Source organism: Pantoea sp. GABEPS69 (assembly GCF_045780835.1).
GTDB lineage: Bacteria > Pseudomonadota > Gammaproteobacteria > Enterobacterales > Enterobacteriaceae > Pantoea > Pantoea septica.
This window is the reverse complement of sequence record NZ_CP118618.1, coordinates 1,080,154-1,135,271: the sequence shown is the minus strand read 5'-3', so window position 1 is coordinate 1,135,271 and position 55,118 is coordinate 1,080,154. Positions and strand designations below refer to the sequence as shown.

General features: G+C 59.5%; 54 protein-coding genes, 6 tRNA genes and 1 other RNA gene (2 of these 61 only partly in view). 29 read left to right on the top strand and 32 right to left on the bottom strand.

Translation table 11 applies throughout. The features are described 5' to 3' along the window. Positions 1–713 carry the 5' portion of an SMP-30/gluconolactonase/LRE family protein gene (locus tag PVE98_RS05390; protein ID WP_096073564.1) on the bottom strand. The gene continues 163 nt to the left of window position 1, outside the view, so the window shows 713 of its 876 coding nt (coding positions 1–713); its start codon is at positions 711–713; the stop codon falls past the left edge of the window. 263 nt (positions 714–976) lie between these two features. On the opposite strand from PVE98_RS05390, the gene PVE98_RS05385 reads away from it, so the two are divergent. Then, positions 977–1,105 (top strand): hypothetical protein, encoded by a 129-nt coding sequence (locus PVE98_RS05385; RefSeq protein ID WP_255351578.1) that lies wholly within the window; start codon positions 977–979, stop codon positions 1,103–1,105. Between the two features lie 81 nt (positions 1,106–1,186). On the opposite strand, the gene PVE98_RS05380 is transcribed toward PVE98_RS05385, so the two are convergent. The 4 genes from PVE98_RS05380 to PVE98_RS05365 form a co-directional block, all read right to left on the bottom strand. Beyond that, a complete protein-coding gene (locus tag PVE98_RS05380) occupies positions 1,187–1,468 on the bottom strand; it encodes a membrane lipoprotein lipid attachment site-containing protein (RefSeq protein WP_033753614.1) in 282 nt (93 codons plus the stop codon). A gap of 254 nt (positions 1,469–1,722) precedes the next feature. After that, complete coding sequence (locus PVE98_RS05375; RefSeq protein WP_096073565.1) at positions 1,723–2,526, bottom strand: hypothetical protein; 804 nt, start codon at positions 2,524–2,526, stop codon at positions 1,723–1,725. A gap of 10 nt (positions 2,527–2,536) precedes the next feature. Then, a complete protein-coding gene (locus PVE98_RS05370; RefSeq protein ID WP_033753620.1) occupies positions 2,537–2,989 on the bottom strand; it encodes a universal stress protein in 453 nt (150 codons plus the stop codon). 6 nt (positions 2,990–2,995) lie between these two features. Next, on the bottom strand, positions 2,996–3,781 hold the full coding sequence (locus tag PVE98_RS05365) for an IclR family transcriptional regulator (RefSeq protein ID WP_033753624.1): 786 nt from the start codon (positions 3,779–3,781) through the stop codon (positions 2,996–2,998). A 146-nt stretch (positions 3,782–3,927) separates the two neighbouring features. Between PVE98_RS05365 and PVE98_RS05360 the strand changes: the two genes are divergently transcribed. The 3 genes from PVE98_RS05360 (at position 3,928) to ypdK (ending at position 6,839) form a co-directional block, all read left to right on the top strand. Then, positions 3,928–5,535 carry an MFS transporter gene (locus PVE98_RS05360; RefSeq protein WP_096073567.1) on the top strand — a complete coding sequence of 536 codons (1,608 nt, stop codon included), beginning with the start codon at positions 3,928–3,930 and terminating at the stop codon, positions 5,533–5,535. Between the two features lie 4 nt (positions 5,536–5,539). After that, positions 5,540–6,568 (top strand): HlyD family secretion protein, encoded by a 1,029-nt coding sequence (locus tag PVE98_RS05355; RefSeq protein WP_096073568.1) that lies wholly within the window; start codon positions 5,540–5,542, stop codon positions 6,566–6,568. Positions 6,569–6,767: 199 nt separating this feature from the next. Continuing rightward, entirely contained in the window at positions 6,768–6,839 is a 72-nt protein-coding gene (gene ypdK / locus PVE98_RS05350; RefSeq protein ID WP_102990980.1) for a membrane protein YpdK, read from the top strand. 40 nt (positions 6,840–6,879) lie between these two features. Here ypdK and alaC read toward each other — a convergent pair whose 3' ends face one another. Together alaC and PVE98_RS05340 are read right to left on the bottom strand one after the other, a co-directional pair. Then, positions 6,880–8,115 carry an alanine transaminase gene (gene alaC, locus PVE98_RS05345; protein WP_033753634.1) on the bottom strand — a complete coding sequence of 412 codons (1,236 nt, stop codon included), beginning with the start codon at positions 8,113–8,115 and terminating at the stop codon, positions 6,880–6,882. Between the two features lie 118 nt (positions 8,116–8,233). Beyond that, the gene (locus PVE98_RS05340) at positions 8,234–8,758 is read right to left on the bottom strand and encodes a GNAT family N-acetyltransferase (RefSeq protein WP_313620570.1); all 525 of its coding nucleotides are present in this window, start codon (positions 8,756–8,758) and stop codon (positions 8,234–8,236) included. A 260-nt stretch (positions 8,759–9,018) separates the two neighbouring features. On the opposite strand from PVE98_RS05340, the gene PVE98_RS05335 reads away from it, so the two are divergent. Further along, complete coding sequence (locus PVE98_RS05335) at positions 9,019–10,710, top strand: sensor histidine kinase (protein WP_096073570.1); 1,692 nt, start codon at positions 9,019–9,021, stop codon at positions 10,708–10,710. Next, positions 10,707–11,432 carry a LytTR family DNA-binding domain-containing protein gene (locus tag PVE98_RS05330; RefSeq protein ID WP_096073571.1) on the top strand — a complete coding sequence of 242 codons (726 nt, stop codon included), beginning with the start codon at positions 10,707–10,709 and terminating at the stop codon, positions 11,430–11,432. Before PVE98_RS05335 ends, PVE98_RS05330 begins: the two co-directional genes overlap by 4 nt. A 184-nt stretch (positions 11,433–11,616) precedes the next feature. On the opposite strand, the gene glk is transcribed toward PVE98_RS05330, so the two are convergent. Continuing rightward, positions 11,617–12,582, bottom strand: coding sequence for a glucokinase (glk, locus tag PVE98_RS05325; protein WP_096073572.1), 966 nt, complete (start codon positions 12,580–12,582; stop codon positions 11,617–11,619). A 157-nt stretch (positions 12,583–12,739) separates the two neighbouring features. Beyond that, positions 12,740–14,392, bottom strand: a complete 1,653-nt coding sequence (locus PVE98_RS05320) for a thiamine pyrophosphate-binding protein (RefSeq protein WP_096073573.1) — start codon at positions 14,390–14,392, stop codon at positions 12,740–12,742. A 215-nt stretch (positions 14,393–14,607) separates the two neighbouring features. Between PVE98_RS05320 and mgrA the strand changes: the two genes are divergently transcribed. Both mgrA and PVE98_RS05310 read left to right on the top strand, forming a co-directional pair. After that, positions 14,608–15,597, top strand: coding sequence for an L-glyceraldehyde 3-phosphate reductase (gene mgrA / locus PVE98_RS05315; RefSeq protein ID WP_096073574.1), 990 nt, complete (start codon positions 14,608–14,610; stop codon positions 15,595–15,597). Positions 15,598–15,768: 171 nt separating this feature from the next. Continuing rightward, entirely contained in the window at positions 15,769–16,125 is a 357-nt protein-coding gene (locus PVE98_RS05310; protein ID WP_033753650.1) for a DUF2502 domain-containing protein, read from the top strand. Positions 16,126–16,179: 54 nt separating this feature from the next. Here the strand turns inward: PVE98_RS05310 and PVE98_RS05305 are convergent, their stop codons facing one another. Together PVE98_RS05305 and PVE98_RS05300 are read right to left on the bottom strand one after the other, a co-directional pair. Continuing rightward, entirely contained in the window at positions 16,180–16,761 is a 582-nt protein-coding gene (locus tag PVE98_RS05305) for an NAD(P)H-dependent oxidoreductase (RefSeq protein WP_096073575.1), read from the bottom strand. A 136-nt stretch (positions 16,762–16,897) separates the two neighbouring features. Beyond that, entirely contained in the window at positions 16,898–18,136 is a 1,239-nt protein-coding gene (locus PVE98_RS05300; RefSeq protein ID WP_096073576.1) for an Nramp family divalent metal transporter, read from the bottom strand. 367 nt (positions 18,137–18,503) lie between these two features. On the opposite strand from PVE98_RS05300, the gene PVE98_RS05295 reads away from it, so the two are divergent. The 5 genes from PVE98_RS05295 (at position 18,504) to PVE98_RS05275 (ending at position 24,140) form a co-directional block, all read left to right on the top strand. After that, positions 18,504–19,694 (top strand): NupC/NupG family nucleoside CNT transporter, encoded by a 1,191-nt coding sequence (locus PVE98_RS05295; protein ID WP_033753659.1) that lies wholly within the window; start codon positions 18,504–18,506, stop codon positions 19,692–19,694. Positions 19,695–19,881: 187 nt separating this feature from the next. Beyond that, the gene (locus PVE98_RS05290) at positions 19,882–20,967 is read left to right on the top strand and encodes an LLM class flavin-dependent oxidoreductase (protein WP_096073577.1); all 1,086 of its coding nucleotides are present in this window, start codon (positions 19,882–19,884) and stop codon (positions 20,965–20,967) included. Then, entirely contained in the window at positions 20,967–21,947 is a 981-nt protein-coding gene (locus tag PVE98_RS05285) for an ABC transporter substrate-binding protein (RefSeq protein WP_096073578.1), read from the top strand. The genes PVE98_RS05290 and PVE98_RS05285 overlap by 1 nt, the downstream gene beginning before the upstream one ends. Beyond that, a complete protein-coding gene (locus PVE98_RS05280; RefSeq protein WP_096073579.1) occupies positions 21,944–22,534 on the top strand; it encodes a cysteine dioxygenase in 591 nt (196 codons plus the stop codon). The genes PVE98_RS05285 and PVE98_RS05280 overlap by 4 nt, the downstream gene beginning before the upstream one ends. Further along, positions 22,527–24,140: a rhodanese homology domain-containing protein gene (locus PVE98_RS05275; RefSeq protein ID WP_096073580.1), complete on the top strand. Its 1,614-nt coding sequence runs from the start codon at positions 22,527–22,529 to the stop codon at positions 24,138–24,140. Before PVE98_RS05280 ends, PVE98_RS05275 begins: the two co-directional genes overlap by 8 nt. Before the next feature lie 105 nt (positions 24,141–24,245). On the opposite strand, the gene PVE98_RS05270 is transcribed toward PVE98_RS05275, so the two are convergent. Together PVE98_RS05270 and PVE98_RS05265 are read right to left on the bottom strand one after the other, a co-directional pair. After that, positions 24,246–24,321: transfer RNA gene (locus tag PVE98_RS05270), tRNA-Ala, on the bottom strand. A 45-nt stretch (positions 24,322–24,366) separates the two neighbouring features. Further along, positions 24,367–24,442 (bottom strand) — tRNA-Ala (locus tag PVE98_RS05265). A gap of 354 nt (positions 24,443–24,796) precedes the next feature. Between PVE98_RS05265 and PVE98_RS05260 the strand changes: the two genes are divergently transcribed. Both PVE98_RS05260 and PVE98_RS05255 read left to right on the top strand, forming a co-directional pair. Beyond that, the gene (locus PVE98_RS05260) at positions 24,797–25,585 is read left to right on the top strand and encodes a formate/nitrite transporter family protein (protein ID WP_033753670.1); all 789 of its coding nucleotides are present in this window, start codon (positions 24,797–24,799) and stop codon (positions 25,583–25,585) included. Between the two features lie 109 nt (positions 25,586–25,694). Then, complete coding sequence (locus PVE98_RS05255; RefSeq protein WP_033753672.1) at positions 25,695–26,048, top strand: YfeC-like transcriptional regulator; 354 nt, start codon at positions 25,695–25,697, stop codon at positions 26,046–26,048. Between the two features lie 37 nt (positions 26,049–26,085). On the opposite strand, the gene gltX is transcribed toward PVE98_RS05255, so the two are convergent. Continuing rightward, on the bottom strand, positions 26,086–27,501 hold the full coding sequence (gene gltX, locus PVE98_RS05250) for a glutamate--tRNA ligase (RefSeq protein ID WP_096073581.1): 1,416 nt from the start codon (positions 27,499–27,501) through the stop codon (positions 26,086–26,088). A gap of 271 nt (positions 27,502–27,772) precedes the next feature. On the opposite strand from gltX, the gene PVE98_RS05245 reads away from it, so the two are divergent. From PVE98_RS05245 to PVE98_RS05220, 6 genes are all read left to right on the top strand, one after another. Next, positions 27,773–27,848 (top strand) — tRNA-Val (locus PVE98_RS05245). Between the two features lie 38 nt (positions 27,849–27,886). Further along, a tRNA-Val gene (locus tag PVE98_RS05240) sits at positions 27,887–27,962 on the top strand. Positions 27,963–28,003: 41 nt separating this feature from the next. Continuing rightward, a tRNA-Val gene (locus PVE98_RS05235) sits at positions 28,004–28,079 on the top strand. A 4-nt stretch (positions 28,080–28,083) separates the two neighbouring features. Beyond that, positions 28,084–28,159: transfer RNA gene (locus PVE98_RS05230), tRNA-Lys, on the top strand. Positions 28,160–28,202: 43 nt separating this feature from the next. Then, positions 28,203–28,337, top strand: a non-coding RNA gene (locus tag PVE98_RS05225) — RtT sRNA. Between the two features lie 310 nt (positions 28,338–28,647). Further along, the gene (locus tag PVE98_RS05220; RefSeq protein ID WP_096073582.1) at positions 28,648–28,992 is read left to right on the top strand and encodes a FlxA-like family protein; all 345 of its coding nucleotides are present in this window, start codon (positions 28,648–28,650) and stop codon (positions 28,990–28,992) included. Here the strand turns inward: PVE98_RS05220 and PVE98_RS05215 are convergent. Next, complete coding sequence (locus PVE98_RS05215) at positions 28,989–29,909, bottom strand: LysR family transcriptional regulator (protein WP_096073583.1); 921 nt, start codon at positions 29,907–29,909, stop codon at positions 28,989–28,991. The genes PVE98_RS05220 and PVE98_RS05215 overlap by 4 nt on opposite strands. A gap of 95 nt (positions 29,910–30,004) precedes the next feature. Between PVE98_RS05215 and PVE98_RS05210 the strand changes: the two genes are divergently transcribed. After that, a complete protein-coding gene (locus PVE98_RS05210; protein WP_096073584.1) occupies positions 30,005–31,015 on the top strand; it encodes a bile acid:sodium symporter family protein in 1,011 nt (336 codons plus the stop codon). A 27-nt stretch (positions 31,016–31,042) separates the two neighbouring features. Here the strand turns inward: PVE98_RS05210 and PVE98_RS05205 are convergent, their stop codons facing one another. The 3 genes from PVE98_RS05205 to zipA form a co-directional block, all read right to left on the bottom strand. After that, positions 31,043–31,261 carry a DUF3820 family protein gene (locus tag PVE98_RS05205; protein ID WP_033753686.1) on the bottom strand — a complete coding sequence of 73 codons (219 nt, stop codon included), beginning with the start codon at positions 31,259–31,261 and terminating at the stop codon, positions 31,043–31,045. 1 nt (position 31,262) lies between these two features. Continuing rightward, entirely contained in the window at positions 31,263–33,281 is a 2,019-nt protein-coding gene (gene ligA, locus PVE98_RS05200) for an NAD-dependent DNA ligase LigA (protein WP_096073585.1), read from the bottom strand. A gap of 66 nt (positions 33,282–33,347) precedes the next feature. Then, complete coding sequence (gene zipA, locus PVE98_RS05195) at positions 33,348–34,385, bottom strand: cell division protein ZipA (protein ID WP_096073586.1); 1,038 nt, start codon at positions 34,383–34,385, stop codon at positions 33,348–33,350. A gap of 218 nt (positions 34,386–34,603) precedes the next feature. Between zipA and cysZ the strand changes: the two genes are divergently transcribed. The 5 genes from cysZ to crr all read left to right on the top strand — a co-directional run bounded on the left by cysZ (position 34,604) and on the right by crr (position 39,563). Next, entirely contained in the window at positions 34,604–35,371 is a 768-nt protein-coding gene (cysZ, locus tag PVE98_RS05190; RefSeq protein WP_096073587.1) for a sulfate transporter CysZ, read from the top strand. Between the two features lie 142 nt (positions 35,372–35,513). Further along, positions 35,514–36,485 carry a cysteine synthase A gene (gene cysK, locus PVE98_RS05185; RefSeq protein ID WP_033753697.1) on the top strand — a complete coding sequence of 324 codons (972 nt, stop codon included), beginning with the start codon at positions 35,514–35,516 and terminating at the stop codon, positions 36,483–36,485. Positions 36,486–36,872: 387 nt separating this feature from the next. Continuing rightward, positions 36,873–37,130, top strand: coding sequence for a phosphocarrier protein Hpr (ptsH, locus tag PVE98_RS05180; RefSeq protein WP_007889063.1), 258 nt, complete (start codon positions 36,873–36,875; stop codon positions 37,128–37,130). Between the two features lie 159 nt (positions 37,131–37,289). Next, positions 37,290–39,017, top strand: coding sequence for a phosphoenolpyruvate-protein phosphotransferase PtsI (ptsI, locus tag PVE98_RS05175; protein WP_033753701.1), 1,728 nt, complete (start codon positions 37,290–37,292; stop codon positions 39,015–39,017). Positions 39,018–39,059: 42 nt separating this feature from the next. Next, positions 39,060–39,563, top strand: a complete 504-nt coding sequence (crr, locus tag PVE98_RS05170) for a PTS glucose transporter subunit IIA (RefSeq protein WP_033753703.1) — start codon at positions 39,060–39,062, stop codon at positions 39,561–39,563. An 84-nt stretch (positions 39,564–39,647) separates the two neighbouring features. Here crr and PVE98_RS05165 read toward each other — a convergent pair whose 3' ends face one another. The 10 genes from PVE98_RS05165 to PVE98_RS05120 form a co-directional block, all read right to left on the bottom strand. Continuing rightward, the gene (locus tag PVE98_RS05165) at positions 39,648–41,015 is read right to left on the bottom strand and encodes an ATP-binding protein (protein ID WP_096073588.1); all 1,368 of its coding nucleotides are present in this window, start codon (positions 41,013–41,015) and stop codon (positions 39,648–39,650) included. Continuing rightward, positions 41,012–41,692 carry a response regulator transcription factor gene (locus PVE98_RS05160; RefSeq protein WP_033753708.1) on the bottom strand — a complete coding sequence of 227 codons (681 nt, stop codon included), beginning with the start codon at positions 41,690–41,692 and terminating at the stop codon, positions 41,012–41,014. The genes PVE98_RS05165 and PVE98_RS05160 overlap by 4 nt, the downstream gene beginning before the upstream one ends. A 167-nt stretch (positions 41,693–41,859) precedes the next feature. After that, positions 41,860–42,741, bottom strand: coding sequence for a cysteine synthase CysM (gene cysM, locus PVE98_RS05155; RefSeq protein ID WP_096073589.1), 882 nt, complete (start codon positions 42,739–42,741; stop codon positions 41,860–41,862). 75 nt (positions 42,742–42,816) lie between these two features. After that, positions 42,817–43,905: a sulfate/thiosulfate ABC transporter ATP-binding protein CysA gene (gene cysA, locus PVE98_RS05150; RefSeq protein ID WP_033791746.1), complete on the bottom strand. Its 1,089-nt coding sequence runs from the start codon at positions 43,903–43,905 to the stop codon at positions 42,817–42,819. Next, positions 43,895–44,770, bottom strand: a complete 876-nt coding sequence (cysW, locus tag PVE98_RS05145; RefSeq protein WP_333620690.1) for a sulfate/thiosulfate ABC transporter permease CysW — start codon at positions 44,768–44,770, stop codon at positions 43,895–43,897. Before cysW ends, cysA begins: the two co-directional genes overlap by 11 nt. Beyond that, positions 44,770–45,606, bottom strand: coding sequence for a sulfate/thiosulfate ABC transporter permease CysT (cysT, locus tag PVE98_RS05140; RefSeq protein ID WP_048786134.1), 837 nt, complete (start codon positions 45,604–45,606; stop codon positions 44,770–44,772). The genes cysW and cysT overlap by 1 nt, the downstream gene beginning before the upstream one ends. Then, a complete protein-coding gene (locus PVE98_RS05135) occupies positions 45,606–46,622 on the bottom strand; it encodes a sulfate ABC transporter substrate-binding protein (RefSeq protein ID WP_333620691.1) in 1,017 nt (338 codons plus the stop codon). Before PVE98_RS05135 ends, cysT begins: the two co-directional genes overlap by 1 nt. A 178-nt stretch (positions 46,623–46,800) precedes the next feature. Then, positions 46,801–47,418: an RpoE-regulated lipoprotein gene (locus tag PVE98_RS05130; protein WP_096073592.1), complete on the bottom strand. Its 618-nt coding sequence runs from the start codon at positions 47,416–47,418 to the stop codon at positions 46,801–46,803. Between the two features lie 64 nt (positions 47,419–47,482). Further along, positions 47,483–47,941 (bottom strand): DUF2919 domain-containing protein, encoded by a 459-nt coding sequence (locus PVE98_RS05125; RefSeq protein WP_407568591.1) that lies wholly within the window; start codon positions 47,939–47,941, stop codon positions 47,483–47,485. Continuing rightward, entirely contained in the window at positions 47,937–48,362 is a 426-nt protein-coding gene (locus PVE98_RS05120; RefSeq protein WP_033753728.1) for a GNAT family acetyltransferase, read from the bottom strand. Before PVE98_RS05120 ends, PVE98_RS05125 begins: the two co-directional genes overlap by 5 nt. A gap of 210 nt (positions 48,363–48,572) precedes the next feature. Between PVE98_RS05120 and amiA the strand changes: the two genes are divergently transcribed. Both amiA and hemF read left to right on the top strand, forming a co-directional pair. Continuing rightward, on the top strand, positions 48,573–49,439 hold the full coding sequence (gene amiA / locus PVE98_RS05115) for an N-acetylmuramoyl-L-alanine amidase AmiA (RefSeq protein WP_033791755.1): 867 nt from the start codon (positions 48,573–48,575) through the stop codon (positions 49,437–49,439). 32 nt (positions 49,440–49,471) lie between these two features. Then, positions 49,472–50,374: an oxygen-dependent coproporphyrinogen oxidase gene (hemF, locus tag PVE98_RS05110; protein WP_096073594.1), complete on the top strand. Its 903-nt coding sequence runs from the start codon at positions 49,472–49,474 to the stop codon at positions 50,372–50,374. Here hemF and maeB read toward each other — a convergent pair. The 4 genes from maeB to PVE98_RS05090 all read right to left on the bottom strand — a co-directional run. Next, positions 50,369–52,648 (bottom strand): NADP-dependent oxaloacetate-decarboxylating malate dehydrogenase, encoded by a 2,280-nt coding sequence (maeB, locus tag PVE98_RS05105; RefSeq protein ID WP_033753737.1) that lies wholly within the window; start codon positions 52,646–52,648, stop codon positions 50,369–50,371. The two genes, hemF and maeB, sit on opposite strands and share 6 nt — an antisense overlap. A 116-nt stretch (positions 52,649–52,764) precedes the next feature. Further along, positions 52,765–53,730: a sugar-binding transcriptional regulator gene (locus tag PVE98_RS05100; RefSeq protein ID WP_033753739.1), complete on the bottom strand. Its 966-nt coding sequence runs from the start codon at positions 53,728–53,730 to the stop codon at positions 52,765–52,767. Between the two features lie 101 nt (positions 53,731–53,831). Continuing rightward, positions 53,832–54,689, bottom strand: coding sequence for a phosphogluconate dehydrogenase C-terminal domain-containing protein (locus tag PVE98_RS05095; protein WP_033753742.1), 858 nt, complete (start codon positions 54,687–54,689; stop codon positions 53,832–53,834). A gap of 4 nt (positions 54,690–54,693) precedes the next feature. Further along, a protein-coding gene (locus tag PVE98_RS05090; protein ID WP_096073595.1) for a sugar phosphate isomerase/epimerase crosses the window boundary here: on the bottom strand, positions 54,694–55,118 show its 3' portion. 385 nt of this gene lie beyond the right edge of the window; the window shows 425 of its 810 coding nt (coding positions 386–810); the start codon falls outside the window, past its right edge; the stop codon is at positions 54,694–54,696.

The window sequence follows — 55,118 nt, the reverse complement described above, 5'->3', positions numbered from 1 at the left end:
GGCCAGCGCACCGGCAGCGCAATCTCATCAACAATTTGCGCGCTGACGGGATCGATACGCACGATGCGTCCGCCGTCGAACTGCGCCGACCAGTAAAAGCCTTCGCTGTCGACCGCCGCGCCGTCCGGCAAGCCGCCTGCGGCGTCGAACTGGCGGAAGATCTCCCGCGCGCCCGGCTCGCCGTTCGCATCGAGCGGATAGCGATAGAGCACTTCGTTCGGCGTATCGCTGTGGTACATCCAGCGGCGATCGGGCGAAAAGGCGACGCCGTTGGATATCTTGATGTCGCGCGCTTTCACCTCCAGCTCCAGCGACGGCGTTACGCGGCACAGCAGCGCGCCGTTCTTATCCTGCGGCTCCCACAGGCTGCCGCACCAGAAATTGCCCCAGGGATCGACGCGCCCGTCGTTAAAGCGGCTTTTCGCCGCCTCGCCTGGGTTATCGGCAATTTTACGCTGCGGTCTGCCCTGCTCATCCAGCAGCCAGACGCCGCTGCGCAGCGCCGCAATCACTCCGCCCTGCTCGCGCAGGCCGATACAGCCGACCTCTTCCTGCTGCGGAAAGCTCTCCAGCACGCCGCTGCGCGGATCGAAGCGGTGAATGGCAGGCGCCAGGATATCCACGCACCACAGCACCTGTTCGCGCGCCGACCAGGTGGGGCACTCGGCCAGCTCCGCCTGCAACGCCAGTACATTTTTTACTTCAGGCTTCATCATCGCTCCTTTTTATTTCGCATCAGCATACTTTAGTCTGAATTCGCTCCAGCGGGTAAAAACGCCGCGCTTGCTTTTCAGAATTATCTTGCCGATAATCGTTTTTATTCAGCCGGTTCCGATAGGCTTATTTAATCCCTCTCTACTCAGACATGTCTCTGAAATATCCCGTAATATCTCTCTAAATAACTCTACATTCACTGCATCATCACTCCACTATTCCGGCGTAATGTCGTACCTATCGGAAAAGAGGAGAACTTTCTGTGAAAAAAATCGTTAAAGTTGCCACCGTTTTTGCCGTTATCTCTATGCTGAGCGGGTGCATTATCGACAGAGGTCATGGCGGCGGCTGGCATCACGGCGGCGGGCATGGCTGGCATCATCACCGCTAAGGGCAAAGATTTCACACAGCATAAAATAATAAAATAAAAAAAGGGCGGGATATTACCCGCCCATTTTACTATTTAACTCGATTAGCTTTTCAGCGCGTAGTTACACTGAAACCAGCTGGTTTTCAGCCCAGGAATATGACTCTCCTGCGGGGTTAGCGCTTCCACCTTATCAAATCCTTTCTTGCCGCAATAATCCGCCAGATCCAGCTCCATCGCATCTCGATTTAATTTCTGCGGATCGTAACGGTACTGCACCGTATTTGCGCTCGGATCTTCATCTACGCGTTCAAAGCCCCCAGGTTTGCTGACGCTACAGCCGGTCAGCAATAACAGCGCCGTCGCGCCGACGATAATTGATTTCATTTTTTCTTTCTTCCTCTCGTTGCTGCGGCAGTTTAAGCCGCAGCGCTGGCGCCGGCTATCGGAAAACTGCCCAACCTGACGCCACAAATGTAAGTTTTCACCGATTAAAGTGATATTACCAAACGGTTATCTCTATCGCTAAAAGGGTGAGAAGATGCCCTCAGACAAAACAGCGTCTGCACCACACCAGGTTATGCCCAAGAAGACATTCAGATTGGTTTTAAGCCCGCGCTAAGCGGGCTTTTTTTCGCCTGTCAGCCAGAGAGAGCCACCATTCTACGCAACAGGTTCGCAGCGTGTTTGTCCGGCAATGCGAGGATGGCGCTGTAGAGATCGACAGACATCGCGCACATAGAGGAGCGATCGACCGCGGTGTCGGCAGGCATATTGAGCTGCTGCAGCTTGTCGCCCCACTTCTTATAGAGCGTCGCCACGATGCGCTGCAGATCCTGCTGCGCCTGTGGCTGATCCACCGGCAAATCGGCGCCGCGACTCGACAGCAAGAGCTGTTCCATCGCCGCCGCGTCCTGCGCGTTAAGCGCCGGCGACAGCGTTTTCACCAGATTCACCCCGCCGCTCACCTGCGGATAAAGAAAGCGGAAGCAGAGCTGCGGATCGCGCTGGCCCAGCGCCTGCATCGCATTGACCGAGGCGCGGATATAGTTGACCACGGCCGCATCCGGCGCGCGCATCAGCCGCTGATTAATCAGGTCGGCCAGCCAGCCGCGCAGCTCGCCTGTCGCCTGCTGCGGCGTTTCGCCGAGACGCAGCTTGAGCTGAAGCTCCTGCACCAGCAGCTGCCACAGCGCCGGCTCCTGCGTTTGCAGCACGCGGTAGCCTGGCGTTTGCGCCAGATAGTCGATCGCCGCCTGCTGCTGCGCGGCGCGCTGCTGCTGCGGCTTCAGCCAGCTGAACCAGAGCAGGTTCGCCAGCAGCAGCGGCAGCAGGAAGAGTACGACGCCCTGCCAGGCGCGCAGCCGGGTGGTTTTAATCAGAACGACGATGATAAGCGCCAGCAGCGCGAAGGCGGCCAGCGTGACGATCCACAGCGAGGTCATGCGAAGTTGCTCAATCCTTACGAACGTCGATTAATACCGGGCAGTGGGCGCGCTCGATCACCGCCGCGCTCACCGAGCCCTTTAGCAGACGGTTAAAAGAGGAGAGATGACGCCGTCCCATAATGATCATCTGCGCGTTAAGCTGGTGTGACTGAGCGACGATGGTATCCGCCGCTTCGCCCGCGACGATCAGCCCGCGCGCGTCAACTCCGGCGCGCAGCAGCGGCGCCAGCGCGTGACGCACCACCAGCTCGGCGGTGTTCTGCTCATCCTGCGCCATGGCGAAATCTTCCGGATCTTCGCCGGCGGTAATATCAATCGGCTGGTTGCAGGAGGAGTACGCGGGATCGACACAGCAGAGCACCACAACCTGCGCCTTGTGCGCCAGCGCTTCCTCTATCGCCGTGGCGATCACCTTCTGGGCAACCGGCGAATTATCAACAGCCATCAGCAGTGTTTTCATCAGAGTTTATCCTTCAACAGCGGCAGTTTTGCCGATTTCGCGTATCAGCGCCTCTTTGCATCTGAGCATCTCTTCGCGATATGCCGCTTCGTTTTTCTGAAAACGCGACGTGGGCACCAGCAGAGAGACAGAGAAACGGCCGAACAGCGTGTCCAGCGCCACCGCCATGGTGGAGATACCTTCAAGGGTTTCGCCGCGATCGTAGGAGATGCCGGTTTTACGCACCTCATGAATCAGCGCCATCAGCTGCGGCAGCGTTTTGACGGTTTTATCCGTTAGCTCGCGGTAGGCTTCGCCCACCATCAGGCGCACGTCGTCATCGCACTCCAGCGCCAGCAGCGCGCGGCCGCCGGAGGTGCTGTAGAGCGGCAGGTTCAGCCCCATGCGCGGCACCACGCGCAGTTCGCGCGACGCCACCACGTGGTGAATGATAGTCAGCTGCGTGCCGCTGGCGCGCGACAGCGAAACCGTTTCATTGGTCGCCGCGCAGAGCGCTTCCAGCTTGGGTCGCACCAGATCGACGACGTCGGTATGCACGCTGGAGATCAGTTTCAGCAGCGCCGGACCAAGCCGCAACCCGCCTGCGCCGCTGCTGCGCACCAGCTGGGCGTTATCGAGCGCGGCGACGATGCGCTGCACCGTAGAGCGCGGCAGATCCACCGCCTGCGCGATTTCGCCCAGGCTCATGCCGCCGGGGTGCTCTCCCAGCGCGTTAAGAATTTTTGCCGCGCGGGCGATCACCTGGATACCGCCCGATTTTTCATCCTCGCGACTGGATGGAAGTTTTGCCATGAGTCGTCCTTTTCAGCTGCCCTACTCTACCGCGAAAAAGGCACGATTTACAGCATGTACCACATTGCAATACAGCATATCGAAATGTAAAATCGCAGCCTGTATCACATCGCAATACACTGCATCACAATAATGAGAAACCTGCTATGAACGCTCAGCCTGCTGCTGCTGCGCCGACGCCGCCCCCCTTTACGCTTCGCCTGGCGCTGGGCCTGGTCGGCGTGCTTATCGCCGCCTTGACCTCAGGCCTTAACGACCGCGTCACCGATATCGCGCTGGCGGATATTCGCGCCGCCATCGGCGTCAGCTACGACCAGGGCAGCTGGATCGTCTCGGCCTATCAGGCCGCCGAAGTGGCGGCGATGATGATTGCGCCCTGGTTTGCCGTTACCTTCTCGCTGCGCCGCTTTTCGCTAACGGTATCGACCGGCTTTATGCTGTGCGGCATTCTGCTGCCGCTGGCGCCTTCGCCCGGCTGCTTTATCGCCCTGCGCGTGCTGCAAGGGCTGTTCGGCGGCGCGCTGCCGCCGATGCTGATGACAGTGGCGCTGCGCTTTCTGCCGCCGCCGCTTAAGCTCTACGGGCTGGGCGGCTATGCGCTCACGGCCACCTTCGGCCCCAATATGGCCGCCTCGCTGGCGGCGTTCTGGACGGACGACGTCAGCTGGATGTTTGTCTTCTGGCAGGTGGTGCCGCTGATGCTGATCGCCATGCTGCTGTTCGGCTGGGGTCTGCCGCAGGATCCGCTGCGCCTCGAGCGCTTTAAGCAGATCGACCTGTTCGGCATGCTTACCGGATGCAGCGGCATGGCGCTGCTGGTGCTGGCCCTCACCCAGGGCGAACGGCTGGACTGGTTCGAGTCGCCGCTGATCGCCGCCATGCTGCTGGCCGCCGCGCCGCTGTTGCTGGTGTTTCTGATCAACGAATGGTTTCACCCGCTGCCGCTGTTTCGGCTGCAGATGCTGTCGCGCCGCAATCTGACGCACGGCCTGCTGGCGCTGGCGACCGTGCTGATCGTCTCGCTCTCCGGCTCGGCGCTGCCCTCCGCCTATTTCGCTCAGGTTGAGGGCTTTCGCACCCTGCAGTTCGCGCCGCTGGCGTTAACCGTCGGCCTGCCGCAGCTGCTGATCGCGCCGCTGGTCGCCGCGCTGCTGAATATCCGCTGGATCGACTGCCGCTGGGTGCTGGCAGCGGGCGTCGCGCTGCTGATTACCGCCTGCCTGCTCGGCGCGCAGATCACCAGCGACTGGGCGCGCCAGAACTTCTGGACGCTGCAAATGTTGCAGGCGTTCGGGCAGCCGATGGTGATCCTGCCGATTCTGATGAGCGCCACCAGCGTGGTGGCGCCGCCGGAAGGCCCCTTCGCCTCGGCGATGTTTAACACCGTGCGCGGCTTCTCCAGCGTCGCGGCCTCGGTGCTGGTGGAGGTTTTCCTTAGCCACCGCGAGAAGATCCACTCCAACATTTTGCTGGACCAGGCCGCCAGCCGTCCCTGGCTGATGAGCGCGCCGAGCAGCGCCGACGCCAGCGCCAGCCATCCGCTGCTAATGGACGGCAGCGTCAGCAGCAGCGAGAACCTGAGCGGCTTCGCCACGCTGGTGCGCCATCAGGCCACCGTGCTCGGTCTGAGCGACAGCTGGCTGCTGCTGATCGCCTTCGCCGTGCTGCTATTACTGCTGACGGCCTGGCTGCCTAAGCGCGTCTGGCCGCCGCAAACCCTGATTCAACCTGCCTCTTCGACATCGAGAAAATAAGATTATGCGTGCTTTAGTAATGAGAAAAACCGTGCTGCTGAGCCTGTTGTTGCTGGTTCTGCTGGCCATCGCGTTTTTTATCTGGTCTACCCTGACCGGCAACGATCACCGCACCAACGACGCTTACGTCAACGCCGACTACACGCTGGTGGCGCCGAAAGTGTCAGGCTATATCGCCGAGGTGAAGGTGCAGGATAACCAGCAGGTGAAAGCGGGCGACGTGCTGGCGACGCTGGACGATCGCGATTATCGCGTGGCGCTGGAGAGCGCCGAGGCGGATCTGCAGGTCAGCGAGGCGAAACTGCTCAGCAGCCAGGCGCAGCTGGAGCAGCAGCAGTCGGCCATCGAGCAGTCAAAAGCGACCCTGGCGGCCAGCCAGGCGACCGCGCAGTATGCCGGTCAGAACGCCGATCGCTATAACCGCCTGTATAAAAGCGGCATTATCGCCGCCGACGACCAGCAGAAGGCCAGCTCGACCCAGCGCTCCGCCGCGGCGACGGTGCGTCAGAGCCAGGCGGCGGTGGCTTCCGCGATGAAAGAGACAGGCGTACTGCAGGCGGCAGTGCGTCAGGCGCGCGCGGACGTGGCGGCGGCGCAGGCGAGCGTGGATCAGGCGCGTTTGAACCTCTCCTATACACGCATCGTCGCGCCGGTGGACGGCATGGTGGGCCAGCGCGCGGCGCGCGTCGGCGCCTACGTTTCCGCCGGGACGCGGCTGCTGGCGGTAGTGCCGCTGCAGCAGACCTATATCACGGCGAACTTCCTGGAGACGCAGCTCAGCGACGTGCGCCAGGGGCAGCGGGTGCAGATCGCCGTCGATGCGCTGCCGGGCAAGCGTTTCACCGGCCATGTCGACAGCATCGCGCCCGCGACTGGCGCGACCTTTTCGGCAATTTCGCCCGATAATGCGACAGGTAACTATACTAAGGTCGTCCAGCGCCTTCCGGTTAAAATCGTGCTGGATACGGACCAGCCTGACCTGTCGCAGCTGCGGGTTGGTATGTCGGCGATCCCGGAGATTGAAGTCGAGTAAAACGTGATGAACCTCTCACACTGGTGCTATTTATTTTAGGATCAATTACGCGTAAATTAGCGTTCGATCCTGTTCTGAGTTACTCGGAACGACCTGAGAAAATGCCTGAGTCGATGATGGCCTGATGCGTTTTTCTCATTCTGTTCGCGTTGCGCTGGCCTGGGATCGCTATCGTCGTAACCGCTCAGAGGAGTTGTCTGTGAAATACGCCTTGATGGGAATCTCTTTCTTTGCGCTGCTTTGGCTCGGCACATTTGTGCTGATGCTGTAGCGCCAGCCAGGGGGCGACAGAGCTGTCGCCCCGCTTTGCTTTACTCTGCTTCTTCTACCGCTTTTACGCTGCCCGGCAAAATACCGTCCGCGCGAAACATCGCTTTAATGCCCCGCACCGCCTGCCGAATGCGATCGCTGTTCTCTATCAGCGCGAAGCGCACATGGGTATCGCCATAGTCGCCGAAGCCGACGCCCGGCGACACGCACACCTTCGCCTCCTGCAGCAGCTTTTTGGCGAACTCCAGCGAGCCGAGCGCGGCGTAGCGATCGGGAATTTTCGCCCAGACGTACATCGAGGCTTTGGGGTTATCCACCATCCAGCCCGCCTCATGCAGCCCTTTTACCAGCACGTCGCGGCGACGCTTGTACTGCTCGGCGATGTCGCGCACGCACTGCTGATCGCCCTCCAGCGCGGCGATGGCCGCCACCTGCAGCGGCGTAAAGGTGCCATAGTCGTGATAGCTTTTGATGCGCGCCAGCGCGGCGACCAGCTCTTTGTTGCCCACCATAAAACCGATGCGCCAGCCCGCCATGTTGTAGCTTTTTGACAGCGTGAAAAACTCTACCGCCACGTCGCGCGCGCCGGGCACCTGCATAATCGAAGGCGCTTTCCAGCCGTCGTAAACGATATCGGCGTAGGCGAGATCGTGCACCACCAGCACGTTATACTGTTTCGCCAGCGCGATAACCCGTTCGAAAAAGTCCAGCTCGACGCACTGCGCGGTGGGGTTCGACGGAAAGCCGAGGATCATCATTTTCGGCTTCGGATAGCTTTCACGGATCGCCCGCTCCAGCTCGGCGAAGAAATCGACGCCCGCCACCAGCGGCACCGAACGCACCTGCGCGCCGGCGATCACCGCGCCGTAGATATGAATGGGATAGCTGGGATTCGGCACCAGCACCGTATCGCCGTGATCGAGCGTCGCCAGCATCAGGTGCGCCAGCCCCTCTTTCGATCCGATAGTGACAATAGCTTCGGATTCAGGATCGATCTCTACCTGATAGCGCTCGGCGTACCAGCGCGAAATGGCGCGGCGCAGGCGAGGAATGCCGCGCGAGGTTGAGTAGCCGTGCGTGTCTTCACGCTGCGCCACCTGGCAAAGTTTTTCCACGATATGCGGCGGCGTAGGGCCGTCAGGATTCCCCATCGAGAGGTCGATGATATCTTCGCCGCGCCGACGCGCAGCCATCTTCAACTCAGCGGTAATGTTAAATACATAGGGGGGAAGGCGATCGATACGCGAGAAACGACGGGGTGTGCTGTTGTCAGCCATAATGTCCTCTTGAATACGTAAGCGCCCGGACCGTCCGAGCGACGCAGGTCACAACCGTGACCGAAAAAAGACCTTAACGCGGCGATCGCGCGCTTGTCGAGAGGAGAATAAAATTTTTTCAATCTGCGGGATTCAGACGCCCAAACACCCAATCGTTCACCCATTCGCCATTTAGCAGATAATTACCCCGCAAGGTCCCCTCAAGCACATAGCCATTCTTCTCCAGAATACGCCGCGACGCCACATTTCCTTCTACCACCATCGCCTTGAGCTTATGGAAACCCGCTTTCAGCAGAAAGTCGCTCAGTCCGGCCAGCGCTTCGCTGCCGTACCCCTGGCCGCAGAACCGGTGCAGCAGCATATAGCCGACCTCCGCCTGACGGTAAGGCTGCCATTCCGGGCTGCAGCCGAACAGGCCGATCGGCTCGCCGCTGTCGCGCAGGCGCGCCACCACGCAGAGCATATGAAAACTGCTGACCTGCCAGGGCGCGAGGCGTTCGTTGAAGCGCTGGCGCAAATCCGCCTCGTCAGGAATTTCGCTGACCCAGGTCATGGTGGCCGCGTCTTCATGCACGGCACGGAACAGCAGCCAGTCTTCGGGCTTAAGGGTGGTGAGGGTAAGACGCGGCGTGATTAACTGCATGAAATGGCTCCCGGTGCAGATAGCCATAACGGCTGTCTGAATAAAAAAACACTATCGGCTCACTCGCCAGCGGCGCATGAAAAACCTTCCCTGTTTTACTACTCAGGTTTCCCCTTTTTACCATTTCAGCCATGAAAATTGATCCATAACATGAAGGAAGCGCTCACTCTTTTTGCAGACTGGCGCATCGCGATCACATTTTTTATCATAGGCCTCTCTCTGTTATGACCTGAAGGCTGGCTGTGCTCTCTCACTTCGATATGCTGTTAGCGGTGTTTGACCGCGCCGCCCTGATGCTGATCTGCCTCTTCTTCCTGACCCGCACCCGGCTTTTCCGCCAGCTGCTGCAAAAAGATGAACATGCGCCGCTGGAAAAAGCCGCCGTTATCGCCATTTTTTCGCTGTTCGCGCTTTTCAGCACCTGGTCGGGCATTCACGTCGACGGCTCGCTGCTGAACGTGCGGGTGATCGCGGTGATGGCCGGCGGCATCCTGTTTGGCCCCTGGGTCGGCATCGTCACCGGCGCGATCGCCGGGCTGCACCGTTTTCTGATCGACATTCACGGCGTCACCTCGGTACCTTGCCTGATCACCAGCATTATTGCGGGCTGCGTGGCCGGCGCCATTAACCGCCGCGTGCCCAAAGCGCAGCGCTGGCGCGTCGGCATCATCGGCGGCATGCTGTGCGAAAGCCTCACCATGCTGCTGATCGTGCTGTGGGCGAAGCCGATGTCGCTTGGCCTGGCGATTGTGTCGGAGATTGCGCTGCCGATGATCCTCGGCGCGTCGAGCATCGGCCTGATTGTGCTGCTGGTGCAGAGCGTCGAAGGCGAAAAAGAGGCGATTGCGGCGCGACAGGCCAAGCTGGCGCTAGAGATAGCCAATAAAACCCTGCCGCTGTTTCGTGACGTCAACAGCGACTCGCTGCGCCGCATCTGCACCATTATCTGTGACGATATCAACGCCGACGCCGTCGCCATTACCAACAAGACCCATATTCTCGCCTACGTCGGCTACGGCGAGCAGAACTACCAGAACGGCGACGACGGCATTAGCCCCACCACCGCGCAGGCGATGGCCAGCGGAAAAATCATCATTAAGAACAACGATGAGGCGCATCGCACCAGGGATATTCATTCGATGATCGTTATTCCGCTGCGCGAGCAAGGCAAAGTTACCGGCACCCTGAAGATTTACTATCGCCGCGCGCACCGCATTACCGGCTCGCTGAAAGAGATGGCGATCGGCCTGTCGCAGCTGATCTCGACCCAGCTGGAGGTGTCGCGCGCCGAGCAGCTGCGCGAAATGGCGAATAAAGCGGAACTGCGCGCCCTGCAGAGTAAAATCAATCCCCATTTTCTGTTTAACGCGCTGAACGCCATCAACTCCTCTATCCGCCTTAATCCCGATACGGCGCGCCAGCTGGTGATTAACCTTTCCCGCTATCTGCGCTACAACCTTGAGCTTAACGACGACGAGACGATCGATATCAAACGCGAGCTGTGGCAGGTAAAAGATTATATCGCCATCGAACAGGCGCGTTTTGGCGACAAGCTGACGATGATCTACGACGTTGACGACGATCTGCACTTCTCATTGCCTAGCCTGCTGATCCAGCCGCTGGTGGAGAACGCCATCGTGCACGGCATTCAGCCCTGCCGCGGCAAAGGCGTGGTGACGCTGAGCGTTAAGGCCTGCGGCGATCGGGTGCGTATCGCCGTGCGCGACACCGGGCCGGGCATCAGCGACGAAGTGATGCGTCGCGTGGCGAATAATGAGATGCCGGGCAATAAGATCGGCCTGCTGAATGTGCATCACCGCGTCAAACTGCTGACCGGTCAGGGGCTCGACATTACCCGGCTGCAGCCCGGCACCGAAATCGCCTTTACCCTGAGCAAAAACGGAGAGTTGCTAACCGAATCGCCGCTTGCCGTCGCGGAGAGCGTGCAATGAAAGCCATTATTGTCGAAGACGAATTTCTGGCGCAGCAGGAACTGAGCTGGATGATCCAGCAGCACAGCAAGATTGAGATCGAGGCCTGTTTCGACGACGGCCTGGAGGTGCTGAAATATTTGCAGCAGCATCGGGTCGACGTCATTTTTCTCGATATCAATATCCCGTCGCTGGACGGCATGCTGCTGGCGCAAAATATTCACCAGTTCGCGCAGCGGCCGCTGATTGTGTTTATCACCGCCTGGAAAGATCATGCGGTTGAGGCTTTCGAGCTGGAAGCCTTTGACTATATTCTCAAGCCCTATCACGAAGCGCGCATCGTCACCATGCTTAACAAGCTGGAAGCGGTAGGACAGCAGCAGAGCGTCGCTCAGACGCCGGTCGACCAGGGCCCGCAGACGGTGAATCTGGTGAAGGATGAGCGCATTATCGTGACCGACATTGACGATATCTATTACGTGGAGGCGCATGAGAAGCTGACGTTCGTCTATACGCGGCGCGAAGCCTATGTGATGTCGATGAGCATCAGCGAATTCTGCGCCCGTTTGCCGGAGCAGCGCTTTTTCCGCTGTCATCGCTCTTACTGCGTGAACCTGAGCAAAATCTCTGAGATCGAACCCTGGTTTAACAATACCTACCTGCTGAAACTGCGCGATCTGGCGTTTCAGGTGCCGGTCAGCCGCAGCAAAGTAAAACGCTTTCGTGAGCTGATGCGCCTGTAGAAAAACAGTTCGCGCCAGCACGCATTAATGCCAGCCAGCAGGTGATATGAAGCGGAGAGCAAAGCGTCCCGCGACAGGGACGTCGCGGGCCGAGCGAGCAAGGATGCCTTGAGCGACTTTGCGATCGCTTCATATCACCTGCGCCAGCATAAAAAAACGGCCCGAGGGCCGTTTTTGAAAGGAACTACAGAATACGCCCCAGCGTCTGCCGCAGATGCGCGCCAGCGCCCAACAGGCCAGGCTGATCGTGGGTGATCATATAGACCGGAATGCGGGAAACGTAGTCGCGGAAGCGCCCTTTATCCTCAAAGGCGGCGCGGAAGCCGGAAGCCTTAAAGAACTCCAGGAAGCGCGGCACGATGCCGCCGGCGATATAGACGCCGCCGAAGGTGCCGAGATTCAGCGCCAGATTGCCGCCAAAACGTCCCATAATCACGCAGAACAGCGACAGCGCGCGACGGCAGTCGGTGCAGCTATCGGCGAGCGCGCGTTCAGAGACATCCTTCGGCTTGAGGTTTTCCGGCACGCGGTTATCCGCCTTCACGATAGCGCGGTAGAGGTTCACCAGACCGGCGCCGGAAAGCACGCGCTCTGCGGAAACGTGGCCCAGCTCGGCGCGCAGCACTTCCAGAATCAAATCTTCTTCATCGCTGTTGGCGGCGAAGTCAACGTGGCCGCCCTCGCCTGGCAGGCTGACCCAGCGACGGTCGACGTGCACCAGATGGCTGACGCCCAGGCCGGTGCCCGCGCCGTAAATCGCGATAGGCTTATCCTTCACCGGCTCGCCGCCGCCGAACTGAATCACATGCTCAGCCTTCAGCATCGGGATCGCCATGGAAACGGCGGTGAAGTCGTTAATGATTTCAAAATGATCGAAGCCAAGGCTGGCTTTCATTTTGCTGGTGGAAAAAGCCCAGTCATGGTTGGTCATTTCGACCCAGTCTTCCGTGATAGGACAAGCAATGGCGATGCAGCCGTCTTTAACGTTTTGCAGCTGCTCGCCAAGATAGTGGCGGATGACGGCTTCGAGGCTGTCATAATCTGAAGTTGAGAATGTTTGGGCCTGGGAGATGCTGCCGGTTTCCACCTCACACAGGGCGAGTCGGGCGTTGGTGCCGCCGACGTCGCCGACCAGGGCATAAGTTGTCATTCTTTTGTTGCTCCGCTTGGGGTCCCTAAGATGCAGGACACTATAAAAGTCTGCCGGTAAAACAACAACGCTCGCCGCGACAAAAGACGAGCGTTGAAGGTGGTGAGCACAGCCTACCCGTCCGGCAAGCCGCTTGACAGCGGCAACACTCCGAATCTTACCCTCCGTTGCGTTGCGCGAGGCAAGCCGTCACTTTATGCAACAGCGGCGGCAGATCGTCTTTTGGCATCACGACCTCGACCAGCGTCAGGTAGTCGGGCGCCTGCAGACGCGCCATTACCTCATCCAGTTGCACACATTCGGTGACGCGCCAGCTCTGCGCCTGTCCATGCAGACAAAGCGCCTGCGGCAGCGCGGTCCAGTTCCACTGCGCGATATCATTATAACGCTGCGTTGCGCCGTGGATGGCGCGCTCCACCGTATAGCCCTCATTGTTCAACAGGAAAATAATCGGCGTTTGCCCGTCGCGCAGCATCGATCCCAGCTCCTGAATAGTCAGCTGCGCCGAGCCGTCGCCGGTAATCAGGATCACCCGCTGCGCGGGCGCGGCGGTCTGCGCGCCGAAGGCTGCCGGTAGAGTATAGCCAATGGAGCCCCAGAGCGGCTGCACCACCAGCTGCGCCCCGCTGGGCAAGCGCAGCGCCGCCGCGCCGAATGCGGCGGTGCCCTGATCGGCGAGAATAATGTCGCCTGGCTGGAGAAAGCGCTGCATCGCCTGCCAGAAAGCGCTCTGGCTGATATTGTCGCGCGCGTCTGCCGTCTCGACCGGCTGCACCTGCGGCGCCAGCGCCCAGCCCGCGCCGTAGCGCGCGAACAGCGCCTCCAGCTCGCTTAGCGCATCCGCCATGTTGAGCGGCCCGAAGCGCTCCCCGGCAACGCTGGCGGCGAAAGGCTGCAGATCGATCAGCTGCGAGGCGGTAAAATTTTGGGTAAAGCCCGCCGTCAGAGTATCGGTGAAGCGCACGCCGACGCAGATTGTTACATCGGTCTGCTCAATCAGCTCGCAGATGCCGGGCTCGCTGCCCGCAGCGGCGTAAGTGCCGACGTAGCCCGGCTGGCGCTCGTCCAGCACGCCTTTGCCCATCAGCAGCGTGGCGCAGGGAACGGCGCGCAGCCGACGCAGCCGGGCCAGCGCCGCCTGTTGCCGCCAGCGCGCGGCGAGAAAATCAGCCAGCAGCGCCACCCGCCGCGCCGGTTGCAGCAGCCGTTCGGCGGCGGCGCGAAACGCCTGGCGCGCCTGTTCGCTGGAGCCCGGCGCGGCGTCGAGCGGCGCGGCGGGCGGCGCCACCTCGGCCTCCGCGACATCGACCGCCAGCATCAGGTAGCCCGGACGCTGTTCGCGCATCGCCGTGGCCAGCACCCGATCGATTTCCGCCGTGGCGTTGCCCGGGCTGAGCTGCGCCGTCGCTGTGCTGACCTCGCCCGCCATGCGCAGAAAGTGACGGAAGTCGCCGTCGCCCAGTGTATGGTGCACGCAGTCGCCACGCTTTTGCGCCCCGCTTGCGGGCGCGCCCACAATATGGATCACCGGCAGATATTCGGCGAAACTGCCGGCCGTGCCGTTGATGGCGCTCAGTTCGCCGACGCCGAAGGTGGTCAGCAACGCCGCCGCGCCGCGACAGCGCGCATAGCCGTCCGCCGCATAGGCCGCGTTGAGTTCGTTGGCGCAGCCGACCCAGCCGATATCCCGATGGGCGATCACGCGATCGAGAAACTGCAGGTTATAGTCGCCCGGCACGCCAAACAGATGACCGACGCCGATCTCCTGAAGGCGCGCCAGCAGATAATCTCCTACGGTAAAGCGTTGCATATGCCACTCCTTTCACCAGTGTCTGGTTTGAGTATCCGCTATGCTGCCAAAGCGGCGAGTAAGCAGCGCAATCGACTGAACAAAAAGTGGCAACCCGGCGTTACGATGGGGGATTATTCTGTAAGTATGCGATCTGCGATCCATTGTGACTGTGTGTAAACGCATACACTGCTATCCTTGCGCTTGAAAATTCTTCCCTTTGACAGGAAAGCCGTATGACCTACCTTCCGCATCCCGGTCGTTATCAGCAGATGGAATATCGCCGCAGCGGCCGCAGCGGGCTAAAGCTGCCCGCAATTTCGCTTGGCCTGTGGCACAACTTTGGCGACAACACGCGCGTCGACAACAGCCGCGAGCTGCTGCGCCACGCGTTCGATCGCGGCATTACCCATTTTGACCTGGCCAACAACTACGGCCCGCCGCCGGGCTCGGCGGAAGAGAACTTCGGCCGCATCCTGCGCGAAGACTTTCGCGCCTTTCGCGACGAGCTGGTGATCTCCACCAAAGCGGGCTACACCATGTGGGACGGCCCGTACGGCGACTGGGGCTCGCGGAAATACCTTATCTCCAGCCTCGATCAGAGCCTGAAGCGCATGGGGCTGGAGTATGTGGACATCTTCTATCACCATCGTCCGGATCCGGAAACGCCGCTGGAAGAGACCATGCGCGCGCTGGATCAGGTGGTGCGCCAGGGTAAAGCGCTCTATGCCGCTATTTCTAACTATCCGGCGGATCGCGCGGCGGAAGCGATTGCCATCCTGCGCGATCTCGGCACGCCCTGCCTGATCCATCAGCCGCGCTATTCGATGTTTGAACGCGGCCCGGAAAACGGCCTGCTGGAAACGCTTGGCGACAACGGCGTCGGCTGCATCGCCTTCTCTCCGCTGGCGGGCGGCGTGCTGACCGACCGCTATCTGCAGGGTATTCCCGACGATTCGCGCGTGGCGAGCGGCAGCAAGTTCCTGCGTGAAGATCAGCTTACCGACGAGAAGATGGAGAAAGTGCGCAAGCTGAATGAGATTGCGCAGCAGCGCGGCCAGAAGCTGGCGCAGATGGCGCTGGCGTGGACGCTGCGCGACGCGCGCGTCACCTCTGTGCTGATCGGCGCCAGCAAAACCGCGCAAATCGACGACGCGGTGGAGATGCTGGCCAATCGCCACTTTACCATCGCCGAGCTCTCCGCTATCGAAGGCGTGTTGCTCTAATCCTTGCCCGCCCGGCCGCCGCGCCGGGTATTTCGGCGAACAGAATTATCTCAATCCCCTTTTTCTTCCGATTTTCCTCACAATTGTCAGCGACACTCAACTTGCCACACAAGCAATGCGCGGGCTTCACGCCTGCATCGCAGCGGCGCTGTCGCTGATAAGGAGAATAAGATGAAATTTGCTATTTTTGCTGCTTTGCTGACCTGCCTGTCGCCTCTGGCGATCCACAGCGCTCAGGCTGACGGCGCCTCTATCAGTCTGGCGCCGGGCGTAACGCTGCATCTGGGAGACCAGGATCGCCGCGGCTATTACTGGGACGGCGGCCGCTGGCGCGAGCCGCGCTGGTGGAACGACCGCTATCAGTACAACAACCATCGCTGGTGGCGCCATGAAGAGTGGCGCCGTCATCAGCAGTGGGAGCGCGAGCGACGCTGGCATGAACGCGAACGTCGCCACCACTGGCGTGAAGCGCAGCGCCATCACGACCGCCACGATCGTCACGATCGTCACGACCACCACCATCACTGATGACGCGGCGGCACTGCTAAAGGCCGCTGCGCGATACCGCGCGCAAAGCGGCCTTTACTCCGCGAACAGCCGTTGTCCGATTTGCCGCGCCGTTTTCAGATGTGCCTCCGGCGAGTCGGCGTCAGGCAGCAAGATCAGCTCCGACGTTTTCACCGCTGCGCCGACATAGTCAAAAATGCCCTCGTCGATCTGCGTGCGCATCGCGGCATAATAGCCGCGCCGCGCATAGGTGCGCAGATTCGCCCCGCCGATTCCCAGCAGGTGCACCTTCAGACGGCCCATTTTTTTAGCGATTTTGCCGTCGGGCGTCTCTTCATATGCCCAGCCGTGGGTAAAGACGCGATCGATCCAGCCTTTCAGCACGCCGGGAAATGACCACCAGTAAACGGGATAAACCAGCACCAGCGCATCGGCGCCGTCGATGCGTTTTTGCTCGGCCAGCACATCGGCAGGCGGCGCGCCCTCGCTGCGAAACAGCGCCAGATCGGCGGCGGCGTAGCGCGGGTCGAAGCCCTCAGCTATCAGGTCGGCGATTTCAAACGTATGCGGCGCGCAAATCTCGCGGGTTAGCGTTCGCGCGACGGCGTGGGTAAAAGAATCTTGATCGGGATGGGCGACCACTACCAGTGCATGCATATCCTGACTCCTGTAAGAGAAGAGAAAACGGCTGCATATCGAGAGTAGATGAGTTAAGGCGGGCTGTTAGGGCGGCGGCACGGGAGGTTAAAAACGAAGCTGGCCCGGGATAGATCGGGCCAGTTTTCAGCAGCCTTTACAGGCCGAGGATTTCGCCAATCAGCAAATAGGCGTTGAGCGCCACCACCAGCACCACGATGGCGCGGCCGGCGTTCTGCATCAGGCGCGAATTGACCATCTCGCCCATAATCTCGCGATTGCCGGTAAAGGAGAGCAGCGGCACCAGCGCCAGCGCGATACCGAAGCTCAGCAGCACCTGGCTCATAACCAGAATGCGCGTCGGATCCCAGCCCGCCATAATCACAATAAACGAGGGCAGCATAGTGACCAGACGGCGTACCCAGAGCGGAATATGAAAGCGGATAAAGCCCTGCATCACGACCTGACCGGCCAGGGTGCCTACCACGGTAGAGGAGAGGCCCGCTGCGACCAGGCTCAGGCCGAATACCGTCGCCGCCGCATGGCCAAGCAGCGGCGTCAGCGTCAGATAGGCCTGATCCAGTTCGGCGATGCCGCTGTGGCCGCTGAAGTGGAACGCGGCGGCGGCGGTCGCCATCATCGCCAGATTAACAAAACCGGCGATGGTCATGGCGATGGCCACATCCAGCTTGGTGGAGGAGTAGCGCTGGCTTTTGTTGCCGCTTTCGCCGCCCTGCGTCAGCGCCGAGTGAAGATAGATGACGTGCGGCATAATGGTCGCGCCCAGTACGCCGGCCGCCAGGAAGACCGCCTCGGAAGTGGGCAATGACGGCAGCGCCATGCCGGTCACCAGCTCGCTGACCTTCGGCTGGGAAAAGAAGAGCTCGACGATATAGGCCGCCGCCACAAACAGCAGCAGGCTGCCGATCACCAGCTCCAGCGGCTTTTGGCCGCGGCTTTGCAGCATCAGGATCAGAAAGGTTGCCACGCCGGTCAGCACCGCGCCCTGCAGCAGCGAAATGCCGAGCAGCAGCTTAAAGCCGAGCGCCGCGCCGATAAATTCCGCCAGATCGGTCGCCATGGCGATGATTTCCGCCTGCACCCAGTAGAACCAGACCGCCGGACGCGGAAAGCGATCGCGAATATGCTCAGCCAGATTTTTACCGGTGGCGATACCGAGCTTGGCGGACATCAGCTGTATGACCATCGCCATGATATTGGCCCAGACCACCACCCACAGCAGCTTATAGCCATAGGCTGCGCCCGCCTGAATATTGGTGGCGAAGTTGCCTGGATCGATATAGCCGATGGCGGCGATAAAGGCCGGCCCCAGCAGCGCGAGCTTGATTTTTCGGGCTCCGCGAGCGGCGCGCTCGGCGGTACGGCTCTCAAACATATTTCTCTACCTGTCTGAACGCGTTTAACCATGGCAGCTTATGGCCTGATCGCGGCAAGTGAAATGAGGTTATCGTTATCGTTGTGATAGATGATGCTATAAAGTATAGCCATTGCTATACCTTACGGTAAAGCGAGACTTGCTAAAAAATGTGCAATGCATCTCACTCTACGCTTCGGACATATTATAGACAATAAATTTGTGGATATTAGGCGTGAACAATTTGTGAACAGGCTGTGACTGGTGAGAGTTTTCTGAGAAAAGGGGTGATAGCGAATCCTTATAATGTGGATTTGATCTCGTTTTTAAGTAACGCGTTACATAGAATACGCAGCAAATTACAACCCTCCTCAAATCTGGAGCAAGCATGTCCCATATTTTGCACTTCCTTTTAGCACTGGTGGTGGTAGGCGTGCTGGCGTTACTCGTCAGCCACGACCGTAAAAGTATTCGTATTCGCTACATTGTCCAGCTTCTGGTCATTGAAGTGCTGCTGGCGTGGTTCTTCCTCAATTCCGAGGCGGGTCTCGGATTCGTGAAGGGCTTCGCCGGCCTGTTCGATCATCTGCTCAAGTATGCGGGCGAAGGCACCAACTTCGTGTTCGGCAACATGAATGACAAAGGCCTCGCCTTCTTCTTCCTGAACGTGCTCTGCCCGATCGTCTTTATCTCCGCGCTGATCGGCATTCTGCAGCACTTCCGCATTCTGCCTTGGGTGATCCGCGGCATCGGCACCGTGCTGTCTAAAATCAACGGCATGGGCAAGCTGGAATCCTTTAACGCCGTCAGCTCTCTGATTCTGGGACAGTCAGAAAACTTTATCGCCTATAAGGATATCCTCGGCAAAATGTCGCAGCGCCGCATGTACACTATGGCCGCGACCGCGATGTCGACCGTTTCCATGTCGATCGTCGGCGCCTATATGACCATGCTGCAGCCGAAGTATGTGGTCGCCGCGCTGGTGCTTAACATGTTCAGCACCTTTATCGTGCTGTCGCTGATCAACCCTTACCGCGTCGACAGCGAAGAGGATCTGCAGCTGCAGGATATCCATAAAGGCCAGAGCTTCTTTGAGATGCTGGGCGAATATATCCTCGCCGGCTTCCGCGTGGCGATTATCGTCGCGGCGATGCTGATCGGCTTTATCGCGCTGATTTCCGGCCTGAACGCGCTGTTCGATGTTATCTTCGGCATCAGCTTCCAGGGCGTGCTGGGCTACGTCTTCTATCCGTTCGCCTGGGTGATGGGCGTGCCGGCTCATGAAGCGCTGCAGGTCGGCAGCATTATGGCCACCAAGCTGGTTTCCAACGAGTTCGTCGCGATGATGGATCTGCAGAAGCTGGCGGGCCAGATTTCGCCGCACTCTGAAGGCATCCTGTCGGTGTTCCTGGTCTCGTTCGCCAACTTCTCGTCTATCGGCATCGTCGCCGGCGCCATTAAGGGTCTGAACGAAGAGCAAGGCAACGTGGTGTCGCGCTTCGGCCTGAAGCTGCTCTACGGTTCCACGCTGGTCAGCGTGCTCTCCGCCGCTATCGCCGGACTGGTGCTGGCATTCTGATAAGAAGGGCGAGACGGGTTCTCGCCCTTATTCTTAATTATTCCTGCTTGATATAACGCCTGCCGCGCCGTCTCAGCCGCGCGGCGCCGCCCTTCCCCGATTCCCGCAAATCCTTTGCACAATATCGAATTTCATCTCCTGCCCGTCGCCCCGTAGTTTTTTCATTACTCAACATCGGGAGAAGCGCATGAGCATTCAATTTCTGGGCATGATCGGCCATCGTCTGGCCTCTGAAATCATTCCGGCCAGCGGGCCGTTATTCGATAAAAACTACATTGCCGATTTCGCTCGCGCCCACGAAGAGGCGGGATTCGATCGGATTCTGGTGGGCTACTGGTCCGATCAACCAGACGGTTTTTTAGTGACGGCGCACGCCGCTGCCAACACCTCGCGCATTAAATTTTTACTGGCGCACCGTCCCGGCTTCGTCTCGCCGACGCTGGCGGCGCGCAAGCTGGCGTCGCTCGATCACCTGACCGACGGACGACTGGCAGTGCATATCATTAGCGGCGGCAGCGACAGCGAACAGCGCCGCGACGGCGACTTCCTCAACAAGGCGGAACGCTACGCGCGCACCGACGAATTTCTTCACGTGCTGAACAAGAGCCTGACCTCGGCGGAAGCCTGGGATCACCAGGGCGAGTTTTACCAGGCTGAACAGGCTTTTTCCGCCATCAAGCCGCTGCAGAGCAAGCTGCCGGTCTACTTCGGCGGCTCTTCGCCAGAGGCGATCGAGGTCGCCGCGCGTCACGCCGACGTCTTCGCGCTGTGGGGCGAGCCGCTGCAGGGCGCGGCGGAAACCGTGCAAACCGTGCGCGCCGCCGCCGCGAAAAGAGGCCGCGACATCAAATTCAATATCTCTTTCCGTCCGATTATCGGCAAGACCGAGAAAGAGGCCTGGGAGCGCGCGGAACACATTTATCAAATGGCGCAGAAACAGCTGGCCGAATCGGGCTACACCTTCGGCCTGCCAAAACCGCAGAGCGTCGGCGCGCAGCGCCTACTGGCGGCGGCTAACGCAGGCGACCGCCACGATAAAGTGTTGTGGACCGGCGTCACGAAGCTGGTGAGCGGCGGCTACAACTCCACCGCGCTGGTGGGCACGGCGGATCAGGTCTCCGACGCACTGCTGGATTACTACAACCTGGGCATCGACAGCGTGCTGATCCGCGGCTTCGATCCGCTAAACGACGCAGTTGAGTACGGCCGCGAGCTGCTGCCGCTGACGCGCGAAAAAGTCGCCGCGCTGACGCGCGTTAAGAGGAGCGCCTGATGCGTCTCGCCGCCCTGTTCGCCGGCGTCGCGCTGGCGCTGAGCCTCAACTCCGCTTTCGCCGCTGAAAAAGTGACGCTGCGGCTCGGCGATGTCAAAGGGGATCGCTTCGCCTCGCTGAAAGCCTCCGGCGAGCTCGATAATCTGCCTTACGATCTGAAGCTCACCGCCTTCGACTCCGGCGCGCCGGTGCAGGAGGCGCTGAATGCGGGGGCGCTGGACGTCGGCTTTACCGGCGACCTGCCCTTTCTGTTCGTCTATGCCGCAGGGGCGCCGGTTAAAGCGGTCGGCGCCTGGCAGAACAACCCCGACAGCATCGCGCTGCTGACGCGTCCCGACGCCGGGATCCAGAGCCTGAAGGATCTGAAAGGCAAGCAGATCGCCGTCAACCGCGGCGGCTGGGGACACTATCTGATCCTGGGCCTGCTGGAACGCGCCGGCCTGAAACCCGATGAGGTGACGCTGCGCTTCCTCGGCCCGGTGGATGGTCGCGCGGCGCTGACCTCCGGCGCGGTTTCCGCCTGGGCGCCGTGGGAGCCCTATATCGCCACCTCGACCCAAATCGACGGCACGGTGCGCGTGCCGCAGGGCGGCGGCAACGGCATTATGTCGGGCTACTCCTATGCGCTGGCGCGCAAAGAGGCGCTGGCCAATCCGGAGAAGCGTAAAGCTATCGCCGATCTGCTGACGCGACTGGCGAAGGCGCAGGTCTGGGCGGCGCAGCATCCGCAGCCGTTCGCCCAGGCGCTGAGCAAGACGCTGAATATGCCGACCACCATCACCAGCAGCTGGATCGACGACGCGCGCATTCGCCCGCTGGTGTTCGATCCCTCGCTTATCGCGACGCTGCAGAAATCCGCCGACTTTTTCCATCGCTATCAGGTGCTGCCGAAGGCGGTCAACGTCAGCGACGCCTTCGATTTCAGCCTGGCGAGCGGCGCCAATCAGGTGGCGCGGCACTACCAGGAGAACAAATCGTGAGCGACCTTAACCACCAGCGGCTGCGTGACTTTGTGGCGCAGTTCGCCGCGCTGCTCGATCGGCAGCCGGACGAGGCGACTATTCTGGCGCGCGGCAGCGAGCTGCTGCGCCCGCTGCTGCTGCACGACGACTGGCTGGACGAGGCGTTCGCCCAGCCGCATCCGCAGCACTATCAGCAGTATCTGCTCCATGCCGACGCGCAGCAGCGCTTTTCGGTAGTGAGCTTTGTCTGGGGGCCAGGCCAGCAGACGCCGGTGCACGATCATCGCGTCTGGGGATTGATCGGCATGCTGCGCGGCGCGGAAGTGTCGCAGGGCTTCAAAGCGGAAAACGGCGCGCTGGCGGCGGACGGCACGCCGGTTCGTCTGGAACCTGGCGAAATTGACGCGGTCTCGCCGCGCGTCGGCGATATCCATCGCGTCAGCAACGCCTTCGACGATCGCGTCTCTGTCAGCATTCACGTCTACGGCGCCAATATCGGCGCGGTCAAACGGGCGGTTTATCGCGAAGACGGCAGCGAAAAACCTTTTATCTCCGGCTACAGCAATCGCTACTTGCCTAACATCTGGGATCTTTCACATGGCTAAAACTTTTCCTCTGCGCGACGCCGCAGAGATTCAGCAGGCGCTGCGCCAGCAGCAGGAAGTGGCGCTGGTAGACGTACGCGACGAGGCGCTCTATGCGCAAGGGCATCCGCTGTTCGCGGTAAACATTCCGCTCTCAAAGCTGGAGCTGGAGTGGCTGGATCGCCTTCCTCGCCGCGATACGGCGATTACGCTTTACGACAACGGCGAAGGGCTGGCGCAGACGGCGGCGGAGCGCGCGGCGGCCTGGGGCTACACCAATATCACGCTGCTGAAAGATGATCTGGCCGGCTGGAAGGCGGCGGGCGGCGAGCTGTTTATCGATGTGAATTCGCCGAGCAAGGCGTTTGGCGAGCTGGTGGAACACCACAATCATACGCCGTCGCTGGCGGCCGAAGAGGTCGATGCGCTGCTGCGCGACAAAGCCGACGTGGTGGTGCTCGACGCCCGCCGCTTTGATGAATACCACACCATGTCGATTCCCGGCAGCATCAGCGTACCGGGCGGCGAACTGGTGCTGCGCGTGCGCGATATCGCGCCCTCTCCCGCTACCACGGTGATCGTCAACTGCGCAGGCCGCACGCGCAGCATTATCGGCACCCAGTCGCTGGTGAACGCGGGCATCCGCAATCCGGTCTACGCGCTGCGCAACGGCACCATCGGCTGGACGCTGGCCGGTCTGGCGCTTGAGCAGCAGCAGAGCCGCCGCTACGGCGCCGTCAGCGAAACCGCGCAGCGTCATGCGGCGGCGCAGGCGCGTCAGGTGGCGGATCGCGCCGGGGTGGCGCGCATCGACGCGACGACGCTGGCGCGCTGGCGGCAGGAGGCGCGCACGACCTATCTGTTCGACGTGCGCGACGCCGACGAGTACGCCGCCGGGCATCTGCCGGGTAGTCGTCACGTGCCGGGCGGACAGCTGGTGCAGGAGACCGATCACTACGCCAGCGTGCGCGGCGCGCGTATCGTGCTGGCTGACAACGACGGGGTACGCGCCAGCATAACGGCCTCCTGGCTGGCGCAGATGGGCTGGGAAGTCGCCGTGCTGGAGGGGCTGCAACCACAGGACTTCAGCGCCACTGACGGCTGGACGGCGCAGGTGCCGGCAGCACCTGTAGCCGAGACAATCTCTCCAAAGGAGCTGAACAACTGGTTAAAGCAGGGCGATACTCAGGTGCTGGATTTCACCACGCGCGCCAACCACGTTAAAAGTCATATCCCCGGCGCCGCCTGGCTACTGCGCTCGACGCTGCAACAACAGGGCAAGGCTGCGCTGCCGCCAGCCGAACGCTATGTCCTGACCTGCGGCAGCAGCCTGCTGGCGGGTTATGCCGTGCAACAGGTGGCGACGCTGACCGGTAAGCCGGTCTTTGTGCTGGAAGGCGGCAATGCCGCCTGGCGCAGCGCCGGGCTACCGACCGACGCTAACGAAGAGACGCTGCTCTCCCCCGCCATCGATCGCTATCGCCGCCCCTATGAAGGCACCGATATCGAACCAGCGGCGATGCAGGCCTATCTTGACTGGGAGTATGGTCTGGTGGCGCAGCTGGACCGCGACGGCACGCATGGCTTTCGCGTGCTGCAGCCGGAGAAGCAAAGCGTAACGGCGTAAGTAAACAGGGCGGCAGCGATGTCGCTCTTTTTTTGCGCGCAGTCATGCTTGCGTAAGATTTGCGGATGATTTAAGAAGCTGCCTGAGAGATCAGGACTAAGAAAATGGTGGAGATAAGCGGGATCGAACCGCTGACCTCTTGCATGCCATGCAAGCGCTCTCCCAGCTGAGCTATACCCCCACATCTGGAATCGTTTTTTCAGTGCCAAATCGTTGGGATGCGATTTGGTGGAGCTAAGCGGGATCGAACCGCTGACCTCCTGCATGCCATGCAGGCGCTCTCCCAGCTGAGCTATAGCCCCGAACCGAAAAAACCGTCGGATGTTCTCGACGGACGGCATAATATGAAACCGCCCTCAGGGTGTCAACGGCAAAATCAAAAACTGCGTTTGATCGCTGAAAAAGGCGGCAAATCCCGCATCGCGCTGTTTTCAGCCGCTTTTATTGAGTGCGAAAGAAGAGGTTAAACAATAGGGCGTCTCGCCCCCTCTTTGCCCGTCGCGTCAGGTTAAATTACGGTTAAACAGCCTTTAGGATTTTTCTTGTTTTCCGTTAAAAGCCGTGTAAAACTTAGCCCGCTAATTAAGTGGTCATCGCTGCCCACGCCTTATTACAACACCATCCCTGTCACAACTATCAATAATATTAGAGATACTATGTCGCTGCATTCACCTAAAGAGATCGCTCAACTGGCGATTCAGGCTGGCGTCACTAAAAGCCGCGCCTCTATTCCAACGTTATTAATTCTTGGTTTTATGGCTGGCGCCTTTATCGCCACCGGCTTTCTGCTTGACCTGCATGTGATTAACTCGCTGCCGGCGGACTGGGGCTCGTTCGGCGGCCTGCTGGGCGCTGCCGTCTTCCCGGTGGGTTTGATCCTGACCGTACTGGCGGGCGGCGAACTGCTGACCGGCAATATGATGACTATGCCGGTCGCCTGGTTTGCGCGTCGCATCAGCGGTTTCGCCGTGCTGCGCAACTGGTTCTGGGTCACTATCGCCAACTTTATCGGCAGCCTGGCCATCGCCTGGTTCTTCGGCCATATGCTCGGTATGACTGAAGGCGACTACCTGAAGAAGACCGTCGCCATCGCCAGCGCGAAAGTGCACGCCGACTTCCTGCACGCCTTTATCTCCGGCATCGGCTGCAACTGGCTGGTTTGCCTGGCGGTGTGGCTGGCGTTCGCCAGTAAAGATGTGGTAGGGAAAATCTTCGGCATGTGGTTCCCGGTTATGGCCTTCGTTGCCATCGGCTTCCAGCACGTCGTCGCCAACATGTTTATCGTGCCTGCGGCTATTTTCGCCGGCCAGCTAAGCTGGGCGGAGTATCTGCCGAACTTCGTGGCCGTGTTCCTGGGCAACGGCGTCGGCGGCGCGGTATTTGTCGGCCTCGCCTACTTCCTCGCCTTCCGTCCTTCCGCTGAAGCGGTAGGCACTGCGCAGTAATTTTTTTGCCTTTTGTCACAAGGCAAAAGGCAATTTCCCTTCCTCTTACTTTCACGCGTTACGATTTGCTGTAATATGTAGAACTAATGTATTAAACAGGGACAGCATCGTGAAAAAGGAATGGTTAACCCCCGAAGAGCTTGCGAACGAAACAGGTTACAGTCGGCAAACGGTGAATAAATGGATCAAGCGCGAAAACTGGACCACCACGCCGAAGCCCGGCGTACAGGGCGGTAAGGCGCGATTAATTCATATCGACGAGCGCGTGAAAAGCTTTATCCAGTCCATGCGTAACCTGAACGAGCCGAACGCTTCCTACACTGCGCAACAAAATTCTTTACCTGCGTTACTATTAAGTTCTGTACAGCAAATGACACAGAATGAGCAGGATCTTCTTGCCGCGATGATTTTACGCGAAGGGATTAAAGGCGTGCTGCAGCGGCTGGGTATTAGCGAAGAATAAAAAAAACCGGAAGCATTGCGCTTCCGGTTTTTGTTTGTCAGGCCTGCGTTTCGCGTTCAGCGATAAAGGCCAGCGCTTTTTCGATCCGCGCCACGCTACGGCGCTGTCCGATGGCTTCGACGGTGACGTCCAGGCCTGGCGACTGACCGGCGCCGGTCACGGCGACGCGCAGCGGCATGCCGACCTTGCCCATCCCTACTTCCAGCTCATCCGCCGTGCTCTGAATCGCATGGTGAACGTTTTCCGCCGTCCAGTCGGTAATGGCGGCCAGTTTGTCGCGCACCACTTCCAGCGGCTGGCGCGCCACCGGACGCAGATGTTTTTTCGCTGCGTCGGCATCGAACGCGTCGAACTCTTCATAGAAGTAGTGGCAGGAAGCCGCCATTTCTTTCAGCGTCTTGCAGCGTTCGCCCAGCAGGGTCACCAGCTTCGCCAGTTCCGGGCCGGTGCGGGTGTCGATGTTCTGCTGTTCAATGTGCCACTGCAGATGGGTCGCCACATATTCTGGCGGCAGGCTGTTGATGTAGTGGTGGTTGAGCCACTGCAGCTTTTCGGTGTTGAACGCGCTGGCGGATTTGCTCACCGCGTCGAGCGTAAATAGCTCTTTCATCTCCGGGATAGAGAAGATCTCCTGATCGCCGTGGGACCAGCCCAGACGCACCAGGTAGTTGAGCAGCGCTTCCGGCAGATAACCGTCGTCGCGGTACTGCATCACGCCTACCGCACCGTGACGCTTGGAGAGTTTTTTGCCGTCGTCGCCCAGAATCATCGAGACGTGAGCGTAGACCGGCACCTGCGCGCCGATCGCTTGAAGGATGTTGATCTGGCGCGGCGTGTTGTTGATATGGTCTTCGCCGCGAATCACATGGGTGATGCCCATATCCCAGTCATCGACGACGACGCAGAAGTTATAGGTCGGCGAACCGTCGGTACGACGGATAATCAGGTCATCCAGCTCCTGGTTGCTGAACTCGATCGGGCCACGGATCTGGTCGTCAAAGATGACCGATCCTTCCTGCGGGTTGCGAAAGCGCACCACGCAAGGCTCATCCGCCGCGTGATGATCATGGCTGTCGCGGCAGCGGCCGTCGTAGCGCGGCTTTTCGCCGTTCGCCATCTGGGTTTCACGCAGCTGTTCCAGCCGCTCTTTTGAGCAGTAGCATTTATAGGCGGTGCCCGCCTCCAGCATCTCGTCGATAACGGCGTTGTAGCGGTCGAAGCGTTTGGTCTGATAGTACGGGCCTTCATCCCAGTCCAGGTTCAGCCAGTTCATTCCGTCCATAATGGCTTCGATGGCTTCCGGCGTTGAGCGCTCGAGATCGGTGTCTTCAATGCGCAGGACGAATTCGCCTTGGTGGTGGCGAGCGAAAAGCCAGGAGTAGAGCGCGGTACGTGCGCCGCCGACATGCAGGTAGCCGGTCGGGCTGGGCGCGAAGCGAGTTTTGATTTTCATTCAGCAGTGCCTTAGATGCGCAGGTTTTATGTCTGGATGACAAAAAACGGGTTAGACGCGAAAAACCGTGCGCACATTCTAGCACCTGGCGTTGAATCCTCAATGACCGCGCGCCTGCGCAAAGACGTTAAGCCGCGGGTTTCTGCTAATAAAACCAGCATATTGGCTAAAAGCAGCGCGTGATGTCTAATTTTGAAGCGAACGCGCATTTTAGTTTTAAAAAGCGTTGACTCACTTCGAAGGATCCCTATAATGCGACTCCACACAGCGGGGGTGATTAGCTCAGTTGGTAGAGCATCTCCCTTACAAGGAGGGGGTCGGCGGTTCGAGCCCGTCATCACCCACCACTCTAAAGGTGGCCCGCAGTGAACAAGAGATAAGATATGGGTGATTAGCTCAGTTGGTAGAGCATCTCCCTTACAAGGAGGGGGTCGGCGGTTCGAGCCCGTCATCACCCACCATATCTCAGTCAGATGACGCTCTTGTTAAGCAGTACCGAAGTGGGTGATTAGCTCAGTTGGTAGAGCATCTCCCTTACAAGGAGGGGGTCGGCGGTTCGAGCCCGTCATCACCCACCACTTCGGGTCGTTAGCTCAGTTGGTAGAGCAGTTGACTTTTAATCAATTGGTCGCAGGTTCGAATCCTGCACGACCCACCAATTCAGAGAAAAGCGCCTTATGGGCGCTTTTTTCGTTTCTGCGCGCCGCGGGTAAGCGTGCAGGATGAGAACCTGCGCAGGTTCGACTGAATCGCCGGGAGCGATTCAGGCTGATGCATCGCATCACCCGCAGGGCGAGGCCCCGGACGGGCCGAGGCGCATCCTGCACGACCCACCAATTCAGAGAAAAGCGCCTTATGGGCGCTTTTTTCGTTTCTGCGCGCCGCGAGTTAGTGCCTTTCAGGCGCACGGGATGGGCCGTTACGTAAAGTCGGCGTGAACACGTCCGTGTGGCCTCGGCCGCCGCTTCCCTGCGGCGGACGCTTTACTTCACGGCCCATCCCGCGCGCCTTGTGTAGCATCGTGCTGCGTTTCAGAAAAAATCAGGGTAGGCTTTCTCTATCTTTTCCAAACCTTAACGCTTTCTTGCCTCAAGCCTTTTTCTCCTCAACCGATAACGATTATGTCTATTTGCAAGGAGAAAACCGATGTCATCAATATCCGCTTTATCTGGCACTACAGGCAGCGGCGCCGGCAGCAACGTCAGCGTCTCGTCACAGATTTCCGCACTGAATAAGCAGATCCAGAACATCACGAAGCAGGTTAAAGAGCTGTCGGATAATCAGGAGCTGACCGACGAGCAGAAGTCGGAAATGGAGCAGATGTATCAGTCGCAGATCGCCATGCTCGAAGCGCAGATCGCCCAGCTAGAGCAGAAGCAAACAGAGCAGGCGCAGCAGAATAGCGAACCGGCGAATCAGGTTAGCGGCGCGAAGGCCGGCGACGGCGTGAATCGTCCAACGGAAGCCAACCAGCTTAATGTCTATATCTAAAACGCCGGATTGATCGTGCGTTGTTGCGTCAGCAGCGTCGCCTGCTGACGCGCTTCCTGCCAGATTGCCTGCGCCGCCGGCGTCAGCGAACGGTTTTTGCGCTTGACCAGCATCAGGCTGCGGTTAATTTCAGGATAGAGTCGACGCACCGTCAGCGCCCTGCCCGCCGGCAGCGGCAGCGCCAGTGCCGGCAAGATACTGATACCGATGCCTGCATCGACCATGGGGAACAGCGTCGCCGGATGACCGATATCCTGCACCACGTTAATTTCCACCTGCTGCTGACGCAGCGCCGCGTCAATCAACACCCGACTGCCAGAGGCGTAATCCTGCAACACCACGTCGCGTCCCGCCAGCATGCGCCACTGCGCCTTATCCACCGCAGCGAGCGGATCGTCGCTGCGGCACAGCAGTAAAAAGGGCTCTTCCAGAATCGGCTGACAGTCGAGGTCGCTGTCGTTAAGCGGGCCGATCACGATGCCGAAGTCCACTTCGGCATTGCGCACGCTCTGTAAAACCACCTGCTGCATCCGGTCGTGCAGAATAACGTTAATGTCGGGATAACTTTGCTGGCTGGCGGCGAGGCACTGCGGCATCAGATGCGCAGAGACGGTCTGGCTGGCGGCGATACGCACCGTTCCGCTTCGCTGTTCGCCGTAGCTGCGAATATCCAGCAGCGTCGTGTTCATCTCTTCCAGCAGGCTCGCCATACGCGACGCCAGCTGCTGCCCCGCTTCCGTCAGCATCACCTCGCGCGTGGTGCGATCGAGCAGCCGCACGCCGATAACCGCCTCCAGCTCTTTGATGCTGTGGCTGACGGCCGACTGGCTGAGGCCGATCGCCTGACCGGCCTGGCTAAAACCGCCGTGATGGGCGACGGCGACGAAGGTGCGCAGCTGACGCAAAGTATAATTCATCGAAACGGCTCATAGATTAATGCAATAAATCAATTTTATTTCTAAACCTGTATCCCGCACAATCACTACATGTAACTTTTAACCGGATTTTAACAATGAGATTCCTGCGACTCGATCCGATGATGATCAAACTGATCATTACGGTGCTGTTGGCTACTTTCCTGCCCGCTAAGGGCATCTTCGTCGATATCTTCGATTATCTGACCACAGCCGCCATCGCCCTGCTCTTTTTTATGCACGGCGCCAAGCTGTCGCGTGAAAAAATCATTGCGGGCAGCAGCCACTGGCGGCTGCATCTGTGGATTATGTTCAGCACCTTCGTGCTCTTCCCGATTATCGGCCTGCTGATTGTCTGGTGGCATCCGGTTAACGTCAGCGCAGAGATCTATACCGGCTTTATCTATCTCTGCATTCTGCCCGCCACGGTGCAGTCCGCTATTGCTTTTACCTCAATGGCGGGCGGCAACGTCGCGGCGGCGGTCTGCAGCGCTTCGGCCTCAAGCCTGCTGGGCGTCTTTATCTCGCCGCTGCTGGTGAATCTGGTGATGGACGTGCACAGTAACGCACCGTCTAACGGCCTTGAGCAGGTTGGCAAAATCATGCTGCAGCTGCTGGTGCCCTTCGTTCTCGGCCACCTGTCGCGCCGCTGGATTGCCGGCTGGGTAGAAAAACATCGCAGCCTGATCGGCAAAACCGACCAGACCTCCATTCTGCTGGTGGTTTACTCCGCCTTTAGCGAAGCAGTGGTCAACGGCATCTGGCATCGCGTCGGCATCGATACCCTGCTGTGGATCCTGGCGGGCTGCATCCTGCTGCTGGCGCTGGTACTGGCGATCAATCTCCTCGCCTCGCGTCTGTTCGGCTTTAATCGCGCCGATGAAATCGTAGTACTGTTTTGCGGCTCGAAAAAGAGCCTGGCGAACGGCGTGCCGATGGCGAATATTCTCTTCCCGGCCAGCGCGGTGGGCATTATCGTGCTGCCGCTGATGATCTTCCACCAGGTGCAGCTTATGGTCTGCTCCTGGATCGCCCAGCGTTATAAAGTCAGTCACGAGAAGAAGCTGGCGCAGCAGATAAAGCCGACCGTCGTCGAATCTCAGAAGTAATAAAAAAGCCCGCCGAAGCGGGCTTTTTTACGCATTGCGCTTAAGCGGTTTGACCAGACCTTCCAGGCCTTCGATCTTGATGGCGAGCGTCATTTGCATCAGCTCGCCGAGATGGCCCGACGGGAACTCCGCTTTGCGCGCAAACCAGAGCAGATAGGGCTCCGGCAGATCGATAAGCAGGCAGCCCTTATACTTGCCGAACGGCATCGCCGTATTGGCGATCTCTACCAGGTGCGCCTTGTCCATATCAGGCGTCCAGCAGCCGGATCATTTCAGCTTCGTCGATCACCTCAATACCCAGCTCCTGCGCTTTAACCAGCTTGGAACCCGCCGCTTCGCCCGCAATAACCAGATCGGTTTTCTTCGAGACGCTGCCGCTGACCTTCGCGCCGAGCGCGGTCAGGCGATCTTTCGCCTCGTCGCGCGTGAGCTGGGTTAATGAGCCGGTCAGCACCACGGTTTTGCCGGCAAACGGGCTGTCGATCTCTTCCGCCTTAACCACCTCTATTTTCGGCCAGTGCACGCCGATCTCATCCACCAGCTGGCGAATGATCTCGCGGTTGCTCTCTTCATCCATAAAGTTGCGCACGTGGGTAGCGACGACGGTGCCGACGTCCTGCACTGCAATCAGCGCTTCCAGATCGGCGTCCATCACCTTTTGCAGCTCGCCAAAGTGGTTCGCCAGGTTGGCGGCGGTCGCCTCGCCGACTTCGCGAATGCCAAGCGCGTAAAGGAAACGCGCCAGCGTGGTCGATTTCGCCTTCTCCAGCGCGTTGACCACGTTTTGCGCCGACTTCGGGCCCATGCGATCCAGACCGAGCAGCTTCTCCGGCGTCAGCCTGAAGAGATCCGCAGGCGTTTTGACATATTCGGTCTCTACCAGCTGGTCGATAATTTTATCGCCCAGCCCATCGACGTCCATGGCGCGACGCGAAACGAAATGCTTCAGCGCCTCTTTGCGCTGCGCGCCGCAGATTAGCCCGCCAGTACAGCGCGTGACCACTTCTCCTTCGACGCGTTCGACGTCGGAGCCGCACACCGGACAATGGGTAGGGAATACGATTTCGCGCGTATCTGCCGGTCGTTCGGAGAGCACCACGTTGACGACCTGCGGGATCACGTCGCCAGCGCGGCGGATCACCACTCTGTCGCCGATGCGCAGGCCGAGACGATCGATTTCATCCGCATTGTGCAGCGTGGCGTTACTGACCATCGCGCCCGCTACCAGCACCGGCTCAAGCCGCGCCACTGGCGTTACCGCGCCGGTGCGGCCCACCTGAAATTCAACGTCGCGCACGAACGTCATCTGCTCCTGCGCTGGAAACTTAAAGGCCACCGCCCAGCGCGGCGCGCGCGCCACAAACCCGAGGCGCTCCTGCAGTTCCTGCGAATCGACTTTGATCACCACGCCGTCGATATCGAATCCCAGCTCAGGACGCGTCTCCTCAACCTGACGGTAGAACGCCAGCGCCTCTTCCGCGCTGTGCACCAGCTGAACGCGATCGCTGACCGGCAGGCCCCAGGCTTTAAACTGCTGCAGCCGCGCATAGTGACTGCCCGGCAGCTCGCCGCCTTCCAGCAGCCCAAAGCCGTAACAGAAAAAGGTGAGCGGACGCTTCGCGGTGATGCGCGGATCGAGCTGGCGCAGCGATCCCGCGGCGGCGTTGCGCGGGTTAGCGAAGATTTTGCCGTCGGTGCGGCGCCCTTCGGCATTCAACTTTTCGAAGCCGCGCTGCGTCATAAAAACTTCGCCGCGCACTTCCAGCCGAGCGGGAAAATCGTCGCCCTTCAGGCGCAGCGGGATCGCGCCGATGGTGCGGACGTTAGCGGTGATGTTCTCGCCCGTGGTGCCGTCGCCGCGCGTGGCGGCGCGCGTCAGCAGGCCGTTCTCGTAAAGCAGGCTCACCGCCAGGCCATCCAGCTTCAGCTCGCAGCAGTAGGCGATATCGTCGCTGTTTTTCAGGCGATCCTGTACGCGCTTGTTGAAGGCGAGAAAGCCGGCTTCGTCGAAAGTATTGTCCAGCGACAGCATCGGCACCTCATGGCGCACCTGCTCAAATACCGTTAGCGGTGCGGCGCCAACGCGCTGGGTCGGCGAGTCGGGCGTGATGAGCTCGGGATGCTGCTCTTCCAGCGCGCGCAGTTCGCGCATCAGGCGGTCATATTCGGCGTCCGGTATCTCGGGCGCGTCCATGACATGGTAGAGGTACTCGTGATGGCGCAGCGTGGTGCGCAGTTCGGTGATTTGGTCCTGAACGGATTTCATATTGCCCCATCAGATAAAAAACCCCCGACAGGCGGGGGTTTGGTGAATCAGAACTAGCGGTGTGCCCTATTCTCTGGATTCAATGACTTCGCGTATGCGGTTCTTGTAGGTTTCCAGCTTCTGCGGCGTCATCATGCGACGCTCGTCGTCCAGCACCACACCGCCGACGTCATCGGCAATACGCTGCGCGGACTGCAGCATCAGCTTAAAGTTTTGGTTCGCGTCGCCGTAGGAAGGCACCATCATAAAGATCGAGATGCCGGGCGTGGAGAAGTCAGACATCTCATCTGGATTAAACGAGCCAGGCTTCACCATGTTCGCCAGGCTGAACAGCACCGGACCGCTTCCTGCCGGGCTGAGATGGCGATGGAAAATATTCATTTCGCCGAACTGGAAGCCCGCCTGCAGAATGCCCTGCAGCAGCGCTTCGCCATTCAGCGTGCCGCCGGTATGCGCGGCGACGTGCAGCACCAGCACCGTCTCTTTCGGCTTGCCGGGCGCTTTCGGCGCCTCCTGGCGAACCGGCTCAACCGGCTGCGGCTCATGCTGTTCCGGCTGGTAGCGAACAGGCTGCTGCGGCTCCGGCTCCGCCTCGTACAGCGGCTCGGGCTGCACGGCGTCCAGCGGATCTAAATCGAGCAGCGGATCGGCCTGTATCGGCTGCGCTGGCGCAAAGCGCGGCGCAGGTTCCTGTGGCGTCTGAACAGGCTGAGGCTGCGGACGCGACTGCTGTGGACGCGGCTGTTGCGGCGTCAGCAGCGGATCGGCTTCCTGCTGAGGCTGCGGGCGCGCGGCAGGCTGGCGTGGCTTCTCCGGCGCGGGGCTGAAGACCGGCGCGTCATCCTGCTGCTCGTCGCGGAAATTATCGATGCGCGGCTCCTGATGCGGCCGCTCATGGCGCACGCGAACTTCGCCGACGCTCTCTTCGTCATCGGTCAGGCTATCTTCATCGTCGCGCTGATCGCGCTGTTTGAGCCGTTTGTGCGGGCGATCGCGAAACACTGACGAGCGCTCTTTACGGCTGGTCCACAGCCCGTGAAGAAGGAGCGCTATAATGGCGATCGCGCCAACAACGATTAATATCAGACGCAAATCCTGCATCATTGTATTCTCTGTTGTTCCAATACCTTGCCACCGCGGCAAACTTTATCCTCTAACTGTATTTGCCCAGCTAAACAAGTGCAAGCTCGTGCAGTATTTTCTGACAAATAAGATAGTCACCCCACGGTTTTTTGCTGTTTTTTCACACAATCGCCTCATGGTCAGGAGAAAAAGCCAGGTTATCATGGTCTCGCCTGATTATTTCCTGGAGAGTTGCCTGTATGGCCTACGAGAACACTGTCTCAAGTTTCAACGGCGTGCACTATTTTAGCGAAGGCTGGAGACTGGTTCGTCTGCCAGGCATTCGGCGTTTCGTCATTATTCCCCTGCTGGTCAATATCCTGCTGCTGGGCGGCGCGTTCGTCTGGCTCTTCTACCAGTTGGGCAGCTGGATCCCGCAGCTGATGGCGCACATTCCCGACTGGCTGCAGTGGCTAAGCTATCTGCTCTGGCCGCTGTCGGTCATTTCGATCGTGCTGGTGTTCAGCTACTTCTTTTCTACTATTGCCAACTGGATCGCCGCGCCGTTTTGCGGCCTGCTGGCGGAGCAGTTGGAAGGCCGCCTGACGGGCAAACCGCTGCCGGATAGCGGCTGGATGGCGATGCTGAAGGATGTGCCGCGCATTATGAAGCGCGAACTGCAAAAGCTCGGCTACTATTTACCGCGCGCGCTCGGCCTGCTGCTGCTCTACTTTATTCCCGGCTTTGGCCAGACGGTGGCGCCGGTACTGTGGTTCCTGTTTAGCGCCTGGATGCTTTCGGTGCAGTATTGCGACTATCCATTCGATAACCATAAAGTGAGTTTTCAGCAGATGCGCAGCGCTCTGCGCCGCCATAAAAGCGCCAATATGCAGTTCGGCGCGCTGGTCAGCCTGTTCACCATGATTCCGATTCTTAACCTGGCGATTATGCCGGTCGCCGTATGCGGCGCGACGGCGATGTGGGTTGATCGCTACCGCGCGCAGCTTGGCCGCGCTGAGCTACGCTAGTACTTATCAGAGCGCCTTATGCATTTTTCAACAAGGCTTATTGCGTGGGGACATATAGATATGCGTTTTCTTTCCTTCCGCGCGTAGACAGAAAGGGTATGCTCAATGGGTTCCCAATAATTCATACAGTTAAGGACAGGCTATGAGTAAGATCTATGAAGATAACTCGTTGACAATTGGTCATACGCCACTGGTTCGACTGAACCGCATCGGTAACGGCCGCATTCTGGCGAAGGTAGAATCCCGTAACCCGAGCTTCAGCGTAAAATGCCGTATCGGTGCCAATATGATTTGGGACGCAGAGAAACGCGGTATTCTGAAACCTGGCGTCGAACTGGTCGAACCGACCAGCGGCAATACCGGCATTGCGCTGGCCTACGTCGCCGCCGCGCGCGGCTATAAGCTGACGCTGACCATGCCGGAAACCATGTCCGTCGAACGTCGCAAGCTGCTGAAAGCGCTGGGCGCCAACCTGGTGCTGACCGAAGGGCCGAAAGGCATGAAGGGTGCTATCGCCAAAGCGGAAGAGATTGTCGCCAGCGATCCGGACAAATATGTGCTGCTGCAGCAGTTCAGCAACCCGGCAAACCCGGAAATTCACGAGAAGACCACCGGTCCCGAGATCTGGGAAGATACCGACGGCGCAGTAGATGTGTTCATCGCGGGCGTCGGCACCGGCGGCACCCTGACCGGCGTCTCTCGCTATATCAAGAATACCAAAGGCAAGAAAGATCTGATCACCGTGGCGGTGGAGCCAACCGACTCGCCGGTTATCGCTCAGGCGATCGCTGGCGAAGAGATCAAGCCTGGCCCGCATAAGATTCAGGGCATCGGCGCCGGCTTTATTCCCGGCAACCTCGATCTCGATCTGGTGGACCGCGTTGTGGCGATCACCAACGAAGAAGCGATCAGCACGGCGCGTCAGCTGATGGAAGAGGAAGGCATTCTCGCCGGCATCTCCTCCGGCGCAGCGGTCGCGGCAGCACTGAAGCTGCAAGAGGACGAAGCGTTCGCCAACAAGAATATCGTGGTCATTCTCCCCTCTTCCGGCGAGCGCTATTTAAGTACCGCGCTGTTTGCCGATCTTTTCACCGAGAAAGAGCTGCAGCAGTAACGACAGATTCCGAAAACGCTGAAAAAAGCACCCAAATGGGTGCTTTTTTGTGGCGCAGATCGCACTTTCACCACCGCCCAGATTGATTTCAGTGACTCAGCTCTGGTATTTAAGCTGCCAATTATTTCGGTGCCTGAAATTAATCAGCCTTTGAAGTGGATCAAGCTGAATCGATTTACGCATTTGGCGAAACGGCGAATCACGGCATAATTAGCAGCTGAAGCGCTCGACAGGGATTTTGACCCTTCAACTGGAATGACGTACTCATTCAAGCGCATTTAATGGTCAGCGTAACGCTATACCCGCGCACCTACACAGGCTAAAGTTACGGCTCCAGGCTAGACTTTAAGTCCATAACACCAAACCTGATAACGTTGGGGAAACAGAATGTTCCAGCAAGAAGTTACTATCACCGCGCCTAATGGTCTTCACACCCGCCCTGCCGCGCAGTTTGTTAAAGAAGCGAAAGCGTTCCAGTCAGAAATCACCGTTACCTCTAACGGCAAATCCGCCAGCGCCAAGAGCCTGTTCAAACTGCAGACGCTGGGCCTGACCCAGGGCACGGTTGTGACGCTCTCCGCAGAAGGCGAAGATGAGCAGCAGGCCGTGGAGCATCTGGTTAAACTGATGGCTGAACTGGAGTAATCCAGTCAGCTTTTGCTTTATACCGACTCCTTTGCCCCATTGAGTGCAAACATCTTGATCGCGGACAACTTGTCCGCGTTATCACATCCGTAGAGTACAGCTCCCGCGACAATGGCAACGCATTGGGTCTAAGAGCCATCGTGATTAAAAGGTAGGGTTATGATTTCAGGCATTTTAGCATCACCAGGTATCGCTTTCGGCAAAGCTCTGCTGTTGATTGAGGATGAGATCGTCATCAACCGCAAGAAGATTTCTGATGACCAGGTTGACCAGGAAGTAAAACGCTTCCTCGACGGCCGCGCTCAGGCTGCGCAGCAGCTGGAAGCGATCAGAGTGAAAGCGGGTGAAACGTTTGGTGAAGAGAAAGCAGCCATCTTCGAAGGCCACATCATGTTGCTGGAAGACGAAGAGCTGGAGCAGGAAATCATCGACCTGATCAAAAAAGATCACGCTTCGGCCGACGCTGCCGCCTACTCCGTGATCGACGGTCAGGCGAAAGCGCTCGAAGAGCTGGACGACGAATACCTCAAAGAACGCGCCGCTGACGTTCGCGATATCGGCAAACGTCTGCTGCAAAATATTCTCGGTCTGCATATCGTCGACCTGAGCGCTATCCAGGACGAATCGATTCTGGTAGCCAAAGATTTAACGCCGTCGGAAACCGCGCAGCTGAACCTGAAAAAGGTGCTGGGCTTTATCACCGACCTCGGCGGCCGCACTTCGCACACCTCGATTATGGCGCGCTCGCTGGAGCTGCCGGCAATCGTCGGCACCGGCAACGTCACCGCCACGGTGAAAAACGGCGATTTCCTGATTCTCGACGGCGTGAACAACAAAGTTTACGTCAATCCGTCAGAGAGCGAGCTGGAAGAGTTGAAAGCGGTTCAGACCCAGTATCTGAGCGAAAAACATGAGCTGGCCAAGCTGAAAGATCTGCCGGCGATCACGCTGGACGGTCACCAGGTTGAAGTGTGCGCCAACATCGGCACCGTGCGCGACGTCGCCGGCGCAGAGCGCAACGGCGCGGAAGGCGTCGGCCTCTACCGCACCGAGTTCCTGTTTATGGATCGCGACTCGCTGCCGACCGAAGAAGAGCAGTTCCAGGCTTATAAAGCCGTGGCCGAAGCTGTCGGTTCACAGGCGGTGATTGTGCGCACCATGGATATCGGCGGCGACAAAGATCTGCCTTACATGAACCTGCCGAAAGAAGAGAACCCGTTCCTCGGCTGGCGCGCCATTCGTATCGCCATGGATCGCAAAGAGATCCTCCATGCCCAGCTGCGCGCTATTTTACGCGCCTCCGCCTTCGGCAAGCTGCGCATTATGTTCCCGATGATCATCTCTGTTGAAGAGGTGCGCATCCTGAAAGCCGAGCTGGAAACCCTGAAGGCGCAGCTGCGCGAAGAAGGCAAAGCGTTCGATGAAACCATCGAAGTCGGCATTATGGTGGAAACCCCGGCGTCGGCGGTGATTGCGCGTCATCTGGCGAAAGAAGTCGACTTCTTCAGTATTGGGACAAACGACCTGACGCAGTATACTCTGGCGGTCGATCGTGGTAATGATTTGATTTCTCACCTGTATAACCCGATGACGCCGTCGGTGCTGAATTTAATCAAGCAGGTGATCGACGCTTCTCATGCCGAAGGTAAGTGGACCGGCATGTGCGGTGAGCTGGCCGGTGATGAACGTGCTACACTACTGTTACTGGGTATGGGGCTGGACGAATTCAGCATGAGTGCCATTTCAATCCCAGGCATTAAGAAAATCATTCGCAATACTAATTTCGAAGATGCGAAGGCTCTGGCGGAGCAGGCTCTGGCTCAACCTACAGCAGAAGACCTGATGAACCTGGTCAACAAGTTCATCAAAGAGAAAACACTCTGCTGATCCACGAGACGCTGGCCCAACAATACTGTTTAGGAGAAGAATATGGGTTTTCTTGACAAGCTTTTTGGCAATAAATCAGAAAGCACATCTGGGACGATTGATATTGTTGCGCCTCTGTCAGGCGAAATCGTAAACATTGAAGACGTACCGGATGTGGTGTTTGCCGAGAAGATCGTTGGCGACGGTATCGCCATCAAACCAACCGGCAACAAAATGGTTGCGCCGGTCGATGGCACCATCGGTAAGATTTTCGAAACCAACCACGCGTTTTCAATCGAGTCTGACAACGGCATCGAGTTGTTTGTGCACTTTGGCATCGACACCGTCGAGCTGAAAGGCGAAGGCTTCAAGCGCATCGCGGAAGAAGGCCAGAAGGTCAAGAAAGGCGATGTGGTGATCGAGTTTGATCTGCCGCTGCTGGAAGAGAAAGCTAAATCTACGCTGACGCCTGTGGTGATCTCCAACATGGATGAGATCAAAGAGCTGGTTAAGCTCTCTGGTCAGGTTACCGTTGGCGAGACGCCGGTGATCCGCATCAAGAAGTAACGGATTTAGTTAAGAAAAACGGCACCCACTGGGTGCCGTTTTTGTTTCTGTTCTGTGGGGTGACGATGCGCCTGAAAACATGACTCAGACGCCCTTATCCTGCGCCTGCCAGCGCGGCAGACGAATCGTCAGTTCCAGCCCGCCTTCAGGCCGGTTAATCGCCTGCACCTCGCCGTGATGCGCCAGCACCACCTTACGCACGATAGCCAGCCCCAGCCCGTAGCCTTTGCCCAGCAACGGCGAATTAACCCGCACAAAAGGATCGAAGATGCTGGAGAGCTTCTCATCGTCCACGCCCGGTCCCTGATCGCGTACGCGAATCGCCAGCCACTCCTGCTCTGCCTTCAGCCTGACCTGAATATGCTGACCGGGCAGCGAGAAACGCAGCGCATTGCGCAGTACGTTCTCGATGCCGCGGCGAATCAGCTCGGCGTTGCCGCGCACGGTATAATCGGCGTTTTCATCCACCAGGAAATCAACCTGCACGCCGGGGATCTGCGCCTCGTAGCGCACATCGGTGACCACCGCGTGCACCAGGCCGGTCAGATCGAAATATTGCTCGTCGGGCATGCTCTCATGCTCGGCGCGCGACAGCGTCAACAGCTCGCCAATCATCTTATCCAGCCGCCGCGCCTCTTCGTCGATGCGATCCAGAGAGGCGTTAACGCTGGCCGGCGTCTGACGCGCTAAGCCTGTGGCGAGTTGCAGACGCGCCAGCGGCGAACGCAGCTCGTGCGAAATATCATGCAGCAGCTCCTCGCGCGCGTGCACCAGGGTATCGAGCCGTTCCACCATGGCATCAAACGCCTCCGCCACGTTAGAGAGCTCATCGTGGCGCTTGCGCATCATGGGATAGAGCCGCACGCTGAGATCGCCGTTCGACACGCGTGAAAAGCCCTCGCGCAGCTGACGCATCGGCCGCGTCAGGTTCCACGCCAGCAGCAGGCTAAATAACAGCCCGACCGAGCCGGCGAAAAAAAACATCGGCTCAGGGATATTGAGAATGCGGCGCGGCCCGTCCATGCCCATTGAGCTGTCTTCGCGCAGGCCTTTGACGTTATAGCGCAGCTCATACTCTTTGCCGTCCGCCCCTTTTACCCAGCGTACGATCACGTCAGGAAACTTGCCCTGAAACGGCGGATTGAAAGTTTCCGGCAGCGGCTCGGAATGAACGGGGCGGTCATGCTGGATTACGGAAAAAAACTGGCGATCGTTAGGCTCCCAGTACGCCATCATATCGTTCAGCGAGCCGAGCCCGCCGCGCTCCAGCACCGAAACCGCGGATGCCATCTGCAAGTTGACGATGCGGCGCGTGGCGATAATCTCTGGCGGCTCGTGGCGATTGCCGGCGATGCTGAAGCCGAGCCAGAGCAGCTGGCTGATAATAACGAATACGATCCAGAAGCCGATTAAAATCTTCCAGAACATGCGCCCGCGGTAGTTCTGCTTCATCGAATGCGGTAGCCGATGCTGCGCACCGTTTCGATGTTGACGCTGTCGGCGGTGAGCGCCGCCAGCTTCTGACGGATATTGCTGATATGCACGTCAACGCTGCGATCGTAGGCTTCGCGCGGACGACCCAACCCTTTTTCCGACAGCTCATCTTTCGACACCACGCGGTCCGGCGAGCGCATCAGCAGATCCAGCAGATTGAATTCCGAAGCGGTGAGATCGAAGGCTTTGCCCTGCCACTCGGTCATGCGCGTAGCGGGATTGAGCGTCAGTTCGCCCCAGCGCAGCAGCTCTTTTTTATCCGGCAGCGGCGCCTGCTCTTCAAAGCGGCGCAGCACGGCGCGCAGGCGCGCCACCAGTTCGCGCGGGTAGCAGGGCTTCGGCATATAGTCGTCCGCGCCCATCTCCAGCCCGATCACGCGATCGATATTGTCGCCTTTGGCGGTCAGCATGATCACCGGCAGACGGCTGTTCTGACGTACCTGACGCAGCACGTCGATGCCGCTCATATCGGGTAGCATAATATCGAGGATCATTGCGGTGTAATGGCCGGAAAGCGCGCCTTCGATACCGGCGCTGCCGGTTAATACCAGCTGGGTTTCAAAGCCTTCCGCAATAAGGTACTGGCTGAGCATGGTGCCCAGCTCCAGATCGTCGTCAACTAACAAAATTTTCATAGGGGTCTCTCGCCTGAATTGCCGCTATTTTGTCCTGAGCGGGCGCCGGACGCAGCCGATTTTACGCGTTCCTTACAGATTCGACGTCAGACGATGCTCAGGATGACTATAGACAAAAACGGCCCGGCAGCACCAGACAGGCGCAGCCGGGCCGTTTAGCAGAGAGATTAACGGTAGACGCCGGTCGAGAGATAGCGGTCGCCGCGATCGCAGACGATAGCGACGATAACGCTGCCGGGCCGCGCCTGAGCGATACGCAATGCGCCCGCCACCGCGCCGCCGGAGCTGACGCCGCAGAAGATGCCTTCGCGGCGCGCCAGCGCCCGCATCGTCTCTTCCGCCTCGGCCTGTCCCATATCCATCACCTCGTCCACCAGCTCGGGCCGATAGATGCCCGGCAGATAAGCCTGCGGCCAGCGACGAATGCCGGGTATGGCGCTGCCCTCTTCCGGCTGCAGGCCGATAATGGTCACGCTATCGCTTTGCTCTTTCAGGTAGCGGCCGACGCCGGTAATGGTGCCGGTGGTGCCCATGCTGGAGACGAAATGGGTCAGGCGTCCAGCGCTCTGCTGCCAGATTTCTGGACCGGTGGTCTGGTAGTGGCCGAGCGGATTATCGGGATTATTAAACTGATCGAGCACATGCCCTTCGCCGCGCGCCATCATCGCCAGCGCCATATCGCGCGCGCCCTCCATGCCCTGCTCGCGGCTCACCAGCACCAGCTCGGCGCCGTAGGCGCGCATCGCGTCCTGCCGCTCCTGGCTCATATTTTCAGGCATCAGCAAGCGCAGCGCGTAGCCCTTCATGGCGGCGATCATCGCCAGCGCGATGCCGGTATTGCCGCTGGTCGCCTCAATCAGGCGGTCGCCGGGCGCGATCTCACCGCGCAGCTCTGCCTGGTGGATCATCGACCAGGCGGCGCGATCCTTGACGGAGCCGGCGGGGTTGTTGCCTTCCAGCTTGAGCCAGATTTCGCTGCCGTTGGCAGGCGTCAGGCGCTGGAGTTTGATCAGCGGCGTATTGCCGATGGTGTTTTGCAGAGTGGTCAAGATGCGTTTCCCGGCGAAGCTAAGCGATCAAAAAAAGGGCGGGATCGCTCCCGCCCGCTGTCGCGTGAGAAAATATCAGGCGCTTTCGGCAAAGGCAACAGCGCGCAGCGGCGTCGCGCCCTGATAGAGGCGCGCCTGCTGCAGGCCGACGAACAGGCGTTCGCCGCGCACCGGCGCGCTTCGTTCGCCATCGTACACCAGCGAAAAAGGCTCGCTCTGCCAGCCGGTCGGCTGAACCACCAGCTGCCAGAAGTGTCCGCGCGGGCTCACCTCAAGGATCTGTACCGGCAGCGGCGTCTCCAGGCTGCTCTGACGAGAAACGTCAATCTCCCACGGACGCAGGAAGAGCTCGACCGCGCCCTGATGCGCCGGGGTGTAGCCCAGCGGCCAGTGGTGCGCGCCGACGTGGAACTGCGAGCCGTGGACCTCGCCGTCGAAGCGGTTCACTTCGCCGAGGAACTCCAGCACGAAGCGCGTGGCCGGATCGCGCCATACCTCATCCGGCGTGCCCACCTGTTCGATATTGCCCTGGCTCATCACCACCACGCGATCGGCCACTTCCATCGCCTCTTCCTGATCGTGAGTGACGAAGACGCTGGTGAATTTCAGTTCTTCATGCAGCTGACGCAGCCAGCGACGCAGCTCTTTACGCACCTGCGCGTCCAGCGCGCCGAAAGGTTCATCGAGCAGCAGGATCTGCGGTTCGACCGCCAGCGCGCGCGCCAGCGCCACACGCTGCTTCTGGCCGCCCGACAGCTGCGCCGGAAAGCGGTTCGCCAGATGCGCCAGCTGCACCATCTCCAGCAGACGCGTCACGCGCTGCTTAATTTCCGCCGAGGAAGGACGCTCGCGGCGCGGCAGCACCGTCAGACCGAAGGCGATATTGTCGAACACCGTCATATGACGGAACAGCGCATAGTGCTGAAACACGAAGCCGACCTGACGGTCGCGGGCGTGCAGCGCGCTGACATCTTTATTGTGAAAGCGAATTTGCCCGCTGTTCTGGTGCTCCAGCCCGGCGATAATACGCAGCAGCGTGGTTTTCCCGGAGCCGGACGGGCCCAGCAGCGCCACCATCTGGCCAGAAGGAATATCCAGAGAGATATCGTTCAACACCGGAGTGCGGCCGAAAGATTTGTTGATCTGGTTAATCTCAATGCTCATGATTTTCCTCCTGTTGCAGGCGATGCTGCTGTTGCTCTAAACGCCACTGCAACATGCTTTTCAGAAACAGCGTCACAATTGCCATCAGGGTTAGCAGCGCGGCGGCGGTAAACGCGCCCACGACGTTATAATCCTGATGCAGTAATTCAACCTGAAGCGGCAGCGTGTAGGTTTCGCCGCGAATCGATCCCGATACCACCGAGACCGCGCCAAATTCGCCCAGGGTACGGGCGTTGATTAACACTACGCCATAGAGCATCGCCCAGCGAATGTTCGGCAGCGTTACCCGGCGGAACATCTGCCAGCCGGAAGCGCCGAGCAGTACCGCCGCCTCATCTTCGTGGCTGCCCTGGCTCAGCATCACCGGCACCAGCTCGCGCACCACAAAGGGACAGGTGACGAAGACGGTGGCCAGCACCATGCCGGGCCAGGCGAACATCACCTGAATGTTATGCGCGTCCAGCCAGCTGCCTGCCGGGCCGTTGACGCCCCAGAACAGCAGATACATCAGGCCAGCGACCACCGGCGATACGGCGAAAGGAATGTCGAACAGCGTCAGCAGCAGCTGGCGGCCGGGAAAGTTAAAGCGCGTCACCAGCCAGGCGAGCAGCGTGCCGAACACCAGATTGACCGGCACGGTAATCAGCGCCACCAGCACCGTCAGCCAGATGGCGTGCAGCATGTCGCTGTCGCCGAGGTTCTGCAAGGCGACGCCCAGCCCCATCTTCAGCGCTTCGTAGAAGATAGAGATCATCGGCACCACCAGCAGCAGCAGCGAAACCAGCACGCCGATGCCGATCAGCAGCCATTTGCCCCAGTTGACTGGCTGGCGGTCAGCGGCGTTGATGTGGGAAATATCCGCCATTAGTGACCTCCCAGTCGGCGGCCGAAGCGGCTCTGCAGGGTGTTAATCGCAAACAGCAGTACCAGCGATGCGGCCAGGATCACCGAGGCGATAGCGCTGGCGGCCGGGTAGTCGAACTCCTGCAAACGCACGAAAATCATCAGCGAGGTGACCTCGGTTTTCCAGGCGATATTGCCGGCGATAAAGATCACCGCGCCGAACTCGCCAATGCTGCGGGTAAAGGAGAGCGCGGTGCCCGCCAGCAGCGCAGGCGCCACTTCCGGCAGCACCACGCGGCGAAAGCTCTGCCAGGGCGTCGCGCCCAGCGTCTGCGCCGCCTCTTCATACTCCGGCCCCAGTTCCTCCAGCACCGGCTGTACAGTGCGCACTACGAAGGGAATGCTGGTAAAAGCCATGGCGACGGCGATGCCGAGCCAGGTATAGGAAACTTTGACGCCGAAGGCGTTGTAGATCCACTCGCCGTACCAGCCGTTCAGCGAGAAGAGACCGGCCAGCGTCAGGCCCGCCACCGCCGTTGGCAGCGCGAACGGCAGATCCACCAGGCCGTCCAGCAGCGTGCGGCCAGGGAAGCGATAGCGCGTCAGGATCCACGCCATTATCATGCCGAACACCGCATTGAACAGCGAGGCGACGGCCGCCGACAGCAGCGTCACCTTATAGGCCGCCACCATCTGCGGATTGCTGATCACCTGCCAGTACTGCGCCAGCGTCATCTGCGACAGCTGCATCAGCAGCGCGCTGATCGGCAATAGCAGAATCAAACAGGTAAACAGCAGGCTGGTGCCCAGACTCAGGCCGAAGCCAGGCAGGACGCGTTTCTGACCTAAGGCAAACATTATCCACGCCCCGCTGATAACAGTTGATCCAGCTCGCCGCCGCTGGCGAAGTGGGTTTTCATCGCCTTATCCCAGCCGCCGAACTGATCTTCCACGCGGAACAGCTGCGTCTGCGGGAAGCGATCTTTATGCTCACCTATCAGTTGCGGGTTGTTCACGCGGTAATAGAAATCGGTCACAATTTGCTGCGCCTGCGGCGTATAGAGATAGTTGAGATAGGCTTTCGCCGCGTCCGCAGTGTGATTGTGCTCGACGTTTTTATCGACCCAGACTACCGGAAACTCGGCGAGAATATCCGTTTTCGGCACCACGACTTCATACTCGTCTTTGCCGTACTGGTTACGGATATTGTTCACTTCCGATTCAAAGCTGATCAGCACGTCGCCCAGGCCGCGCTCGGCGAAAGTGGTGGTTGCGCCGCGCCCGCCGGTATCGAACACCTCGACGTTCTTAAGAAACTGCGCCATAAAGGCGCGGGTTTTCGCCTCGTCTCCGCCATTAGCTTTACTGGTGGCGCCCCAGGCCGCCAGCCAGGTGTAGCGGCCGTTGCCGGAGGTTTTCGGATTGGGAAAGACCAGCTTCACGCCGTCGCGGCCAAGATCGGCCCAGTCGTGAATCTGCTTTGGATTGCCCTTGCGCACCAGAAACGCCATGGTGGAGTAAAACGGCGAACTGTTGTTTGGCAGGCGGCTTTGCCAGTCGGCTGCCACCAGATTGCCTTTATCATGCAGCACCTGCACGTCGGTGACCTGGTTATAGGTGACCACGTCGGCGCGCAGCCCCTGCAGGATCGCCAGCGCCTGCTTTGACGAGCCGGCATGCGACATCTTGATAGTGAGTTTGTCATCGGGATGGCTGGCATCCCACTGTTTTTCGAACGGCGCATTCAGGGCGACAAACAGCTCGCGCGCGACGTCGTACGAGCTGTTGAGCAGTTCGGTGGCGCTGGCCGCGCCCGCCAGGCTAAGCGACAAGGCGATACCGCCAACGATATTTTTCATCGTTCTTTTGGTCATGGGGCACCCTGAGAAAACAAGAGATCCGGCTTATGCCAGCCGTTCGCCCAGTGTATTTATAACCCCATGAAAAGCTGTAGCGGTTTTATATATCGTTTGATGATTTCAAAGTCGAAAATGGCATAAGCGGGCGCAAGAGTTTATGCGTCAGGCGGGAATGGCGCTGACGCTCAAGGCGTTAACGCTGCCAGATAATTTTGCTTAGCTTCCAGCTTTTCAATACGTCGTCCGACGGCATCAGACCGTCCGGGCCGTGCCAGTCGCCGCTGTAAACGTAGGAGAGATGCTGGCTGCCCGGCGCGCGGCACTCGACGTCGTGGCTGCCCGCTCCGCCCGCCAGCTTGCAGTTATTAAAAGCCTTGCTGAACCTGTCGCTAAAGGCGTCGCCGATTTTCGCGCCGTCCTGCGCGGCAATGTCGCTGTCCATCACCTCAATACGCTCTACGCTGCTGGATCCGCTGATCTGCAGCTTCACTTTGCCGTCGTCCAGCGCCTGCCAGAACGCGATAACGTCGCCGTTTTCGCTACGCATGCCCTGACGCAGCTTGTAGTTGCCTTTCAGGCCGTCGCTGATGGCGCCTTCGCTCATTGCAGTGGTGCTGCCGACGACGCCAACGCCCTGTTCGGTTGCGGTCAGCGATGAACCAAACCAGTTCCACGGCAGCGCCGACGACCAGTGGTAGCTCAGCGGGTTATACCAGCTTACATCGGAATCAGAGGCGGAACCGGAACCCGAACTGGCGCAGCCGCTTAGCAACGCGGCGGCAACCAGCAGCGAAATGGGTAAAGCTTTCATGAAAACTCCTGTTAACACTGTGCCAAACGGCAGAACTCATTGGAGTCGCCAGCGGCAAAAAAGTTTATTCCGCCAGCTGATGTTCCGGCAGAAAGCAGTCGCGCAGCCTGACGTTGACCAGCAGCCACAGCAGCGCCAGACCGTCGAACAGCGTCAGCAGTAGCGGCCAGGGCGAGGCGAGCAGATCGCCAGACGCGAACGTCACGCCCTGCCACGCCAGATTGACCGCCAGCGACAGCGCCAGCACCCAGCGCCACGCCCGCCACAGCCGCGGCCAGCGCGCGCGATAGCCGGTCAGCAGCAGGCCGATCAGCGCGGGCGCGCCGAGCGCCAGTCCGAGCCAGAACGCCTGGCGATCGGGATAGAACAGTCCCAGCAGATCGCTGCCCTGCTGGCGCGAGGCGCCCGCCATCACCAGCAGGATCCAGGTGCGCGCCAGCAGCAGCGTCAGCCAAAAAAGAAACGGCAGCCGCAGCTGCCCTTTCGCATCATATTCATCCGGCAAATATTTCACCGCATCAATACTCCCGGTCTTCAATCAGCCGCTTGCCGAGCAGCACCGAATCCACCGGTTCGTACTCCAGCTTCTCGTAGAACGCCACTACCTGATCGTTCTCTTCGCGTACCATCAGATTGATCTTGGGACAGCCGCGCGCGATCAGCTTTTTCTCCAGACGGTTCATCAGCGCGTTGGCGAAGCCGCGGCCCTGGTAGTCGGGATGCACCGCCAGATAGTAAGCGGAGCCGCGATGGCCGTCGTAGCCGCCCATCAGCGTGCCGACCACTTCGCCGCCGACTTCCGCAACCAGAAAGAGGTCCGCGTCATGGTTCATCTTGCGTTCGATATCCAGCTCCGGATCGTTCCACGGACGTAACAAATCGCAACGCTCCCAGAGCGTGATCACCTCTTCAAAATCTTCCTGGCGGAAGGCGCGGATTTCCATCTTCTTTACCTTGCAAATAAGCACAATTCGCTGATTATCACGCATTCGCCGCTGCGTGCAAGCCCGGTTAGCGCAGCCTGGAACAAAAACCGGCAATTTTTCTGTTAGCAACCTGACATACAAAGTAAAGAGCTGAAAGGGTTCCGTCCTCGCGGCGAACAAAATGTTACGATATAACACTCTGCATATAATTTGCTAATGGACCAGCCCATGCCCACACTCTCTCTGCTCAAGCGTCTTACCAACCGCCGCCAGCTGCTGCTCTCCGGCCTGGCGCTGGCCGTGCTCTCCCCACGCGCGATTCAGGCGAAAGAGGAGAACGCGCCGCTGCGCGCAAGTCCGCGTCACGCGCAGCCTGCGCCGCCACAGAAAAACGGCAAACGCATCGTGATGATCGATCCCGGCCACGGCGGCATCGATTCCGGCGCCGTCGGCAGCGAAGGATCGGAAGAGAAACATATCGTGCTGGCGATTGCGAATCAGGTGCGCGCGCTGCTGCAGGCGCATCCGCGCATCGAAGTACGGCTGACGCGCGACAGCGACCACTTTATTCCGCTCTACCAGCGCGTCGAGATCGCCCACCAGCACGGCGCGAACCTGTTTATGTCGATTCACGCCGACGGCTTTACCAGCCCGGAAGCCAGCGGCGCCTCGGTGTTCGCCCTCTCGAATCGCGGCGCCAGCAGCGCCATGGCGCGCTATCTCTCCGATAAAGAGAATGCGGCGGATAAAGTGGGCGGCGCAAAAGTCGAGGAGCAGGATCACTACCTTAATCAGATTCTGTTCGACCTGGTGCAGACCGATACCATCCGCAACAGCCTGACGCTGGGCAAACATGTGCTGGATCAGATCCGCCCGGTGCATCGACTGCACAGCGAACACACCGAACAGGCGGCGTTCGCCGTGCTGAAATCGCCGTCGATTCCGTCCGTGCTGGTGGAGACCTCCTTCATTACCAATCCGCGCGAAGAGCAGTTGCTCGGCACCGACGCTTTTCGCCGTAAAATCGCTACGGCAATCGCCGACGGCATTACGCGCTACTTTGATGAGTACGATCGCCGCAATGGTCAGGTATAATCGCGCCACTTTTTTGCAATGAGTCCGAAGCCATGCCCGATATTTCCCGCGTTAAAGCCTTTCTGCTGAACCTGCAGGAGACAATCTGTAATCAACTGGCGGCAGCTGACGGCGGCGCGCAGTTTATCGAAGACAGCTGGCAGCGTCCGGGCGGCGGCGGCGGACGTAGCCGCGTGCTGCGCGACGGCGCGGTGTTTGAGCAGGCAGGCGTTAACTTTTCCCACGTGCACGGCGATCAAATGCCCGCGTCGGCGACGGCGCACCGTCCCGAGCTGGCGGGGCGCAGCTTCGAGGCGATGGGCGTGTCGCTGGTGATCCATCCGCACAATCCCTATGTGCCGACCAGTCACGCCAACGTGCGCTTTTTTATCGCCGAAAAGCCGGGCGCCGATCCGGTGTGGTGGTTCGGCGGCGGTTTCGATCTGACGCCCTACTACGGCTTCGAGGAGGATGCGGTGCACTGGCATCAGACCGCCTTCGATCTCTGCCAGCCGTTCGGCGACGAGGTCTATCCGCGCTATAAAAAATGGTGCGACGACTACTTCTATCTGAAGCACCGCGACGAGCAGCGCGGCATCGGCGGCCTCTTCTTCGACGATCTCAACGCGCCGGACTTCGACACCAGCTTCGCCTTTATGCAGGCGGTAGGAAACGGCTTCCTCGACGGCTATCTGCCGATCGTCGAGCGTCGCAAAGCGCTGCCCTGGGGCGAGCGCGAGCGTCAGTTTCAGCTCTATCGCCGCGGACGCTACGTCGAGTTCAACCTGGTGTGGGATCGCGGCACCCTGTTTGGCCTGCAGACCGGCGGCCGCACCGAATCCATCCTGATGTCGATGCCGCCGCTGGTGCGCTGGGAGTATGACTACCAGCCCGCGCCCGACTCGCCGGAAGCCGCGCTGACGCGCGACTTTTTACTGGTGCGCGACTGGCTATAACGGCGCGGTTTGCGCCTCGACCACCGCCAGCGCCACCATATTCACAATGCGCCTGACCGACGCGATGCGCGTCAGCACATGCACCGGCTTGCTGATGCCCATCAGCACCGGGCCAACGGTGACGCCTTCCGAACTGGAGACGCGTAGTAGGTTGTAACTAATGCGCGCCGCTTCTACATTGGGCATGATCAGCAGGTTCGCCGCCCCTTTCAGCGGGCTGTCAGGCATCAGCTCGCGGCGGACGCTCTCGACCAGCGCCGCGTCGCCGTGCATTTCGCCATCCACTTCCAGATCCGGTGCGCGGCGCTGAATAATCGCCAGCGCCTCGCGCATCTTGCGCGCGCCTGGCGCGTTCGAGGTGCCGAAGCTGGAGTGTGACAGCAGCGCGACGCGCGGCTCGATGCCGAAACGCCGCACCGTTTCCGCCGCCAGCAGCGTCAGATCGGCCAGCTGTTCCGCCGTAGGATCTTCGTTGACGTAGGTGTCGGTAATAAAAGTATTGCCGCTGGGCAATAGCAGCGCGTTCATCGCGCCCGCGACCTTAACGTCGTCGCGCAGGCCGAACACTTTCTCCACCACGTCATAGTGCTCATGGTAGTCGCCGACAGTGCCGCAGATCAGCGCGTCCGCTTCGCCGCGATGCACCATGATGGCGCCGATTAGCGTCGGATTGCCGATCACCGCGCGCTGCGCCTGCTCGGGCGTCACGCCGCGCCGCTTCATCATCTGATAATATTCGTTCCAGTACGCCTTGAAGCGCGGATCCGATTCGTTGTTGACCACGTCGAAATCTTTGCCCGCCTCGATCTTCAGCCCCTGCTTCTGCAAACGCATCGCGATGACATTGGGACGCCCTATCAGGATCGGGCGCGCCAGACCGAGCGTCACCAGCTCCTGCGTGGCGTGCAGCACCCGCACCTCCTCGCCTTCCGCCAGCACCACGCGCTTTGGCGCCTTGCGCGCCTGGGAGAAGATCGGCTTCATAAACAGGTTGGTTTTATAGACGAATTCGGTCAGCTTCTCGCGGTAGGCGTCGAAATCCTCAACGGGCCGGGTCGCCACGCCCGACTCCATCGCGGCGCGCGCCACCGCCGGCGCGATCTGCACGATCAAGCGCGGATCGAAAGGTTTAGGTATCAGATAGTCCGGTCCGAAGCTAAGATCCTGGTCGTCATAGGCGGAAGCGACCACATCGCTCTGCTCCGCCTGCGCCAGCGCGGCGATGGCGTGCACCGCCGCCAGCTTCATCTCTTCGTTGATAGTAGTCGCCCCGACGTCGAGCGCGCCGCGAAAAATAAACGGGAAGCAGAGCACGTTGTTGACCTGATTAGGGAAGTCGGAGCGGCCGGTGCAGATGATGGCGTCGGGGCGCACCGCCTTCGCCAGCGGCGGCATAATTTCCGGCTCAGGGTTGGCCAGCGCCAGGATGAGCGGATCGCGCGCCATCTTTTGCACCATTTCCGGCGTCAGCACGCGCGGCCCCGAGCAGCCGAGAAAGATATCGGCGTTTTCAATCACCTCTTCCAGCCTGCGCGCACCGTTATCTTCGATGGCGTAGGCGGACTTGGTGGGCGTCATATCCGCTTCGCGATCGCGGTAGATTACCCCTTTCGAATCGCATACCACGATGTTGCGCTTCTGCATGCCGAGCGCCACCAGCAGGTTCAGGCAGGCGATAGCCGAGGCGCCCGCGCCAGAAACCACCAGCCGCACCTCGCCAATCGCTTTCTCGACAATACGCAGCCCGTTGAGCACTGCGGCGGTGCAGATAATCGCCGTGCCGTGCTGGTCGTCGTGAAATACCGGGATCTTCATGCGCTGGCGCAGCTGCTGCTCGATATAGAAGCACTCTGGCGCTTTGATATCCTCCAGGTTGATACCGCCAAAAGTGGGCTCCAGTGCGGCGATAACGTCGATTAGCCGGTCGGGATCCTGCTCGTCGATCTCGATATCGAAGACGTCGATGCCGGCGAACTTCTTGAACAGCACTCCCTTGCCCTCCATCACCGGCTTGCCCGCCAGCGCGCCGATATTGCCGAGCCCCAGCACCGCGGTGCCGTTGGAGATCACCGCCACCAGATTGCCGCGCGCGGTGTATTTATGCGCCGCCAGCGGATCCTGCGCAATTTCCAGACAGGGCGCCGCGACGCCGGGAGAATAGGCCAGCGCCAGATCGCGCTGGGTGGCGAGAGGTTTGGTGGGGGAAACCTGGATTTTGCCCGGGGTGGGAAACTGATGAAAATCCAGTGCGCTCTGCTTGAGTTGGTCGTCCATTGTCGGTTCCTTTTTCAGCTTCGGTGCGCTGGCAGTATAAAAGGCTGACGACAGGGAAAACCTCGGAGCGATCGCGATAAGGCAGTTCGGTGCCGCTGGCGACACCGTTTTGCACGCTACTGCGTCATACTGAGGATGGTGCGGATGTTCTGCGCCGAGGTGGCGACGATATCGATAGCGCCGGTGCGCAGCGCGCCGAGCAGCGCCATCGCTTTGGTGTTTTCCGCAGCGATGGCGATAACGCAGGGAATTTTACGCAGCTCGTCGATGCTCAGACCGATGACGCGATCGTTCATCACCGTGTCCACGTGCTGGCCCTGAGCGTTGAAAAAGTCGTAGCCCGCCACGTCGCCGGTGACGCCCTGATTGACGCTGGCGTCGATAATTTCATGCGGCGTAAACCAGCCGAGTTTGACCATATAGCTGTTTTCATTCATATCGCCGATGCCCACCAGCGCGATATCCGCTTTGCGCGCGCGATCCAGCGTCTCTTTAATGGTGCCGTTCTGCATAAACGCCTCTTTCAGCGCACGGTTTTCCACATAGGCGGGCGCATAGAGCGTTTCGCTAAAGCCGCCGAACTTTTTCGCCAGCCGACGGCTGATATGATCGGCGTTGATGGCGTCGCCCGGGCGATGGGTGCCGCCGATACCGCAGATAAAGTGACAGTTGCGCAGCGGCACCGCGCCGGGATGATCGGCCACCGCCGCGACGTTGCGACCCTGGCCTACCGCCACCACGGTGTTCTCTTTGAGATTTTGCGCCAGATGCGCCGAGACCAGCGCCGCTACCTGACGACGCTGCTCGTCGCCATCCTGCTGATCAAGCGCGATCAGCGCGCGCTGCAGCTGCGGAAAGCGATCCAGCAGCTGCTGCTCCAGTCGGGTGCTGAATACCGGATGGTAGCGAACATTGATCTCGACAATGCCCTCTTCTTTCGCCCGTTTCAGCAGTCGTCCGACTTTGATGCGCGAGATGCCGAACTTGCGCGCGATCTCTTCCTGTGTGATCTCATCCTGATAGTAAGCGACGGCGATTTCCGTCAGCAGTTCCGTGTCCGGAGCGAGGGTATGTTTTTCCATCGTGACCTGATTGAGCGTTGCCGTTAACTGCCGGGATTTATAACACTGATGCGGCTCACTTAGCCAGGCAAGCGCCCGTGAGCCGCTTTCGTCGTCACAGATCAGCGGCGGATGGCGTCAATTTTCAGCATGCGCGCAATCACGATATCCAGCTCTTTTTGATCGAAGATCTGCTTCCAGTCCGGCTTGACGATCTTCTCGCGTCCATACTCCATGGCGATCATGCAGGCGTCCGAGAAGGGGTTGGTGGCGCGGAAGGCGACCGCCAGCGCGATTTGGATATGGCCGTAAAGCATCGCTTTCGCCGCCTCTTCCGGCACGCCGCTATGTTTCACCGTCTCGTCCAGCGCCTCTTTCATAAAGGCGCCGACCATGCAGGCGACGGTTTCCACCAGCGTCGGCTCCAGATAGGCAAGCTGCGTCACCGTCACCCAGTGCACCTGATCCACCGGGCCATACATCACGTTGATCACCTTCGCCAGCTCCGCCCTCTGCGCGTCGCTGCCGTTCTCCCACGCCGCCGCGATATGCTGGATCGCCGCCACGCCGCCAAAGGCATCCTCATGCTCCTCTTTGGTGTAGCGCTGCAGGAATACCGACGGATGGCAGGGGTGCGCCACCGCATACTCGATATCGTCACGCTGGGCGATCAGGTTGGCGTAGGCCGCCGCTGGATCGAGCGTCAGCAGCACGGCGCCGGGCTTCATCTGCGGGACCACCGTTTCTGAGACCTTGCCCAGGACAATATCCGGCACCGCCAGAATGACCACGTCGCTCAGCGGCACCACCGACTGCGCATCAGAAATTTCGCGGCCCTGCGCGCCGATCTGCGCCTGCGCCTGCGGCGAGTTTTCGCAGTAGAAGACCTGATAGTCGCTGCGCTGCAGGTTGGCAGAGATGCGCATGCCCATTTTGCCGCCTGCGCCGATAACAGTAATGGTTTTCAGTTGATTGCTCATGGTGTTACTCCTGATCTTGTTTACGACGTAAGAATTCGACACAGCGCTGCGTCCACTGCGCTTCCAGTTTGCAGGTGCGCTCTGCGCTCTCCTGCCACGGCAGCCAGTGCTCGATAATCTGGTTAATGCCTTTTTCGGCTGGCCGCACGCTGGCAATCAGCGCGTCGTAATCCAGCAGCCCTTCGCCGAGCGGCACGCCCGCCAGGGTAAAGCCGACCCAGCCGTCGCGGCGCGAAAAGGCGAAATCTTTGATGTGCAGATTGCCGACGCGCGCGGCGGTGTTGGCGATGACCTGCTGCGGCAGCTCCAGTCCCGCCACGCAGTTGGCCGGATCGAGACAGACCGCCAGCCAGGGCGAAGGGAAAAGATCGATCAGCGCCATCAGATCGGCGCTGGAGATTTGCTCATAGGTTTCAAGGCAGAGTTTGA

What these genes read in the sequence shown, in the direction of transcription:
- hemF (WP_096073594.1), top strand. Translation starts at nt 49,472, where the DNA reads ATGCCCGATATTTCCCGCGTTAAAGCCTTTCTGCTGAACCTGCAGGAG.
- PVE98_RS05370 (WP_033753620.1), bottom strand. Translation starts at nt 2,989, where the DNA reads ATGAAAACACTGCTGATGGCTGTTGATAATTCGCCGGTTGCCCAGAAG.
- PVE98_RS05135 (WP_333620691.1), bottom strand. Translation starts at nt 46,622, where the DNA reads ATGACCAAAAGAACGATGAAAAATATCGTTGGCGGTATCGCCTTGTCG.
- PVE98_RS05095 (WP_033753742.1), bottom strand. Translation starts at nt 54,689, where the DNA reads ATGAGCAATCAACTGAAAACCATTACTGTTATCGGCGCAGGCGGCAAA.
- mgrA (WP_096073574.1), top strand. Translation starts at nt 14,608, where the DNA reads ATGACCTACCTTCCGCATCCCGGTCGTTATCAGCAGATGGAATATCGC.
- ptsI (WP_033753701.1), top strand. Translation starts at nt 37,290, where the DNA reads ATGATTTCAGGCATTTTAGCATCACCAGGTATCGCTTTCGGCAAAGCT.
- cysW (WP_333620690.1), bottom strand. Translation starts at nt 44,770, where the DNA reads ATGGCGGATATTTCCCACATCAACGCCGCTGACCGCCAGCCAGTCAAC.
- PVE98_RS05300 (WP_096073576.1), bottom strand. Translation starts at nt 18,136, where the DNA reads ATGTTTGAGAGCCGTACCGCCGAGCGCGCCGCTCGCGGAGCCCGAAAA.
- cysZ (WP_096073587.1), top strand. Translation starts at nt 34,604, where the DNA reads ATGGCCTACGAGAACACTGTCTCAAGTTTCAACGGCGTGCACTATTTT.
- PVE98_RS05330 (WP_096073571.1), top strand. Translation starts at nt 10,707, where the DNA reads ATGAAAGCCATTATTGTCGAAGACGAATTTCTGGCGCAGCAGGAACTG.
- ligA (WP_096073585.1), bottom strand. Translation starts at nt 33,281, where the DNA reads ATGAAATCCGTTCAGGACCAAATCACCGAACTGCGCACCACGCTGCGC.
- cysK (WP_033753697.1), top strand. Translation starts at nt 35,514, where the DNA reads ATGAGTAAGATCTATGAAGATAACTCGTTGACAATTGGTCATACGCCA.
- PVE98_RS05340 (WP_313620570.1), bottom strand. Translation starts at nt 8,758, where the DNA reads ATGCAGTTAATCACGCCGCGTCTTACCCTCACCACCCTTAAGCCCGAA.
- PVE98_RS05215 (WP_096073583.1), bottom strand. Translation starts at nt 29,909, where the DNA reads ATGAATTATACTTTGCGTCAGCTGCGCACCTTCGTCGCCGTCGCCCAT.
- cysT (WP_048786134.1), bottom strand. Translation starts at nt 45,606, where the DNA reads ATGTTTGCCTTAGGTCAGAAACGCGTCCTGCCTGGCTTCGGCCTGAGT.
- PVE98_RS05130 (WP_096073592.1), bottom strand. Translation starts at nt 47,418, where the DNA reads ATGAAAGCTTTACCCATTTCGCTGCTGGTTGCCGCCGCGTTGCTAAGC.
- PVE98_RS05205 (WP_033753686.1), bottom strand. Translation starts at nt 31,261, where the DNA reads ATGGACAAGGCGCACCTGGTAGAGATCGCCAATACGGCGATGCCGTTC.
- PVE98_RS05285 (WP_096073578.1), top strand. Translation starts at nt 20,967, where the DNA reads ATGCGTCTCGCCGCCCTGTTCGCCGGCGTCGCGCTGGCGCTGAGCCTC.
- alaC (WP_033753634.1), bottom strand. Translation starts at nt 8,115, where the DNA reads ATGGCTGACAACAGCACACCCCGTCGTTTCTCGCGTATCGATCGCCTT.
- maeB (WP_033753737.1), bottom strand. Translation starts at nt 52,648, where the DNA reads ATGGACGACCAACTCAAGCAGAGCGCACTGGATTTTCATCAGTTTCCC.
- PVE98_RS05380 (WP_033753614.1), bottom strand. Translation starts at nt 1,468, where the DNA reads ATGAAATCAATTATCGTCGGCGCGACGGCGCTGTTATTGCTGACCGGC.
- PVE98_RS05160 (WP_033753708.1), bottom strand. Translation starts at nt 41,692, where the DNA reads ATGAAAATTTTGTTAGTTGACGACGATCTGGAGCTGGGCACCATGCTC.
- PVE98_RS05365 (WP_033753624.1), bottom strand. Translation starts at nt 3,781, where the DNA reads ATGGCAAAACTTCCATCCAGTCGCGAGGATGAAAAATCGGGCGGTATC.
- PVE98_RS05335 (WP_096073570.1), top strand. Translation starts at nt 9,019, where the DNA reads ATGCTGTTAGCGGTGTTTGACCGCGCCGCCCTGATGCTGATCTGCCTC.
- PVE98_RS05375 (WP_096073565.1), bottom strand. Translation starts at nt 2,526, where the DNA reads ATGACCTCGCTGTGGATCGTCACGCTGGCCGCCTTCGCGCTGCTGGCG.
- PVE98_RS05310 (WP_033753650.1), top strand. Translation starts at nt 15,769, where the DNA reads ATGAAATTTGCTATTTTTGCTGCTTTGCTGACCTGCCTGTCGCCTCTG.
- PVE98_RS05220 (WP_096073582.1), top strand. Translation starts at nt 28,648, where the DNA reads ATGTCATCAATATCCGCTTTATCTGGCACTACAGGCAGCGGCGCCGGC.
- PVE98_RS05210 (WP_096073584.1), top strand. Translation starts at nt 30,005, where the DNA reads ATGAGATTCCTGCGACTCGATCCGATGATGATCAAACTGATCATTACG.
- PVE98_RS05295 (WP_033753659.1), top strand. Translation starts at nt 18,504, where the DNA reads ATGTCCCATATTTTGCACTTCCTTTTAGCACTGGTGGTGGTAGGCGTG.
- crr (WP_033753703.1), top strand. Translation starts at nt 39,060, where the DNA reads ATGGGTTTTCTTGACAAGCTTTTTGGCAATAAATCAGAAAGCACATCT.
- PVE98_RS05360 (WP_096073567.1), top strand. Translation starts at nt 3,928, where the DNA reads ATGAACGCTCAGCCTGCTGCTGCTGCGCCGACGCCGCCCCCCTTTACG.
- PVE98_RS05290 (WP_096073577.1), top strand. Translation starts at nt 19,882, where the DNA reads ATGAGCATTCAATTTCTGGGCATGATCGGCCATCGTCTGGCCTCTGAA.
- PVE98_RS05260 (WP_033753670.1), top strand. Translation starts at nt 24,797, where the DNA reads ATGTCGCTGCATTCACCTAAAGAGATCGCTCAACTGGCGATTCAGGCT.
- cysA (WP_033791746.1), bottom strand. Translation starts at nt 43,905, where the DNA reads ATGAGCATTGAGATTAACCAGATCAACAAATCTTTCGGCCGCACTCCG.
- PVE98_RS05320 (WP_096073573.1), bottom strand. Translation starts at nt 14,392, where the DNA reads ATGCAACGCTTTACCGTAGGAGATTATCTGCTGGCGCGCCTTCAGGAG.
- PVE98_RS05165 (WP_096073588.1), bottom strand. Translation starts at nt 41,015, where the DNA reads ATGAAGCAGAACTACCGCGGGCGCATGTTCTGGAAGATTTTAATCGGC.
- PVE98_RS05305 (WP_096073575.1), bottom strand. Translation starts at nt 16,761, where the DNA reads ATGCATGCACTGGTAGTGGTCGCCCATCCCGATCAAGATTCTTTTACC.
- PVE98_RS05100 (WP_033753739.1), bottom strand. Translation starts at nt 53,730, where the DNA reads ATGGAAAAACATACCCTCGCTCCGGACACGGAACTGCTGACGGAAATC.
- PVE98_RS05120 (WP_033753728.1), bottom strand. Translation starts at nt 48,362, where the DNA reads ATGGAAATCCGCGCCTTCCGCCAGGAAGATTTTGAAGAGGTGATCACG.
- ptsH (WP_007889063.1), top strand. Translation starts at nt 36,873, where the DNA reads ATGTTCCAGCAAGAAGTTACTATCACCGCGCCTAATGGTCTTCACACC.
- PVE98_RS05275 (WP_096073580.1), top strand. Translation starts at nt 22,527, where the DNA reads ATGGCTAAAACTTTTCCTCTGCGCGACGCCGCAGAGATTCAGCAGGCG.
- glk (WP_096073572.1), bottom strand. Translation starts at nt 12,582, where the DNA reads ATGACAACTTATGCCCTGGTCGGCGACGTCGGCGGCACCAACGCCCGA.
- PVE98_RS05355 (WP_096073568.1), top strand. Translation starts at nt 5,540, where the DNA reads ATGCGTGCTTTAGTAATGAGAAAAACCGTGCTGCTGAGCCTGTTGTTG.
- amiA (WP_033791755.1), top strand. Translation starts at nt 48,573, where the DNA reads ATGCCCACACTCTCTCTGCTCAAGCGTCTTACCAACCGCCGCCAGCTG.
- gltX (WP_096073581.1), bottom strand. Translation starts at nt 27,501, where the DNA reads ATGAAAATCAAAACTCGCTTCGCGCCCAGCCCGACCGGCTACCTGCAT.
- zipA (WP_096073586.1), bottom strand. Translation starts at nt 34,385, where the DNA reads ATGATGCAGGATTTGCGTCTGATATTAATCGTTGTTGGCGCGATCGCC.